Below are 55,483 nucleotides of genomic sequence, written 5' to 3'. Positions count from 1 at the left end.
CCGAGGCCGGTGAAGCCGCGGGTATTGAACGAGACGCCGCCATTGCCCGGTGCGGGGCTTGCCGTGAAGCCGGTGGCGTTTTGCGTCACCGCGTCGAGGATATTCTGCTGGCCGCGCTCGGCGATGGTTTCCGCCGAGATCACCTCCACGCTGGCCGGCGTCTGCAGCCGCGTCAGGCCGAGTCGGCTGCCGGCGGTGCTCGTGCCGGTGAGGTTGAGCGTCGGCGCGGCGAAGACAGGACCGGTCGGCGTGGCGACCGGTGCGCCGGTGTTGGCTGCTACGTTGCGCTGCTGGCGTGAACGCGCGTTGTGCGTCGCAGTGCCGCGTTTGGTGCTGCGGGCGCGCGGCGGCGTCGCCGACGGCTGCACCACCACGGGGTCGAGCGTCTGGCTCGGCTTTCCGGATTGTGCCCAGCCTTCGGCGGGCAAAAGAAGGCAGGAGAATGCAATAGAACTGAGAAACGCGCGGTGGTGCCGCGGCGGGAGGATAGTACGGGAGGTCATCAACATTACTCGCGATAACGTGGCACGTCACCGCGAACGCAGTCTGGCCGCTGCCTCAAGGAGACGACGGCTCAACACCCACCAGGACACCCCGCCCAATGTGCTCGCGTGTGACCACGACTGACGGCAGGTCTCCTGGCTCGTGGGTCGTTGCCTGTCGCCGCCTTCCCAGGCCTGTTGGCCCAGTGGCGTTTGGCGAAGGCTCACCACTTACAGTTGCGGGGACAGCCACGGCGTTGGGGAGATCCCCGCACCGTATTCCCTTTTGATCGCCCGAAGGAGAACCATCGTAGTGACCCTAAGTTTATTTGGAAAGAGCTGTCAACCACGAACGCCCAGAGGGCGGCATTCTGTCCAACGCGGGAGCGCCACCGCATTCAAGTCGTGATGCACCACGCGACCGACTCAAAACTCGGCTGGAGTTATTTGTGCTTATCGCTTGCGAGCGCACCCGAATTTTGCCTCACCACGCACGGATACCTATTCGCGCGCGAGCGCCGCGACCATGGAGAGGCGATTCAGATGTCATGATACACAAGCGCCCTTGATGGGTGAGAGACAGGTATTGCGGTCGTCCGCCCATGTTCGCTGACACGACTCTATGCAAGGCTCCTGCGACTAGCGTCGAATCGTAAATTCCTTCGGCGCCCGTCGATATTCCCAGTTAGCTCTCTCAAGTTCAGGTCGATCGAACTCTGCCTGGGGGTACCCGATGCAGAAATATCCGATGAATCGCCAGGATTCCGGCACATCGAGGATCGCGTGGATGCGAGCCGGGTTGAGAATCGACACCCAACCGAGCCCGAAGCCCTCAGCACGCGCGGCAAGCCACATCGAGCAGATCGCTGCGACGACCGAATACTCAATCGTTTCCGTCATCGTCATACGTCCAAGGCCGTGGCCGATGTCACTCGCCTTGTCCGCAAAGACAGCCAGATGTCCCGGCGCCTCCACTAGGCCAGAGAGTTTGAGCGTTGCATATTGCGTCGCGCGCTCACCTGAATACGATGCCAAGGCATCTGCGTTGCAGGCCTTGTAGTCTTCGACCACGGCGCTGCGTCTTGCCGCGTCCTGAACGATGACGAACCGCCAGGGCTGGCTCAGCCCGACCGATGGCGACAGGCAGGCGATGTCAATGAGCCGCTCAAGCGCGCCATCAGGAAGCGGATCGGTTCGGAATCGCCGCACGTCGCGCCGCCAGATGAAGAGCTCGCGCAATTGGTGACGAAATTGATCGTCGAAGGCGACCATCAGAGTTGCGGGCTGGAGTGAAGGAGGGATGCTGCCATCAGCAGGATGGCGGTCTCGGCAAGCTTTGCGCGTGTAGCCTCGCCATCGTCCAAAGCGTTGGCCGGACCGAAGGGAAGAACCGTGGCGAAAGAAATGCCGATCCTCAAATCGGCGAGAATGCTGCGGAGTTGCGCGACCTGAAACATCACTTGACCTTCATCGGCAATCCCGCCACCACGAACTCGACCTCATCGGCGACTGCGGCGACGTTCTGGTTTAGCAGACCGGCCGCATCGCGAAAGCTGCGCGCCAGCGCATTGTCGGGCACGATCCCGAGGCCGACCTCGTTGGTCACCAGAATGACAGGGCTGCGTTGTCTGCCGAGCGCGGCAGTCAACAGGGCGGCTTCCTCTGACCAATTGCGTCCGGCGTGAAGGAGGTTTGACAGCCACAGCGTCAGGCAATCGACGAGCCGGGCGCCGCCGCCGTCCGTGTCGGTCAGCGCCTGCACGAGATCGAGCGGGACCTCGCGCTCGATCCAGTCGTTTCCGCGGCGCGCGCGGTGACGGGCGATCCGCTCCTCCATCTCGGCATCGAGCGCTTCGGCGGTTGCGATGTAGACGGGCCGGCCGGGATAGGCGTGTGCGCGCGACTCGGCGCGCCGGCTTTTCCCGGAACGTGCGCCTCCCGTGATCAACACAATCGCCATCGAATTCTCCGTTCGGACCTCGCACTAACCATCAATCGCCGGCAAAGACAAAGCCGAATTCTCACCAGAGGGGCTTGCGCTTCACCGCAATTCTTGCGCATCAGGGCAGGCGTGACAGGAGAGGTGGTGTGAGTTTTGCCGGGGCAATGGCGGTGGCGATGACGGTGGACGCCTTGCTGGGGTGGCCCGGCGCGCTGTTTGCGCGCATCGGACACCCCGTGACCTGGATTGGCCGGCTGATCAGCCTCCTCGACCGCAACTGGAACCGACCCGCCGCCGCGCCGGCTATCCGCCGCATCGCAGGCGTCGCCGCCGCGCTATCGGTGATCGGGCTGTGCGTTGCATTGGGCTGGATCGTGCAGGCCGTGCTGTCTCCGGGATGGGGCAGCGCCATGATCCTCGGAATCCTGGCATGGCCTATGGTCGCGCTCCGCTCGCTTTATGATCATGTCGCTGCGGTGGCGCAGCCGCTGCAATCGGGCGATATCGATGCCGCGCGTCTCGCGGTCGCGCAGATCGTGGGGCGCGACCCCACAACGCTTGATGAAGCGGGAATCGCGCGGGCAGCCATCGAGAGTCTCGCCGAAAACGCGTCCGATGGCATCGTAGCGCCGGTGTTCTGGGGCGCGCTGTTCGGCCTGCCGGGAATTTTTGGCTACAAGGCCATCAATACGCTGGATTCCATGATTGGTCATCGTTCCGAACGTCATCTGTATTTCGGCTGGGCGGCTGCGCGCATCGATGATGTCGCCAACTTCATCCCCGCGCGTTTGACAGGCTTCCTCTTCGGGCTGGTCTCCGCGCGCTTCTCGAAGGCGCTGTCCTGCATGGTGCGGGACGCGAACCGCCACCGTTCGATCAATGCTGGCTGGCCGGAGGCCGCCATGGCCGGCGCGCTCGGCGTACGGTTGAGCGGGCCGCGCAGCTATCATGGCAGCATGACCGAAGAACCTTGGTTGAACGAGCGGGCATGCGATCCCCTTGCTGCCGATATCTCGCAGGGCCTGTGGCTCTACATCCGCGCGATGGCGCTGCTCGGTGCTTCGCTCGTGGCCTTGGCTTTGGCATGACGAGGCAAGCGATGCGCGAGCACGGTGGCAATCTTGATCAGGCGGTGCAGCGTTTCGGCGGCTGCGTGCAGGACTGGATCGATCTGTCGACGGGCATCAATCGGCAGCCCTATCCGGTCGGCGAGATTGGGCAGCGGCACTGGAGCGCGCTGCCGTCGCATTCCGATATCGAATCCCTGCACGAAGCCGCGCGGCAGGCCTATGCAACCGGTGCGCCAATTCTGGCTTTAGCCGGTGCGCAAGCGGCCATCCAGCTCTTGCCGCGGCTTGAGCCACGTGGCCGAGCCCGCGTTCTCGCGCCGACTTACAATGAATACGCTGCAGTTCTATCGGCTGCCGGTTGGGACGCTGCCGAAGTCTCCAGTCTTGGCGCCCTGGCCGGAGCCGACCTCGCCGTGGTCGTCAATCCCAACAACCCCGACGGCCGACGCCATGACAAGGCTGAGCTGCTCGCGCTGTTGCCGTGCGTCGGTCGTCTTGTCATCGACGAAAGTTTTGCCGACGCCACGCCCGAATTGTCGCTGGCAGCGGAGGCGGGACGACCAGGTCTCCTGATTCTGCGCTCGTTCGGAAAATTCTATGGTCTCGCGGGCTTGCGTCTTGGCTTCGTGCTCGGCGGGGGAAGGGGACATCGCTGCGCTATCTGTGATGGCGGGCCCATGGCCGGTTTCCGGTGCCGCGATTGCGGTCGGACGGCGCGCCTTGCTCGATCGCGATTGGGCCAAGGCGACTGCGATTCGTCTCGACGGCGATTGCCCGCGGCTCGATGCCGAAGCGAAATTGCGAGGATGGCGTCTTGTCGGCGGCACGCCGCTGTTCCGTCTCTTTGAGACGGAGAACGCCCGCGCCGCGCAGGAGCGGCTCGCCGGTGCGCGCATCTGGTCGCGCGTCTTCGAACAACAGCCGGGATGGATGCGGCTGGGCCTGCCAGGCGACGAGGCCGAATGGGCGCGCCTGGCCGGCGCTCTCTCGCGCTGATCCCTCAACGCGCGAGGCCGAGCAGCCCGTCGACATCGAGATGAGCCTCGATGTGATCAGCAAGCGCGTCGAGCGCGTTCTCCACTCTTCCACGGTATGGCTGATCCGTCACCGAAATGTCCAGCTGTCTGAGAAACGAGCCGCGGAAATCGTCGGACGCAAACAGACCGTGCAGATAGCTGCCATATACGCGTCCATCGCGTGAGACCGCGCCTTCCGGCGCTCCATCGAGCAGAGCGAACGGACGCGCGCGATCAGGCCCATCGGTTCGCCCGATATGGATCTCATAGGCATCGATCGGTTGTCTGGTCGCGACGTGCTGCGCGGTGACGCGGGTGAGCGTCTTTTCCCCGGTCATCACCGTCGTCACATCCAGAAGCCCGAGGCCTTCGGTTTCGCCCGCCGGTCCTTCGATCCCCTCGGGATCGGCGACGCTGCGCCCGAGCATCTGGTAGCCGCCGCAGACGCCGAGCACGTGGCCGCCGCGGCGGCGATGTGCGAGGAGATCGATGTCCCAGCCCTGCGCGCGCAGGAAGGCGATATCGCCGCGCGTCGATTTCGAGCCGGGAATGATCACGAGCCTGGCGTCGCCGGGAACGGCTTCTCCTGGGCGGACCATCACGAGGTCGACACCGGGCTCTAGCTTGAGTGGATCGAGATCATCGAAATTGGCGATCCGCGACAATGCAAGAAACGCAATCTTGCATTGGCCGGGCTTGCGCGCCTCGCCGAGCCCCAACGCATCCTCGGCCGGAAGCTCGGTCGCGCGCGTGAAGTAGGGCAGCACCCCAAAGCCGCGCCAGGATGTCCTGGCTTCGATCAGGCGGTAGCCGTCGTCAAACAGCGTGGGGTCGCCGCGGAACTTGTTGATGACGAACCCCTGGATCATCGCAGCATCTTCCGCGTCGATCACGGTCTTGATGCCGACGAGCTGCGCAATGACACCGCCGCGGTCGATGTCGCCGATCAGCACCACCGGGACGTCGGCTTTCCTAGCAAAGCCCATATTGGCGATGTCGGATTTGCGCAGATTGACCTCGGCCGGGCTGCCGGCGCCTTCGACGAGCACGAGATCGGCACGATCCTTCAGCCGCCCAAAACTCTCGAGCACCGCGCCCATGAGCGACGGCTTCAGGTTCGCATATTCGCGTGCCCGCGCAGTGGCGATGCGCTTGCCATGGACGATGATCTGCGCGCCGACATCAGTTTCAGGCTTCAGCAAGACGGGATTCATGTCGGTGTGCGGCTCGACGCCGGCAGCCAAGGCCTGCAAGGCCTGCGCGCGGCCGATCTCGCCACCGTCCACCGTCACCGCCGCATTGTTCGACATGTTCTGCGGCTTGAACGGGAGCACGCTCAGGCCACGGCGTCTCGCGGCGCGCGCGAGCCCTGCGACGATGAGCGATTTGCCCACGTCCGAGCCCGCTCCCTGGATCATCAACGCGCGCGCCATCGAATTGGCCTCAGAACTCGACGCCCGGCTGCGCCTTGATGCCGGATCGGAAGGGATGCTTCACCAGCGTCATCTCGGTGACGAGATCCGCGATCTCGATCAACTCGTCCTTTGCGTTGCGGCCGGTGAGAACGACATGCGTCATCGGCGGCTTCGAGGCTTTCAGAAATTCGACGACCTCGGCGATCTCTAGATAGTCGTAGCGGAGCGCGATGTTGATCTCGTCAAGCACGACCATGCGCAAGCCGGGATCCAGAATCAGTTGCTTCGCCTTCTCCCATCCCGCCTTTGCGGCGGCGACGTCGCGGGCGCGGTCCTGCGTTTCCCAGGTAAAGCCTTCGCCCATCGCATGAAACTGGCAGAGCTCGCCGAAGTGACCAGTGAGCAGGCGGCGCTCGCCGGTATCCCAGGCGCCCTTGATGAACTGCACGACCGCGCAGGGAAAGCCATGCGCAACACATCGCACGATCATTCCGAAGGCAGAGGATGATTTTCCCTTTCCCGCGCCTGTGTGGACGATGATCAGTCCCTTTTCGCCGCTCTTGGTCGCCATGATCTTGTCGCGGGCGACCTTTTTCTTCGCCATTTTCGTTGCATGGCGGGCGTCGACCGAGGCCTCGGAGGCGACGACGTCATCGTCCTCGGCTGCATCCTGTTCAGACATCATCTGCGGTGGTCCTTCGGCTTGACAAGTCGCGGGCTTAGGCAAATGGTGCGCCTGCGTTGGTTCCTGTCGTACGACAGGCGAAGAGGGAATGCGATAGGGCTCAAATCGAGAGGTTTGGGTTCGAAAAGCAGCCGCCCCCGCGACCGTGACCGGAGAGATGCCCAAAGCCACTGATCCCTGATGGGGTTGGGAAGGCGGGGATCGAAGGACAAAATCCTGCTCCGCAAGCCGGGAGACCTGCCAGCGCAACGTTAGAAACCGGCGGACGGGGTGTTCCGCGACGGGGAAGCGAGCCTTCCTTCGGATGGGTTCGCGCGCCTCATCGCCTCCCGCTGATTATCCTGGAAGGGGCGATGACTGTCATACTTCACGTCTGCATTACCTGCCGTGCCGGCCAGACGCTCAGCGAGGGCGAGACCGCGCCCGGCAAGCGCCTGCATGCCGCCATTCTCGACGCCGGCGTGCCCGAAGGTGTCAGCGTGGTTCCCGTCGAATGTCTGTCCGCGTGCAGCCAGGGCTGCTCGGTCGCGCTCAGCGCGCCGGGACGATGGTCCTATGTCTACGGCCGTCTGTCGGACGCCAATGCGCGCGATGTGATTGCCGGCGCATCTGCCTATGTGGCGGCGCCCGATGGCATCGTGCCGTGGCGCAGCCGCCCCGAAATTTTCCGCAAGCAATCGCTCGCTCGCATTCCGCCCATTGCCATCGTGCCGGAGGCCGCCGAATGAACTCCCTCACCAAGGTCCCTGTCACCGTCGTCACCGGCTTTCTCGGATCGGGCAAGACGACGCTGATCCGGCATCTGATCACCAACGCCAACGGCAAGAAGCTCGCGGTGCTCGTCAACGAGTTCGGCAGCGAAGGCGTCGATGGCGAGATCCTGAAATCCTGTGCCGATGCCAATTGTCCGGCGGAGAACATCGTTGAGCTCGCCAATGGCTGCATCTGCTGCACCGTGGCCGACGATTTCATTCCAGCCATGGAGCAATTGCTCGCGCGCAAGGTGAGGCCCGATCATATCCTGATCGAGACATCAGGGCTGGCTTTGCCAAAACCATTGCTCAAGGCGTTCGACTGGCCGGAGATCCGCTCGCGGATCACGGTTGACGGCGTAATCGCGCTGGCTGACGCGGAGGCCGTAGCTGCCGGTCGCTTCGCGCCGGATCCGGACGCCGTGGGAGCGCAGCGCGCGGCCGATGACAATCTCGATCACGAGACGCCGCTCTCGGAAGTGTTCGAGGACCAGATCGCCTGCGCCGACATCGTGCTGCTGACCAAAGCGGACCTTGCCGGCTCGGCCGGGCTCGAAGCGGCAAAGGCTGCGATCGAGGCCGAGATGCCGCGCCGTGTGCCGATGCTGCCGGTCGTCGATGGCGCCGTCGATGCGCGCGTGATCCTCGGCCTCGAAGCAGCCGCCGAGGACGATCTTGCCGCGCGTCCCTCGCATCATGACGGCGAGGACGAGCACGAGCACAATGATTTTGCCTCCGTTGTCGTCGATCTTCCGGAAGTGACGGACATCGATGCGCTGGTTGTTTCGATCCAGCGCCTGGCGCGCGAGCAGAATGTGTTGCGCGCCAAGGGCTATATCGCGATCGAAGGCAAGCCGATGCGGCTGCTGCTGCAATCGGTCGGCGAGCGCGTGCGGCATCAATTCGATCAGCCGTGGGGCACGCGAGCGAGGCAATCAAGACTGGTTGTGATCGGCGAACACGGCGACATCGATGAAGCAGCGATCAGAGCAGGACTTGGGATTGCGGGACTAGGCATCTGATGCACGTCGTTTTTCGCGAGAGCCGCGGCCTTGAGGAGACCGCGACGCCCAGAGACATCGGCCAGGACCCGGCCGATCTCGTGGTGCTCTCGTTCTCGGACAGTGATCTTGCAGCCTTCGCGTCGGGCTGGCGGCGCGGGCGCGCCAGCCTGCCGTCTCTGAGGCTCGCCAATCTTGCTGAGCTGCGTCACCCGCTATCGGTGGACACCTATGTCGAGCGAACGCTGTTGCAGGCGCGGGGCATTCTGGTCCGCCTGATCGGGGGAGAATCTTATTGGTCGTATGGGCTGGCTGCCCTGCACCAGTTGGCAAAGGATCGCAACATCGCGCTTGCCGTGCTGCCTGCCGATGGTCGCGACGATGAACGGCTGGAAGTTTTCTCCACGCTGCCGGTCTCAACGCTCAGGCGACTCAAGGTTCTCTGTGACAAGGGCGGCCCGGTTGCTGCGCAGGCGGCGATTGCGCAGCTTGCACTGGCGTCAGGCCTTTATGCGGGACCTGTCGTCGGGGAGATCGACATTCCCGAAGTCGGACTCTACGACCCCACGTGCGGTGTTGTGGCAGTACCCACATTCGAGGGGCGACCGCGTGCGCTGGTCACTTTCTACCGCTCCTATCTCACTGCGGCCGACACCGGTCCGGTCGACGCGCTGATCGCGGCGCTGCGGCAGAAGGGCTTTGAGGCGTACGGCGCATTCGTCACCTCGCTGAAAGCGGCGGGCGTCGCGGATTGGTTGCGCGCGCATTTCGCGCAGCATCCTCCGGCGGCCATCGTCAACGCGACCGCGTTTTCGGCAATCGGCGACGACGGCACGACACCATTCGATGCTGCTGCGTGTCCGGTGTTCCAGGTCGCCTTGTCCACGGCCCGGCGCGAGGATTGGGCGGAATCGCTTCGCGGCCTCGCGCCAGGTGACCTCGCGATGCATGTGGTCTTGCCGGAGGTCGATGGCCGGTTGTTCGCCGGCGTCGTGAGCTTCAAGTCACCGGGCAAGCTCGATCCCGATCTGCAATTCGCTCATCTTGCGCACAGAGCCGACGACGAGCGCGTGAGCGCCGTCGTTGCGCGGGTCGCGGCCTGGCATCGGCTTGCGATCAAGTCGGCCAGCGAGAAACGGCTGGCGATCGTGCTCTCGAACTACCCGGGCCGCCCGCACCAGATCGCCCATGCGGTCGGGCTCGACGCGCTCGCCTCGGTCGAGGCGCTGCTTTCCGATCTCGGCGAAGCCGGCTTCGATGTCGAGGCGACAGACGTGCTTGGCGACATTCTGTTGCGGAAGCAATTGACCTGGAGCGTCGCCGAGTACCGTACGGCGCTGTCAGGCCTATCACGCCAGTTGCGGGATGACCTCACCCGCGCCTGGGGCGCGCCGGAGGACGATCCGAGTTGCCATGGTGGTGCGTTTCGCTTCGCCGCGATCCGCTGCGGCAAGGCCATCATCGCGGTCCAGCCGGAGCGCGGCGAGGTCGGTCAGCGCGATGCCGACTATCACGATCTCTCGCGCACGCCGCGTCATGCCTATGTCGCCTTCTATCTCTGGCTCCAGCGCGAGGCGGTCGACGCCATCATCCACATGGGCGCGCATGGCACGCTCGAATGGCTGCCCGGCAAATCCGTCGCACTGTCGTCCGCGTGCTGGCCGGATGCGCTGATCGGCGATGTGCCGGTGATCTATCCCTTCATCGTCAACGACCCCGGCGAGGCGGCGCAGGCCAAACGGCGGATCGGCGCGGTCACGATCGGACATCTGCCGCCGCCTTTGGCGAAGGCTGCGGTGCCTGAAGGCCTGCGCCAGCTCGAGCGACTGCTCGATGAATATTCGACGGCCGACGGCCTTGATCCGGCGCGCCGCCAGCGCCTGATTGCGGCCATCCGCGATGAAGCGCGTGCCGCCGGGCTGGAAGATGATCTGGGTCTTGGTGCTTCGGCTGGACCAGCCGAAGCCATTCCTTTGATCGATCGCTTCGTCTGCGACCTCAAGGAAAGCCAGCACGGTGACGGCCTGCACGTGTTCGGCCGCGGCGCTTGCGGCGAGGGGGAGAAGGCGGCGCTGCTCGGGGCACTTGCCGGCAGGCGCGTTGCGCCGGGGCCGGCGGGCTCACCATATCGCGGGCGCGAGGACGTGTTGCCCACGGGCCGCAATCTGTTTGCCGTCGACCCCCGCGCCGTACCCACGCCGTCGGCGCATGCGCAAGGCATCAAGCTCGCCGAGGAATTGCTGCGCCGTCACTTGCAGGATCATGGCGACTGGCCGAAGGGGCTCGTCGTCGATCTCTGGGGTTCCTCGACCATGCGCACCGCGGGCGAGGATTTTGCGATGGCCCTGCATCTGGCGGGCGTCGCGCCGCGCTGGGATCACGGATCGGGCCGCGTGACGGGTTACGACATCATCGCGCCGGCCGAGCTCGGCCGTCCCCGCATCGACGTGACGCTGCGCGTATCCGGCTTGTTCCGCGACGTCTTTTCGGGTCTCGCGCAATTGTTCGAGGCGGCGGCTCAAGCGCTCTCGGAGCGCGAGGAGGAGGGCGACGAAAATCCTTATCGTCATCGCGCGTCACGCGTGTTTGCGCCGTGTCCCGGGCAGTATGGCGTCGGCTTGTCGTCGATACCTGCCGTCTTCACGCAGGAATCGCGCGATGCGGCCGGCGAGGCCTGGCTGTCGGCATCGTCCTGGGCCTTCTCGTCCGATGGCGCGATGCAGCCCGACCGCGCGGGCATCGAGGCACGGCTCTCTGCCGCCGATGCCTTTGTCCATACCCAGGATCTGCCGGAGACAGACCTGCTGCTCGCTGCTGACTATGCGGCGCATGAGGCGGGCATCGCGGCTGCCGCGGCGCGGCTCGGCAACGCGGTGGAGCTCTATCATCTCGATGCCACGCGTCCCGATCAGCCGCGTGCGCGCAGATTGACCGAGGAGATATCACGCGTGGTGCGTGCGCGCGCTGCCTATCCGGCCTGGATCGTGGGCATGATGCGCCACGGCTTTCGTGGTGCAGCCGAAATCACCGCGACGCTCGAGCACATGGCCACCTTTGCACATCTTGCTGATGCCGTGCCGCCGCATCTCTTCGATCTCTATTACGATGCGACGCTGGGCAACGACGATGTCCGCGCCTTCATGGCGTGCGAGAATCCGGCAGCGCTCGCCGCGATGGAGACCTGCTTCACCCGCTTGCATGAGGCGTCGCTCTGGAAGACGCGCCGCAATTCGATTGCGGCCGCGCTGCGGGAGGCATCATGAGCGCGGTTGCGATCAAGGGCTCGTGCCCTGGCGCCTTGCGGCCGATGCTATCAGGCGATGGGCTGGTGGTTCGCGTGCGGCCCTTTGGCGGGCGGCTCGATGCAGGGCAGGCGGCTGGCCTTGCTGATCTGGCCGAACGCTACGGCAACGGCCTGATCGACCTGACCAGCCGTGCCAATCTCCAGATCCGTGGCGTGAGCCATGACGGTCATTTGCCTCTGCTCGACGGGCTCATGCTCCTGGGGTTGCTCGATCCTGATTCAGAGACCGAATCGCGGCGCAACATTCTGGTGACGCCGTTCTGGCGCGCCGGCGATGATACATGTTCGCTTGCGATCGAACTCGAGCGGGCTCTCGCCGGCAGCTCTCTCGATCTTCCGACCAAGTTTGGCTTTGCGGTTGATGACGGGAAGGAGCGCGTGCTCACGACAGCGTCGGCTGATGTGCGCATCGAGCGCGATCCTGATGGCAAGCTCACCGTGCGCGCCGACGGTGCAGGACTTGGTCGCTCCGTCACGCGGACGGAAGTGGTCGATGTCGCACTTGCGATCGCCGAATGGTTCGTGGCGTCGGGCGGAGCCAAGGGCGGGCGAGGGCGGATGGCGGCCCATCTTCGTGCCGGCGCGCGGCTGCCCGAAGCGCTGCGCGGCCATGCCAGACCCGCAGCCGCGACGGTCGCGCCGCTGCCCGGCCTTTATCCGCAGGGTGCACTGGTCGGCGCGACGTTCGGACAACTGACCCATTCGGCGCTTCGCCATCTCGCCGGTTACGGGCAGGCGCTTCGCATGACGCCGTGTCGGATGGTGCTGGTGGAGGGTTTGCGCGAGATGCCTCGCCGCGAGGACGTCATCACACAAGCCGATGACCCGGCGCTTCGCGTGATCGCTTGCAGCGGTGCTCCGCGCTGTCGGGAGGCGCATGCCGATACGCGCGCGCTGGCGACAGCGCTCGCCCCCCGCATCGCCGCAGACGCCCGGCTTCATGTCTCCGGTTGCGCCAAGGGCTGCGCCCATTCCGGCCCGGCGTCGATCACGCTGGTTGCGACCAGCGAAGGATTTGATCTCGTCCGTGACGGCTCGACGCGCGATATGCCGATCAGGCGCGGCCTGCGCGGTGCGAGCATCGTCAAAGACCCGTCGATCGTGGCGGGAGCACACTGATGCCGCACGTCTATGAGACCGACGGCGCGGCGATCTACCGGCAATCCTTTGCCACCATCCGGGCAGAGGCAGATCTTGGCCGCTTCTCGGCCGACGAAGAGCCGGTGGCCGTGCGCATGATCCACGCTGTCGGCATGGTGGGTCTCGAAGCGCATATCCACTTCACGCCCGGCATGGCCGGGACCGCGCGCTCCGCCCTTGAGAACGGCGCGCCGATTCTCTGCGATGCACGGATGGTGTCGGAGGGAATTACGCGTGCGCGACTGCCGGCCGGCAACGCGGTCATCTGCACGCTCGGCGATGCCGCCGTTCCCGCGCTCGCGCAGTCCATGCGCAATACTCGTTCCGCCGCGGCGCTGGAGCTGTGGCGGCCGCACCTTGAGGGCGCGATCGTCGCGATCGGCAATGCGCCGACCGCGCTGTTTCATCTCCTCAACATGCTGGAGGACCGCGATTGCCCGAGGCCGGCGGCGATCATTGGTTGCCCCGTTGGTTTCGTAGGCGCGGCTGAATCAAAGGCCGCGTTGATGGCCGATCCGCCCGTGCCGGCGCTGACGGTCGAGGGTCGCCTCGGCGGCTCGGCGATCACAGTTGCCGCCGTGAATGCGCTGGCGAGCCGGAGCGAATAGCGATGGGGCGTATCATCTGCTGCGGCCTCGGGCCAGGCGATCCGGACTTGATGAGCGTGCGCGCCGACCGCGAGGTGCGCGCGGCAAAGCACGTCGCCTACTTCCGCAAGAAGGGACGGCCCGGCCAGGCGCGCCGCATCGTCGAGGGGATGCTGGCCGCGGATGTAGCGGAATATCCGATGGAATATCCGGTTACGACGGAGATCGCCTTCGACAGCCCGGACTATGTCCGTCTGCTCTCGGGCTTCTATGACGAATGGGCGGAGCGTCTGGCACGGATAGCCTGCGCCGTCGATGTCGTCGTGCTCTGCGAGGGCGATCCCCACTTCTACGGGTCCTTTATGCATCTGCACGCACGCTTGCAGGGACGAGCCGAGATCGAGGTGATCGCCGGCATTCCCGGCATGGCGGGCTGCTGGAATTCTGTCGGCCAGCCGATCGCCCTTGGCGACGACGTGACGACCGTCTTGATGGGCACGCTGGCCGAGGATGAACTGGAGCGGCGGATGCACAGTTCCGACGCGCTTATCATCATGAAAACCGGACGCAACCTGACAAAGGTGCGTCGCGCGCTTGCCTCCGCCGGCCGTCTGGCAGACGCGTGGCTGGTCGAGCGCGGGACCATGCCGGGCGAGCGCGTCGCGCGACTGATCGATGTCGACGAAGCGGACTGTCCCTACTTCGCGATCGTGCTGGTGCATGGGCATGGGCGGCGCTTGGTATCAGCCGAATGACGGGCACGCTGACCATAGCTGGACTTGGGCCGGGCGACGACGCACTGGTCACGCCGGAAGTCACATCCGCGCTTGCGGCTGCCACCGATATCGTGGGCTATGCACCCTATGTCGCGCGCGTGCGCCCGTGTGACGGGCTGACGCTGCACCCTTCCGATAACCGCGGCGAGTTGCAGCGCGCGAGCGAAGCCTTGCGGCTCGCATCCGAAGGCCATCATGTCGTTGTGGTGTCGTCCGGCGATCCCGGCGTTTTTGCCATGGCGTCGGCCGTGTTCGAGGCGCTCGAGGAGAAGCCGCAATGGCAGGGGCTTTCCATCCGCGTTCTGCCTGGCGTGACCGCAATGCTGGCCGCGGCCGCGCGCGCTGGCGCGCCGCTCGGCCATGATTTCTGCGCGATCAATCTCTCCGACAACCTCAAGCCGTGGCCGGTGATCGAGAAGCGCCTGCGGCTTGCCGCCGAAGCCGACTTTGCAATCGCGATGTATAACCCGCGCTCGGCCAGCCGTCCCGAGGGTTTTGGGCGCGCGCTGGACATCTTGAGCGAAGCGGGTTGCGGCGAACGCATCGTTGTATTCGCGCGAGCAGTCAGCGCGCCAGACGAGCGGATCGAGACGGTCAGGCTGCGTGACGCTCGGTCCGAGATGGCCGACATGCGGACGCTCGTGATTGTCGGCAATTCGGCGACACGCCGCGTCGGCCGCTGGGTCTATGCACCGAGGCAGGCACGATGACCGAGCCATTGCATGACTTCGGCGACGCTTTCTACCCGCAATCGTTTGGGCAATTGCGGGCGCGCGACCATGATGACGGGAAGACCGAGCGCGCGCGCGGCATCGATCTTGGCGTGGGCACCACTTCCCCCGGAATTGCGGGCGACGATCCATTCGATGCCGCGCACTTGCATCATCTCCAGTTCGCCGTCGAGGGTGAACGGCCCGCGCGACACGATCACGTCCGCATCGAACGGAAGCGCGCCCTCGGGCGGATCGACGAACCTCAATGTGTAGGCGTGCTGCGGCCTCGCACCGAAGGGCGCGATATGTTGCCGCCCGATTGCGAGAAACACGCGGGCGCGGTGTTCTGGCAAAGCCGCCACGGCAGAGGCAATATCGGCAACCTCGATCCAGTTGTCGTTGGACGTTCTGGCCCATGGTGCGCGTTCGAGCGCAATCAGCGGCGTTCCGGTTTCTGCGCATGCCGCAGTCGCGTTGCGGCTCATCTCGGCGGCGAACGGATGCGTTGCATCAACCACATGCGTGATACCCTCGCGACGGATGTAGTCGGCAAGGCCACTCGCGCCGCCAAAGCCGCCGATACGGGTCGGCAGCGGCTGGTTCGAGGGTGCACGGGTGCGACCGCCGTAGGAGTAGATCGCGTCAAGTCCTGCGCGCGAAACGTTGTCCGCGAGCAGATTGGCGTCGGCGGTTCCGCCCAGAATGAGGGCGCGCATCATGGCTAATCCCTGGTTGACCATCATCGGTATCGGCGAAGATGGCCTTGCTGGGCTCTCCGAGGCAAGCCGAAAGGCGCTTGCCCAGGCCGAAGTCGTCTTTGGCGGCGAACGCCATCTCGCGCTTGCGGGCGTTGGCAACCGCGGCCGTCCGTGGTCCGTGCCGTTCGATGCGGACAGCGTGCTGAGCTGTCGCGGTCGTCCGACAGCGGTGCTCGCGTCTGGCGATCCGTTCTGGCACGGCGTCGGCGGAACTCTTGCTGAGAAGCTCGAGGCAGGCGAGTGGATCGCCCATTCCGCACCTTCGACATTCTCACTCGTGGCGGCGCGGTTGGGCTGGCGCCTGGAATCCGTCGTCTGTCTCGGACTCCACGCCGCGCCTTTCGAACGGCTGGTGCCGCATCTGACGCGTGGCGCGCAGGTTATTTGCCTGGTGCGGGACGGCAAGGCGGGCGGCGAGCTCGCAACATGGCTGACGGACCACGGCTGGGGTCAGTCAACGATCTGGAGCCTCTCGGCCCTTGGCGGCCCGCGCGAACGCGTCAGGCTGCATCGCGCCGACAGTTACGCGGCCGAGCCCGGCGACGGTCTCGTAGCGGTTGCGCTGGAGGCGAGGGGATCGCAGGGGATCGCGCGCAGCCCTGGTCTCTCGGATGATCGCCTTGCGCACGACGGCCAGATCACCAAACGGCCGATGCGCGCGCTTGCGCTTTCGGTGCTTGCGCCGCGGCCTGGCGAACGATTGTGGGACATCGGCGCAGGCTCCGGTTCGATCTCGGTCGAATGGGCCTTGTGCGGGGGAACGGCGATTGCGATCGAGGCACGCGAAGATCGTGTTGCAAACATTCGGAGCAATGCAGCGGCCTTTGGCCTGACGCATCGGATCACTGTCAAGGAGGGAACGGCGCCTGACATCCTTTCGGGCTTTGATGCGCCGGACGCAGTGTTTATCGGTGGCGGCCTCAACACGGCGATGTTCGATGCCGTCTGGTCGCGCTTGGAGACAGGCACGCGATTGGTGGCGCATGCCGTGACGCTGGAGACCGAGGCGCTTCTCGCGGACCTTCATCAACGCCACGGCGGCGAGCTAATACGCGTGGAGATTGCTCATGCCGCTCCACTGGGTCGGTACCGATCCTGGGAGGCGGCGCGACCGGTCGTGCAATGGAGTGCGGTCAGATGAGGGTGGCCGGTTTGGGATTCAGGCGCGACGTTACGCTTGCCTCGCTGCGCGAGGCGCTCGTCGCCGCCGGCGGCCGCGAGGGCATCGCTGCGGTCGCGACGGTGAGCGACAAGGTGGAATCGGACGCGCTGAAACTCCTGGCGCGTGAACTCGGCGTGCCCATCAAGTCCGTTCCGGCTGAGGTACTGGCTGGTATTGCAACGCTGACCAAGTCGGAGTTCGTCAAGGCAAGATTCGGCACGGGTTCGGTCGCCGAAGCCGCCGCGCTCGCAGCGGCTGGGCGCCACGCGCGCCTGATCTCGACACGAACGGTCTCGCAGGATCGAACAGCCACCGCGGCGATTGCCGAAGGAGAGGGCGAATGACGGTGCACTTCATTGGCGCCGGCCCAGGTGCCGCCGATCTGCTCACTTTGCGCGGACGTGACCTGATCGCGGCTTGTCCGGTTTGTCTCTATGCCGGGTCGCTCGTGCCGGAAGGCGTGCTTGCGCATTGCCCGCCCGGCGCGCGGATCGTCAACACGGCGCCGCTGTCGCTCGGCGGGATCATCGCCGAGATCGCTGCCGCGCATGCGGAAGGCAAGGACGTGGCACGGCTGCATTCCGGCGATCTCTCGATCTGGTCGGCGATGGGCGAGCAGTTGCGCCGCCTGCGCGCGCTTGGCATTTCCTACACTGTCACGCCGGGCGTGCCGGCCTTCTCAGCCGCAGCCGCAGCGCTTGAGGCCGAGCTCACGCTGCCGGGCCTTGCCCAATCCGTCGTGCTGACGCGCTCACCAGGCCGGGCGAGCGCGATGCCGGAGGGCGAGCAGCTTGCTGCCTTTGCCGCGACCGGCGCCGTGCTCGCCATCCATCTGTCGATCCATCTGCTCGACAAGGTCATCGCGGAGCTTACGCCGCATTACGGCGCCAGCTGCCCGGTCGCGATCGTCTGGCGGGCGAGCTGGCCGGATCAGCGCATCGTGCGCGCCACACTTGCAACGGTCGACGCGGCCACCGGCACCGAGCTCGAGCGGACTGCACTCATTCTGGTCGGCAAAACGTTGGGCGCGGAGCAGTTTGCCGAGAGCCGCCTTTATGCTGTTGATTATGACCGCCGCTACCGGCCGGTCGGAGCGGCACCGCGCTTTCCGGAGGCATCGTGATGGCCGCAGGTCTCGTCATCTCGGCGCCCGCATCCGGGGTCGGCAAGACGACGCTGACGCTGGCGCTCGCGCGCGCCTGGTGCGACAGCGGGCTGACCGTGCAGTGCCTCAAGAGCGGCCCCGACTATATCGATCCGGCCTTTCACGCGGCAGCAACCGGGCGCACCTCCGTCAACGTCGATAGCTGGGCCATGGATCGCGAGACGATCGCGCGCCTGATCGGCCGCGGAGCGGATGCGGATATCGTGGTCGCCGAGGGCTCGATGGGTCTGTTCGATGGCGTCGCCGCGCGCGGTGTCACAGGCACCGGTGCAACAGCCGACATTGCGGAGATGATGGGTTGGCCGGTGCTGCTCGTGATCGATCCATCCGGCCAGGCGCAGACAGCCGCGGCGATCGCCGCCGGACTGCGCGATTTCCGCGCGGGCGTCCGGCTTGCCGGCGTGGTCCTCAATCGCGTCGCGAGCCCGCGACATGAGGACCTCGTGCGGCGAGCGATGATGGACGCCGGCATTGCTGTGTTCGGTGCGCTTCCCCGCCATGCCGAGATTACCTTGCCGAAGCGGCATCTTGGCCTGGTGCAGGCGGAAGAGCAGGCGGAGGTGAGCGGCTTGATCGCCGAGGCTGCGCGCTTCGTCAGCGAGCACATCGATCTCGATGCCGTGCTGCGATCGGCTGGCGCCTGGTCGTCGTCGACGCCCGCACGCGAGTTGAAGGTCTCTCCGCCTGGGCAGCGCATTGCGCTCGCGCGAGATGCGGCGTTCTCCTTCGTCTATCCGCACATGCTGGAAGCCTGGCGCGTGGCGGGCGCGGAGATCTCGCCGTTCTCGCCGCTGGCCGATGAGGGGCCCGATGCGAGCGCCGATGTGTGCTGGTTGCCCGGCGGCTATCCCGAGCTGCACGCCGGCCGAATCGCGGCTAACGCGCGGTTTCGCAGCGCATTGCGTGCCTTCGCCAGGACGCGTCCCGTGCATGGCGAGTGCGGGGGCTATATGGCGCTCGGCACCGCCCTGACCGATGCCGACGGCGCACGCCACGAGATGGTCGGCTTGCTTGGCCTTGAGACGAGCTTTGCACGGCGTCGCATGCATCTCGGCTACCGGCTTGCCGAGCTTGCTGCGCCGATACCTGGGCACAAGGCCGGCGCACGGCTGCGCGGCCATGAGTTTCACTATTCGACGATCATCGCGCAGCCCGATACGCCGCTCGCGGTGGTACGCGATGCGACAGGCGCGGTGGTCGCAGAAACGGGCTCGCGGCGCGATAACACCTCCGGTACGTTCTTTCATCTGATCGCGGAGGACCGGTGAGCGGGTTCGTGTCCTTCATTTCCGCTGGTCCCGGCGATCCCGAACTCCTGACGGTGAAAGGGGCCGCTCGGCTGCGCGAGGCCGACGTCGTGCTCTATGACGATCTGGCCTCCGGCGCGATCCTCGATCTTGCTCGCTCCGGCGCCAATCTGGTCGCTGTCGGCAAGCGCGCCGGTCGCCCCTCGACCAAGCAGCAGCATGTCAACCGGCTGCTCATCGACTATGCAGGAACCGGCGCGCGCGTGGTGCGGCTGAAATCGGGCGACGCAGGCATCTTCGGCCGTTTGGAAGAGGAGATCGACGCGCTCCGCGCGGCAGGCATCGGCTATGAGGTCATCCCGGGCGTCACCTCGGCCTGCGTCGCTGCGGCACAGGCCGGCATTCCCCTGACCCGGCGTCATACCTCGCGCCGGGTGCAGTTCGTGACCGGCGCCGATGTCACGGGCGAGCTACCCGCGAACCTGAACTGGGCGGCGCTCGCCGATCCGGACGCGACGACGGTCGTCTATATGGGACGGCGCACATTCCCGGCTTTGGCCGCCAAGCTGATCGAGCACGGGCTCGCGCCGAATACGCCGGCGCTCTTTGCAGAATCCCTGGGACGCGCCGACGAGCGACTCATTCGCACGACGATCTCAGAGCTTGCGGAGCAACTTGCCCGAGGAGGCGCCGCGACGACGGCCGCCGTCATCCTGTTCGGCGCGTTGGCGCGAAGTCCTTCGTCATGACGCCGCCGCCGAGTCTCGCTCGCCCCTTGACGCGTACTCTGCAGAAGGGGCAATTTTTGACACCAACGCCGTCGGATGTGACGGCAGGAAGGACGTAAGGCCATGCATATCGAACCGGAAATCGTGACGGGCGCAAAACTCGTGCTGAGCTATGCGACGGGAATTGCGGCGGGCGGCGTTGCGCTCAAGCTTGCGGCCGATGCCGTGCGTGAGCAGGGCGTCGCTTCATTTGTCGTGCGTACGGTTGCGACCACAGCGCTGGTGTTCTGGTTTTTCGAGATCCTGCCGCACTTCCGGGTCGGCGTCTCCGAGGTGCACTTCATCCTCGGTTCCACACTATTCCTGCTGTTCGGTGCCGCACCTGCCGCGTTGGGACTGGCGTTCGGTCTTCTGCTGCAAGGTCTGTTCTTCGTGCCGACCGACCTGCCGCAATACGGCATGAACGTGACGACGCTGCTGGTGCCGCTGTTCGCGATCCAGGCGCTGGCCCAGCGCGTCATTCCCCACAACACCGCCTATGTTGACTTGAAGTATCGCCAGGCGCTGGCGCTTTCCACCGCCTATCAGTCCGGCATCGTGGCGTGGGTTGCGTTCTGGGCGATCTATGGTGCGGGCTTCGGCGCCACCAACCTCGCCAACATTGCGACCTTTGCGGGGTCTTACGCGCTGGTCATCGTGATCGAGCCGCTGGCTGATCTCGCCGTACTCGCGCTGGCAAAGTCATTGCGCGGCGTCACGGCCGAAGGCTTGGTTACCCCGCGCCTGCACAACGCAGCATAGCGACAACATGAGGGGCGGTCGTTTGCGGCCGCCCTTCGCTGAAGACATGCTGACGCTCTCCCTGATAGGCATCGGCTGCGGCGATCCCGCGCAGCTCACGCTTGCCGCGATCCGCGCGGTCAACGGCGCCGATCTCGTCCTTATCCCGCGCAAGGGTACCGCGAAATCCGATCTCGCGGAATTGCGGCGGACGATCTGCGCCGACGTGCTCACCAACGACAAGACGCGCATCGCAGAGTTCGATCTGCCGGCCCGCGACGCCGGCGAGGCTGATTACCGCAAAGGTGTAGACGACTGGCACGATGCTGTCGCCGCGACCTGGTCGCAAGCGATCGCAGGCCATCTTGGAAGCACCGGGCGCGTTGCGCTGCTGATCTGGGGCGACCCGTCGCTCTACGATTCCAGCCTGCGGATCGCACGACGGCTTGATCCGTTGCCGGCGATCGAGGTCTTTCCGGGCATCACATCGATCCAGGCGCTGTGCGCGGCGCATGCGCTGCCGCTGAACGACATCGGCGAGCCCTTCCTGGTCACGACAGGCCGGCAGTTGCGCGAAGGTGGCTGGCCGGCCGGCACGAATACCGTGGTGGTAATGCTCGACGGCGGCGCGGCTTTCCAGTCGTTGACCCCCGAAGGACTACATATCTGGTGGGGCGCCTATCTCGGTATGCCCGATCAAATCATCATGTCCGGTGAGCTCGCCGCGGTGGGTCCTCGCATCGTCGCTGCGCGGCAGGAGGCGCGCGAACGGCATGGCTGGATCATGGACAGCTACGTCCTCAAACGCAGATCGTGACACGGCTGACGCCGAGGCGGTTTGTGCGCCGTGCCACCGCTGCTATGTTTTCTGATGGCCTGTGGCCGGAGCTTCTTGATGCATTTCCTCGCCGCTCTTCTTGTCGCGCTGCTGGCCGTTCTGCCGGCGTCGGCGCAGGTCGTCTGCAATGGACCGCGCTGATCGAATCGATCGTGCTCGGCGATGGCGGCAAGAACCACACCGAGACCTTGCGCGCTTTTGGTCGACGCTGGCGCCGACGTCAATATTCCCGATGGCAGCGGATCGACGCCGCTCAAGCTCGCGCGAAGCCGCCTCTATCGCGAGATGGTTGCGATTCTGGAGAAGGCCGGGGCGAAGTGACGCGTAGCCGCGGATTGAGAATATAGAGCTCCGCCGCTTTCATCCGGCTCGCGAAGCTGCTCCCCTGAGAGCTCCGCTTTCTTCAATTCGCACTTCGTCTTCAATCCGAACGTCGAACCAACCCAGATCAGTCAGCTCGCGTGCTTTCTTTTCGGCAGCCTCGCGACTTTCCCGCTTCAGAACGATGCGGCTCGCGCCATCGCGGGCAAAAATGGAATGGGGCATTTGAATTCCTATTCTTCCTCTGAAATCGAGGGAAAAAGGTCGCAGGCATTTTCGCACTGCGACCTTTGAGGCCCAATAAGTCGGTAATAAAAACGTTTCGATCCGCCGTGCTATGAGGGGATACTGATCTACGCAGCGTAGATACTGGAGTCATAATTGCTGTTCCGGAGCAGGAACCGTGCCGGTGTTGCGGCCATGCGACATGAAATTTGTGAACGTGACGCCCTGGAGTTGTCGGGCCTTTGTAATCCACGCGGTGGCAATCCTGCGGTGAGGAATGATCTGCGGTGGCGAAGCCGTTCCGACTATCGCGCGAGCTGCGCCAATCCCTTCCAGTCGAAGGTGATGCCATGACCGGGCCGCATTGGCGCGAGCGCCATGCCTTGCTCGAGGACGAGCGGATGCTCGATATATCGATCGAGTCCGAATCCGTGCGCCTCGAGATAGGAACGATTTGGACAGGCCGCGAGAAGGTGGACCGTGACGTCGTGTGCGCCGTGGCTGGTGACCGGCAGATTGAATGCTTCTGCGAGCCGCGCGATCTTCATGAAGGCCGTGACGCCGCCGCAATTGGTGACGTCGGGCTCGGGATAGGACACCGCGCCAGCCGCGATATAGTTCTTGAACTCCCAGAGCGAGCGCAGGTTCTCGCCGGCCGCGATCGGCACGCCGCCGGCCGCCATGATGCGGGCATGACCGGCAACGTCATCGGGAATGATCGGCTCCTCGAGCCAGGTGAGGTCGCAGGGCTGCAAGGCGCGGGCGGCGCGGATAGCTTCCTCGACCGTCCATTTCATGTTGGCATCCGCCATCAGGGGAAAGCCGCTGCCAAGATGTTTGCGCATCGCCTGCACGCGCGCGACGTCGGAGGCGAGATCCGGGCGGCCGACCTTCATCTTGATGGCGCGAAAGCCCTTGGCAAGATTATCGTCGGTTTGCTTGAGAAGCGCTTCGACGGAAAGATCGAGGTCGATGCCGCCGGCGTAACAGGGCACGCGGGCGTCGAAGCCACCGAGCAGACGGAACAGCGGCAGACCGGCGCGGCGCGCCTTCAGGTCCCACAGGGCGATATCGAGCGCCGAGAGCGCAAGCACGGGCGGTCCGCCGCGCCCGCCATAATGCAGGCCCCACCAGACGTGATGCCAGATGGCTTCGGTGTCGTCGGCTTGCCGGCCCTCAACCAGTTCGGGGATCTCCCGCCTGAGAATGTCTGCAATCGCGCCGCCATTACGGCCGACGGTGTAGGTATAGCCCGTGCCTTCAGACCCATCCGAATCGCGAACCCGGCATGTCACCAATTCGAAGGCTGCGATTTCGCCGTGTGTGCTGTCGGAGAGGGTAACCGTCAGCGGGATCCGATAGAGTCCGGTCTCGATCGATTTGATGAGTGCCATTGATTTCCACCCGAGTTTCTTCCTGCATGTTTGGTTGGGAACGCCAGTAGTTCGGCTTGGCTCCTGTCCTCTTCCGTCCACTTTACCGTCGAACGGTTGATCGGCTTCAGCGAAATACCCGCACGGCGCAAAGGGCACGTACAAATACGGTGAGCTAACCGTTCCCGTTTTCAAATCAGGAAATCAAGCGCAAGCTTCCGCTGTACGTTGTGGGCAACAACCGAAGCTTAATGATTGCGCCGCAGATTTGTCTTAGGTTGCACATGGGGACCACACACCCGGCATCAGCAGGGTGTTCATGGATGGAGGCTTGGATGCCCAGACAATTCGGCTTGAAGGTAACATCGTCGGCCGCACGGCCGGCGTCCGCAGCATCATCACGCGCCACGCCGGGCCGGAATGAATCGGCGCCGGCATTGAAGAGCCGTTCGCCGGGCAGTTCCGCGGCGTCAAATCTCGCTTCCCAATGCTCGGAGCTGCCGTTCTCGCCTGCGAGCTGGCGGGGCTGCCGTGGCCGGCGATCCATCTCGGCAGACTGAAAATCCCCGTCCCGGGTAGGGTAACGCCAAGCAGCTGCATATAATGCAGCCGGACATGCCGGCTGCGGCGAGGCGCTTGCCTTTGATTTTGGCCGCGCCGTGCCTCAACTGCCCTGCTCGGGAAGATCGCCAAGCAGATTTGACAGCTTGACCGCAAGCTTTCGCAGCCGGGCGTTCTCTTCGAGCAGCACTGAAATGTTGTCGGTTTCCTGAGGCATCTCGTCTGCCCGGAGTCCATCGACTTCGTCGAGCAGCGGCGACAGGGCGATGAGAAGTTCGTCGCTCTGATGCAGTGCATCATTTACCTGACGCACGCTATTGTCGTCGCGCAGCGGCACGACGTTGTCGGCCTGTTCGACAATTCGAAATGCATCGCGGCGGGCCTGTCCGTCGTGCGGCGGATGTTCGATACTCATGACACATTCCTGTTCACAGGGTGGCCCGATCGTCGGTTCGCCGATGAGCTTTCCATTGAGTCGAGGGCGAATTTGCGTCGGAAAGAGAACGACGATGAGGCTCGGCGAAAAGGTCACACGTCCCTAGCGTCACACGGCAGATCGGATTAGGCCAAATTTTTGACGTATCGCAGTCCTTTCTGATGTTTACGCGGCTGGGGAGCAAGCCATCTTATTTTGAGGCGTACCGATGACGGATTTCCTGACCAGTGCGGATCACTGGCGCAAGCGCGCAGAACTGACGCGGGCGTTAGCCGCGAATGCCGTTAAGGACCAAGGGCGCCTGCTCAAGGTTGCGGAGGAATACGACCGCCTGGCGGCTCACGCCGAACGGCGGCGAAGCGCACCGGTCCCGGCCGGCTCCTACGCTCCGGCAAGCCAGCCCGAGTAAATCGCCTTCCATCGAAAATCGCCGAGAGAAGCGGGCATTTCCGCTTTAGCTGGCGCTTGGCGATGCCGAAGCGGCGCAGAAAATGCGCCGCTATACCCAGATGTGTGACCTGTAAAACACAACCACGGGGTAACGTTCAAAGCATTGTGATCATGCGATTGCAGGGGAATCAACGAATCACCTAGACCGTTAGCGGGGCTGGGAAGCGGAGAGTGAGTATGAGAGTCGCTTCCTTAGAAAGTGTACTGACGGCGGCTACGCTGGTACTGGCCATCGTCATCGTGTTGTGGGGAATCAAGATTTTCCACGGTGTATGAGCAGGGCGAGCTGGCGTCGAACTAGAGACCTCCGGTCTAGAAGAGGTTCACGACAAAGGCGTCACTTCCGCGGCGGCGGAGGCCTTTTCATTTCTAGTTGCCGACGCATGGTTCGCCGGAGGCTTGTCCCTTCCGACGCGTTTCGAGTTTGGTTTACGGCCTGGCGCAAATTAGGCACAGGCCGCGAGAGGCATTGGTTTCAAGTCCGGCATGCATTTTGGTTTTTATCTGATGATCGCAGCGCTCGTTCTCATGGGGCTGGAAGTTCTTTATGCGCTTTATCAATTGGCCACGTTTCTTTGAGAGAACTTTTCGGCTCTGATTGAATCAGAACCCGTCTTAGATTGTTGTTTTAACGCGTTTTACTGACGCGAGCCGGTCCAGTCCTGAGGACATGCTCCGCTCGAAGACGCCACACTTCGCACGCGCAGGCTGCGGCGCCACGCCGCGCGCGCTGCGAAATTCGCCGCAATCACGCCGCTTTAGCGCCGGGGTCGCGTCCGCGCGCTTCCAATTTTAGTCGCAAAATTGCCTGCCGACTCACCTCATTCTCCGCGCGCGACAAAGCGACGACTGGGGGCTCGTTCCGCATTTTTAAAATTGGAGTATCATCATGCGAGTAGACCATCCGCAGCTTAATAAGCGAGACCGACGCGCAGAACCCTCATTTTGGGTTGAGGAACCGACCGACGACGCTCTTTCACTGCTTGAGAATGCCCTTCGTGGGGACGAGCCCGCCCTTCGTCGCGACGAACACGCCGACGAAGCTCATTCGCTGATCGAAGAGAATGCCCGGCTTCGGGAGCTTTTGTCCCAGCTTACTGATCTCATTCGCAAAAACGGCGTTCACCAGAGGTAACGCCCACGATCCGATCTCGGCCCCGCCCCGGCGAAAAGTGGTTGAACCGCTGCCGGGGCGGGGCCGCATTATTTTCGACGATTGAATTTTATGACGCCGCCCGCACGAGAAGTGGCGGATAGCCGGAGCGCCGCTGGCAAGCTTCGACAAAAAGCCGGCCACCTGCCGCAGCCAACAGTGACCTGTTTCAAAAAAGCGGCCGTTCAAGAAACGACCCCAGCTTCGGGGGCTGAGGTCCACTGGGGTCGTTCTATGCCGGGGCGCGCCGATCCCCATGCGACCCGGCATGCCCGTAAGTTAAAATCTGATTCCAACCACTGTCTGTAGGGAACCCGACAGTGGCTCGATTCAAAAAAGCGGCGGGCCTGTTTCAGCCAGTACCCGTCAGGCCAGGTGGCAGGCCACGAAATGCCCGTCGCTGCCTTGCTTCAGTTCGGGCGCGCTTTCCCGGCAGCGCGGCTCGGCGATCGGGCAGCGGGTGTGAAAGTGACAGCCGCGCGGCGGGTTCATCGGGCTCGGCACGTCGCCTTGCAGGCGGATCCGCTTGCGCTTCACCTTCGGGTCCGGCACCGGCACGGCGGAGAGCAGCGCCTGGGTATAGGGGTGCCGCGGATGGCGGTAGAGGTCGCTCGCGTCAGCCAGTTCGACGATGCGCCCCAGATACATCACCGCCACGCGGTCGGAAATATGCTCCACCACGGATAGATCGTGGGCGACGAACAGATAGGTCAGGTTGAGTTCGGCCTGCAGATCCTCCAGCAGGTTGATCACCTGCGCCTGAATGGACACGTCGAGCGCGGACACCGGCTCGTCGCACACGATGAACTTCGGCTCCACCGCGAGCGCGCGCGCGATCACGATGCGCTGGCGCTGGCCGCCGGAAAATTCGTGCGGGTAGCGGCGCATGTGCTCGGCCTTCAGTCCGACCTTGACGAGCAGGCTCGCCACGCGGTCGTCCCGCTCGCTTGTCGAGGAGGTGAGCTCGTGGATGGTGAAGGCTTCGCCAAGGATCGCGCCGACGGTCATGCGCGGATTGAGCGAGGCAAAGGGGTCCTGAAACACGATCTGCATGTTGCGCCGCATGGCGCGCAGGTCGCCGCCGGAAAGGCCACGCATGTCCTGTCCGTCAAAGACGATCTCGCCTTCGCTGGGTTCGACGAGGCGCAGCACGCAGCGCGCCGTGGTGGACTTGCCGCAACCGGACTCGCCGACCAGTCCGAGCGTTTCGCCGCGGTTGACCGCAAACGACACGCCGTCCACCGCATGAACGCGCCCGACCTCGCGCGACAACAAGCCGCCCTTGACGGAAAAATGCTTCTTCAGCCCGGTGACGCGGAGCAGGGGTTCGCTCATGCGCTCGCTCCCTGCGTCTCGCCGAGGTGACAGGCCATGCGGTGGCCAGGTGCGACCTCGCGCAGCACCGGTTCCTTTGCGGAGCAGGGCGCGAAGGCGAAGCGGCAGCGCGGCGCGAAGCGGCAGCCGGGCGCGGGATTGATCAGGATCGGCACCGAGCCGCCGATCGCCTCCAGCCGGGTCTTGTGCGCGCTGTCGAGATCGATGCGCGGGATCGAACGGATCAGGCCCTGCGTGTACGGATGGCGCGGGCTTGCGAACAGGCTGTCGACATCGGCCTCTTCCACCACCTTGCCGGCATACATGACGACGACGCGCTGCGCGGTTTCGGCGACCACGCCCATCGCATGGGTGATCAGCATGACCGCCATGCCGAAGCGTTCCTTCATGTCCTGCAGGAGGTCGAGGATTTGCGCCTGGATGGTGACGTCGAGCGCGGTGGTCGGCTCGTCGGCGATGACGAGTTTTGGCTTGCAGGCCAGCGCCATGGCAATCATGACGCGCTGGCGCATGCCGCCGGAGAACTGGTGCGGATAATCGTGAACACGGCCTTCCGCATTGGGGATCTGCACCAGCTTGAACATCTCCACCGTGCGGGCGAGCGCGTCCTTTCTCGAGAGACCCTCGTGGCGGCGCAGGCTTTCGGCGACCTGCTCGCCGACCGACAGCACCGGGTTGAGCGAGGTCATCGGCTCCTGGAAGATGAAGCCGATCTCCTTGGCCCTGATGTGGTCCAGCTCACTGCTTGTGAGCGGCACGAGATCGCGGCCCTCGAACAGGATCTGGCCTTCGACGATGCGGCCCGGCGGCATCGCGATCAGCTTCAGGATCGACATCGCCGTGACGGTCTTGCCGCAGCCGGATTCCCCGACCACGCAGAGCGTCTCGCCCTTGTTGAGCGCGATGTCGACGCCGTCGACCGCCTGCAGCATGCCGTCGTCGGTGGCAAAGTGAGTCTTCAGGCCCTTGATCTCGAGGAGCGGCGCCATCAGATCACCCGCCTTGCATCGAGCGCGTCGCGCATGCCGTCGCCGATGAAATTGATGGCGACGACGGCTACGAAGATCGCCCCGCCCGGAAACAGCGCCCAGTGGGCGGCGATGTCGAGAAAGTCCTTGGCGTCGAACAATAGCCGTCCCCACGTCGGCACGTCGGGCGGGAAGCCGAGGCCGAGAAAGGACAGGGTCGATTCCGCGATGATGGCGGCGGCGACGTCGATGGTGCCGGCAATGATCACCGGTCCGAGCGCGTTGGGCAGGATGTGGCGCACCACCTGCCGCAGCGGGCTGGCGCCGAGCGCGCGGGCGGCTTCGACAAAATCCTTTTCGCGCAGCGAGAGGAATTGCGCGCGCACCAGGCGGGCGACGGGCATCCAGCGCAGGCCGCCAATGACGAGCACGATGAGAATGAAGATGCCGCCCTCGGGGCCGAAGGCGGCCTTGAGCCCGTCGCGGAACAAATAGATCAGCAGCAGCAGCAGCGGCAGTTGCGGCAGCGAGAGGAAGAGGTCGGTGAGCCACATCAGCGCATGCCCGAGCGCGCCGCGCGACATGCCGGCGAGCGCGCCGATCAGCGTGCCGATGATGACGGAGACCGCCATCGCGGCCAGCCCGACCGCGAGCGAGATCCGTCCGCCGTAGATCATGCGGGCGAGGATATCCTGTCCGAGATCGTCGGTGCCGAAGGGATGGGCGAGCGAGGGGCCTTCGAGGCGCGCATTGAAATCGATGTCGTTGATGGCAACGCGCCAGATGAAGGGACCGAATACCACGGCCGCGATCAGGACGAGCAGCAGCACCGCGCTGACCACGGCGAGCTTGTGGCGGCGATAGCGCCGCCAGGTCTCGCGCCAGGGCGACCAGGCCGGCCGCCGCTCAGCGGAGGGAGATGCGAGGGTCAAGCCAGCCATAAAGCACATCCGCGATCAGGTTGAAGAGCACGACGAGACAGGCGAAGACGAAAGTCACCGCCATCACGACCGGCGTGTCGTTGGAAAGGATGGAGGAAATCAGGAGCGAGCCGATGCCCGGAATGCGAAAAATCTGCTCGGTGACGATGGCGCCGCCGAACACGGCGGGCATCTGCAGCGCGACCAGCGTGACGACCGGGATCATCGCGTTGCGCATCGCATGCTTGACGATCACCCGGGCCTGCCCGAGGCCCTTGGCGCGGGCGGTGGTGACGTAGTCGAGCCGGATCACGTCGAGCATGGCCGAGCGCACGAAGCGCGTCATCGAGGCGGCCTGAAACAGCCCGAGCACCATCACCGGCATGATGGCCTGCCGAACCTGTTCGATCACCCAGCGAAAGCCGGTCGCCTTGATGTCGGTGGTGTAGACGAAAGGCAGCCAGTCCAGCGTGATCGAAAACACCAGGATGAACAAAAGACCAGTGAAGAAGGTCGGCAGCGAAAAGCCGATAAAGGCGAGCGTGTTGGCGATCTGGTCGAAGATCGAGTAGGGCCGCGTCGCGGCATAGACCCCGACCGGTATCGCGATCGCGAGCGCCAGCAGTTGCGCCGAGCCGATCACATAGAGCGTCGTCGGCAGGCGCTGCAGGATCAGCGTGTCGACGTTCATCCGGCTGACAAAGGAAAAGCCCCAGTCGCCCCGCAGCATGGCCGTGATCCAGTGCAGGTAACGCAGATAGATCGGGTCGTCGAGGCCGAACTTGGTCCGAAGCGCGGCAGCTACTTCGGGCGGCACGTTGGGATTGGTCGCGAGTTCACTGAAGGGATCGCCGGGCGCCAGCGCCAGCACGATGAACAGCACGAGCGAGATGCCGAGCAGGCTCGGAACCGCGATCAGGAGACGACGCAGCACATACTGGCTCATGAGGGAAAAATCCCGTCGCGATTATCCCGTCGCCTCCCGGTACCAGTCGAACAGATTATCGGTCTCGTTGGCCCAGCCGCTGACCACCGGCCGCAGCGAATTGGCGGCCGCTTCCACTTTCAAGCGGTGCATCGCCGGGATGAACACCGTGTCCTGAAACATCAGGTCGTTGCACTTGATATAAAGCGCGGCGCGCTTGAGCGGGTCGGTTTCGTTCTCCGCCGCATCGATTGCCGCGTCGTAATCCTTGTTGACCCAGCGCGGGAAATTCGTGCCCTGCCACTTGTTCTCCTTGGTGGCCACGAAGCGCGAATGATAGCGGCGCATGTGCTGCGCCGGATCGGGTTGGCTCATCGGGATCTGGAACATCTCGAGGTCGGCGTAGAACTTGGCGTAGGTGTCGGGATTGGCGACGTCGGAGGAGAAGAACACCGAGGCGACCACCGATTTCAGCTCCACATCGATGCCAGCCTTCTGGCAGGCCTGCTTGACGATGGCCTGGGTCTTCTGGCGCGGCCCGTTGATCGCGGTCTGGTACAGCAGCTTCAGCTTCTTGCCGTCCTTTTCGCGGATGCCGTCCGCACCCGCTTTCCATCCGGCATCCTCCAGCAGCTTGGCCGCTTTCTCGATTGAGAATTCCCAGCTGGTGTTCTTGGAGACGAACTGCTCGGGGCCGTTGAGGAAATTGGGGGTGGTGCGTCCGGCCCGTCCGTAGATGACTTTCTTGATGGCGTCGCGATCGACCAGCAGGGAAAGCGCCTTGCGCACGGCCGGATCGGACAGCAGCGGATGCTTGGTCTTGATCGAGGAGCGCTCGCCGTCGACCTCGGTGTTGGGATCGGTGAAGTTCAGTGCGATGAATTCGGTATCGCCGCCGACCGCATAGACGGTCTTGCCCTTGCCGCCCTTTTCCAGCCGCAGCAGGACGTCGTCTTCCACCTGGATGTTCCAGCCGAAATCATATTCGCCGGTCTGGATGACGGCGCGCGCGGCCGAGACGGCATCGCCGCCGCCCTTCATTTCGATGGCGTCGAAGTGGGGGCGGTTCGGCATGTGGTAGTCGGAATAGAGCTCGCCGCGGATGACATCGCCCGGTCTGAACTCGACGAATTTGTAGGGACCGGTGCCGACGGGGATGAGGTTGTTTGGGGCCTCGCGGGACTTGGCGCCCTTATATTCCGCGAACAAATGTTTTGGGATGATGCTGCCGGGGGCGCCGACAAAGGCATCGGCCCAGAACGGCGTCGGCTTCTTGAAGACGATGCGGACCGTGAGGTCGTCGACCTTCTCGACGGTGATGTCGCGGTGAATGCCGATGGTCACGGCGGCGGTGGCGGGATCGCGGGCGTATTCCCAGTTGAACACCACGTCATCGGCGGTGAAGGGCTTGCCGTCGTGCCATTTCACGCCGGGCTTGAGCTTCCAGGTCACGGACATGCCGTCGGCGGCCAGCCCGCCATTCTGCAGCGAGGGAATTTCGGCGGCGAGAACCAGCTTCATGTTGCCGTCGGGATCCCAGCAGGCGAGCGGCTCATAGAACAGCCGCGAGCCGTCCTGGTCCTTGGTGCCGGTGGCGAAATGTGGATTGAGCAGGGTCGGTCCCTGCCACCACAGCAGCTTCAGCGCGCCGCCGCCGCCCCGCTTGGTCGGCTTGTAGACGGACGGGCCCTCGGCCATGGCGACGCCGCCGACCGCCAGAATCTGCGTGGCCATGGGTGCGGTGAGACCGAAAGCCAGCATGCGCTGAACGAAGCTGCGGCGGTCCATCCGGCCGTCCTTCACCTCGTCGATCATGGTTCGCAGTTCGTTGTCCAGCATCGTTGTCCCCGTGTCTGGTTCTGGTGTGTTGCGGCGCGCCGCCGGGCGGCAGCGTCGGGTGTCCCTTTGGTAAGATGGCACACCAAATGCCCCGGAGGTCAACGTCCCCGGATTGACAATTCGCAGGATGGCGAAGGGTCGTGATTTTTGCTTGGGCAGAATTGCGCTGCGCCGCACATCGCTTTGGCAATCCGGCGCCAAAGCGCGCTGAATCGTGCTCTGCGCTGCAAAAAATTTGTTCGCCGGACCCCGGTCGGGTCAGGCCAGCGACATGTCCAGCGGTGGCGCCACGCTGTCCGGCAGCGGACTGACATAGGGGGTGCGGGTGGTGCGCTTGTTCAGGTCGGCCTTGGCGGCGGCGATCAGGTCCGGTTCCGTCAGCGCCCTGACGCCGAGTGCCGCCATCGCCTTGGCGGCCTGCACCATGGCCTTGTGCGCGCCCGGGCTCTTGCCCTGCGCCACCACCTGCCAGGTGTGGAACGGGGTACCGATGGCAACGGTCGGGGAATGGACCTGAACAGTGGGCACGACCCAGCTGACGTCGCCGACGTCGGTCGAGCCGATTTGCGGGTTGCGCTTGGCATCCAGCGGGACGATGAAATCGGCCAGCGGCCGGTCGGTCGGCTCCATGCCGATCGAGTAATAGACGGTCTCAATGTCCTTCTCGGTCAGGGTGGAGCGGATTTTTGCGGCGAAATCCTTGTCGGTCTCGTCGAAATGCGGGGGACCGAGTTCTTCCATGATGCCATGGAGAGTCCGCTCGAGCGGCGTGTTCGGCAATATGTTGGAGACGGCGGAAATGATCTTCATCTCCACCCTGGTTTCGGTCATCAGCGCCGCGCCCTGCGCGATCTTGTGGACGCGTTCCACCAGTTCGTTCATGCCGGGCAGGTCGCGGGCGCGGATCGAATAGCGCACGCGCGCATGGGCCTGCACCACGTTGGGGGCGATGCCGCCGGTGTCGAGCAGCGCGTAATGGACGCGGGCGTCGCTCGGCATGTGCTCGCGCATGTAATTGACGCCGACATTCATCAGTTCGACCGCATCGAGCGCGCTGCGGCCGAGATGCGGCGAGGCCGCGGCATGCGAGGTGCGCCCGGTGAAGATGAAATCGGCGCGCGTGTTGGCGAGCGAAGGCGTCACCACGACTTCCCAGAAGCTCGACGGGTGCCAGGTGATTGCGATGTCGGCGCCGTCGAAGGCGCCGTCACGCACCATGAAGGCCTTCGCCGCGCCGCCTTCCTCCGCGGGGCAGCCGTAATAGCGCACGCGCCCCGGCACTTTGTGTTCGGCGAGCCAATCTTTCACGGCCGTGGCCGCAAGCAGCGCAGCCGAACCGAGCAGATTGTGGCCGCAACCATGGCCATGGCCGCCGGCCTGGAGCGGGCGAGGTACGGCCACGCCGGCTTCCTGGCTGAGACCGGGCAGGGCGTCATATTCGCCGAGGAAGGCGATCACGGGGCCGCCTTCGCCCCATTCACCCATCAGGGCGGTGGGAATGCCTGCGACCTGCTCGGTGATGCGGAAACCCTGATGGCGCAACTCGGCCAGATGTTCGGCGGACGAGCGCGCCTCGGTGTAGCAGACCTCGGGCATCGCCCAGACCCGGTCGCTCAATTCGACGAAGCGCGGCTTGATGGTGTCGACGCCACGCCAGATGTTACTGCGATTATCCATCTTCCGGTTCCCAATTCTGAAGGCGATGTGAGCCGTGAATTGTTATCAGCTTCGCCAGACGATGCCAGCGCCGGAGCACGCATCTGCCATGCCCGTCACACCTTGATGCCATGCGGCTGGAACAGCCGGCCTTTCTCCACCACCAGCACGACCGCAAGCGCGGCCAGCGTGCAGAGCAGGAAGCCGGTCGCGAACGGCACCAGCGTGCCGTCAAAACCCTGGCCGATGCTGGCGCCGACGCTGATGCCGAGCAGGGTGGTGATCGTGCCGTACAGCGACGCGGCGGTGCCGGCGATGTGGCCCTGCGGCTCCATGGCGAGCGCGGTGAAGTTCGAGATCATCAGCCCGAAGGCAAACATCATCGACACCGAGAGCAGCATGAACAGCGGCAACGGCAGCATCTGCAGCTTTGCGGTCACCAGCATGATCGTGGCGATGGCCACGAAGCCAAGCAACGCGCCATGGGACATCACGCGCATGCCGAGCCGGCCGACGAAGCGGGAATTGACGAAGCCGGCGATGGCGGTGCCGATGGCGACGCCGGAAAACGCCAGCGGAAAGTAAAGTCCGAGGCCATAGATGCCGGTGAATACCTGCTGCGAGATGAACACGAAGGCGAACAGCGAACCCAGCACGCCGCCGGCGACCACCGCATAGCCCAGCGTCTGGCGATTGGTGATGGTCTGGCGGAACGCATCGAGTATGTCGCGAACGGCGAGCGACCTCCGGTTGGCGACCGCCAGCGTCTCCGGCATGCGCATCGCGCTCCAGACCAGCGTCACCACGCCGTACAGCATCAGGACGATGAAGATGCCGCGCCACTGCGCCATCAGCAGCACGGCCTGGCCGAAGGCCGGCGAGACGACGGGCACGGCGATGAATATCATCATCGTCAGCGACATCACGCTCGCCATGCGCCGCCCGGCATAGCAATCGCGCACGATCGAGGTGGCGATCACGCGCGTCGCCGCGGTGCTGACGCCTTGCAGCGCCCGCGCCAGCAGCAGCGTCTCGAACGAGGGAGCCGCGATTGCGAGCAGGCTGGCGGCGCAATAGACAACCATGCCGCCGAGCAGAACCGGGCGTCGCCCGAACCGGTCGGACAGCGGGCCCATCACGAACTGGCCGACGCCGAAGCCGACCAGGAAGATCGACAGCACCATCTGCGGCCGGTTGACGGAGGTGATGTGGAAGGCGGACGCGATGTTCGGCAGGGCCGGCAGCATCATGTCCATCGCAAGCGGATTCAGCGCCATGATGGACGCGATCACGATCACGAATTCGGGGAAGCCCATCGGGCGGTGGCCTGAAGCGGCCAAGGCATCGGCACTGGTATCGGACAACAAAAAAATCCTTTTGAAGGCGGCACCCTATGGATTTTGATGCGCTGCACAAATAACGTTTTCGGCATGGCAGACCATCGGCCAGCGGGGCTTGAAGCATGCCACGCCGGTCAGGCCGGAAGGCTCGCTCCGGCGGCAGGCCCAAAGGCGTTGTTCTGGTGGGCGGCTTGCTCTATCCCGTAACGCACGAACCAATAGCTTGATCGCCTTCGAACGGAGACCTTGTGTCGGGACAAACCTTGAAGATCGGCACGCGCAAGAGCGCGATGGCGCTGGCGCAGACGGAAGGGATCGCGCGGCTGTTGCGCGCTGCCGATTCCGCGCTCGATGTCGAGATCGTCAAGTTCGAAACCCGCGGCGACCAGGACCAGACCAGCAAGCTGCTGCGCCACGGCGGCAAGGGCGGCGCCTTCGTCGCCGAAATTCGCGAAGCCATGCGCGGTGGCCAGTTGCAGGCGGCGATGCATTCGCTGAAGGACGTTCCCGGCAACGAGGAGACGCCGGGCCTGATCATCGCGGCGACCCTGCCGCGCGACGCCGCCAACGACGCACTGGTGCTGCGTCCCGGTCTTTCGCTCGACGCGTTTCGCGCGTCGAAAGGCAACGGTTTCAAGATCGGCACCAATGCGGTGCGGCGCGCGGCCTATCTGCGCCGGCTGTTTCCGGAAGTGACGGTGATCCATTATCGCGGCGCGGCTGACACGCGCGTGGCAAAACTCGATCGCGACGACAAGCAGCGGCTTCCCGATGGTGGCGAGGTGGGTCCGGCGGACGCGCTTGTGATGGCGCGGTCGGGGCTCGAGCGGATCGGAATGACGTCGCGCATCGTCCATGATTTTTCCGTGCGCGAAATGCTGCCGGCGGTGGGGCAGGGCATCGTCGCGGTCGAATGCGTCGAGTACGACTGGCTCACGCGGGCGCGATTGGCGAAGATCGAGGACGCGGCGTCGCGGCGCTGCGCCGAAGCCGAGCGCGAGGTGCTGTGGGTGCTGAACGGCCATTGCAACTCGCCGATCGCCGGCCACGCCACGCTGGCGGGGGGCGAGATGACGCTGACGGCGGCCGTGCTCGACGAAACCGGCGACCGCTTCATCGAGGTGTCGCGGCAGGGTGCTTCGGACCGGCCGCGCGAGCTTGGCCGCGCCGTCGGGCTGGAATTGTTGGACAAGGGCGCCGCCGAGATTATCGCGCGCACACGGCCGGACGAACATTAAGGCACGTACCCATGGCGAGGTGATCTGCCGGGCGTACGGGCGTCGGCACCCGCACGCTATTCAGGCGCGAGTCCTAATGTCCTCACGGCATTCACCCAAATCGGCGTTTCGTCGTCGTACATCTGCTTGAACGCGATGTGTCCTTGAGCGGATTCGTCGATGCCATACGAGTCGAGCCACTTCTGTATCCTGTCAGTCTTACCAGCTTCCACCATCAGGCCGGAAAGGCGCTCGACTATTTCCTGCGGCATGCCGATGGGCCCAGCCAGAAAAGCGTAACCGGCGAGAGCAAAGATTTTGGAGTCGAGCCCCTGCTCGATAAACGTGGGAACGTCGGGAAGCTTCCTGCTCCGCTTCGTCGTCTGCACGGCGATTGCTTTCCCGGCTCCGGATTCCAACACGTTGACGGCATTGGCGTAGGTCCCCATCGCCGCCTGGAGTACGCCCGCGGCGAAATCCTGCCACATCGCCGCTTCACCGCGGTAGTGCACGGCTTTTATCTGAAGCCCGTACCGTTTGTTGAGTTCTGTAACGACGATATGCGGATAGGTGCCTGGGCCAAAGGTCCCCACATTCGTGCCGTTCTTGCGAGCGTATTCGACAAACTCCTTCAAGTTAGTGGCGTTCGTCGCCTTATAGGCGACTAATGGCAGAGGTCCTGCCGGTATGCTGGAAATGAGCGCGAAATCCTTATCTGCGTCGTACGGCAAATTCTTAATGATCACGCGGCTTTGCGCCAGAGTCGCCGTGATGGCGACGAGTAGCGTGTAGCCATCCGGCGGCGACTGCTTCACGGCTGCTGCACCGATCGAACCGCTGGCACCCGCCTTATTCTCAACGATAACCGGCTGGCCGAGTTTCTGGGACAGGTATTCGCCGTAGATGCGCGCAAGCGAGTCCGTAAGACCACCGGCAGGATAGGCGCAAACGATTTTGATCGGCCGGGATGGCCAGGTCTGCGTCCACCCCCGATCGTGATACGATAAAGCGATAGTGGCTGCGCCGGTCGCGATAAAGGCGCGGCGCGTGGTTTTCAATGCCATGACGACCTCCATCGTATTTGCGTTCCAAGGACGCGCGTCGTGGGCGCGTTGCTGCCGGTCCTTCAAGCGGACGGCCCTACGTTAATTCTTGAGTCGCTGCTCGGGGCACAGCTGCGCAGTGAGGCAAGCCGTTGGCTGCACTCATGGATTGCCTCCTGAGCAAATTGCTGCCACCCCGAGGACGGTATCAGGCCATGGGTGGGCGCTCTTGACATTCTGCTTACATTCTTCTCACCAGCGGCTTATTCTTGCGTTGCAACCGGCGCGAGAGACTGACGGGGGAAAGTCACCCAAGGAATTGCCAGCTTGCGGTATCTCTTCGAGGAGTACGCTTTCGACACCGACCTACGCGAGCTTTACCGCGGGGGGCACGTGGTCTCGGTTGCGCCGCAGGTATTCGACCTGCTCGATTATCTGATCCGCAACAGGGGACGGGTCGTGAGCAAGGACGACCTCATCAATACCGTTTGGAACGGCCGTATCGTGTCCGATGCAGCACTGACGACGCGCCTGAATGTCGCTCGGAGTGTGATTGGCGATTCCGGTGAAAAACAGCGTCTAATCAAAACTCTGCAACGCAAAGGCTTCCGTTTTGTTGGAACGGTGCAGGAAGTGCAGAGGCCCGCAGACGCGCCGCTCACAGCCGATTCTGGTGAACAGAGCTTTCAAAATGTCGCCCATCCAGACCCGTCCAATGCCGAGGCGCAGGATGGACTTGCCTCTGGAGCTCACAACGGCAGCACGATCTCAATTTCGCCTGCAACGCCGCGTCTTTCTATCGTCGTGTTGCCGTTCGCGAACTTCGGAGGTGATCCCGAGCAGGACTATTTCGTCGACGGCGTGACCGAGAGCCTGACCACCGACCTTTCGCGCATCAGCGGCTCATTCGTGATCGCGCGTAACACCGCTTTCACCTTCAAGGGCAAAGCCGTCGATGTAAAGCAAGTCGGGCGCGAGTTGAACGTCCGCTATGTGCTCGAAGGCTCAGTGCAGCGAGGCGGCAACCGGCTTCGGGTGAATGTTCAGTTGATCGATGCCGGAACGGGTAATCATCTTTGGGCCGAACGGTTTGAGAAACCCGTCGCCGACCTGTTCGACATGCAGGACGAAATCGTATCGCGGCTGGCAAACACGCTAAATGCCCAGCTCATTCAGGTTGAGGCGCGGCGAGCGGAACGTTCGACCCATCCCGATGCAATGGACCTGTATTTCCAAGGCTGGGCTTACGAGAACAATGGGACGACCGCGGAATACATGACGCAAGCGCAGGCGCTTTTCGATCGTGCCTTGGCACTTGATGCCGGGAATATTGAGGCGCTGGTCGGTTCGGCGCGGGTTAAAGCGGCGCTTGGCGCCAACCTTATGAGCGACGACTGGGCCGCGCATTTCGTGGCGGCCGAGGCAGTCTTAATCCGGGTTCTGTCCCTTGCGCCAAACCATGCTCGGGCTCATAGCATCTTGGGCCTCGTCCAATCATGTACCAACCGCGCCGTCCAAGGCATAGCTGAATGCGAGCGGGCGTTAGCACTGGATCACAATTTGGCCGACGCTCATGCCTTCATCGGTCTCGCCAAGTTCTTTCTCGGTCGAAGCGAGGAGACCGAGGCCCACATCCACGACGCGCTTCGCCTCTCTCCACGCGATAACAACGCCTATCGGTGGTTCATGTTTGCCGGTCTCGCCAAGTTGTTTCTCGGCGCGGACCTGCAAGCAGTTGCCTGGCTGCGCCGGAGTATCGAGGCCAACCGAAATCATCCCGTCCCGCATTGCCATCTCGCCGCCGCCCTGGCGCTGCTCGGCTCACCGGACGAGGCGCGGGCCGCCGCGCAGGCGGGTCTTGTGCTCAATCCGACCTTCACCCTCCGCCGCTACCGCGGCAGCGCAAAGAGCAACAATCCGGCTTACCTCGCCGGACGCGAGCGTGTGTATGAGGGCATGCGCATGGCCGGGGTGCCGGAGGGATGAACGGCAGGAGGTTGCCGGTGCGACCCAACGTCCTCCAAGGGGCACCCGCTACCGGGGCGATCCAGTGGCAAGTCCAGCCATGTCCGCTGTGACGCCGCAAGCGGAAGTCAACTCAGAACGTTGGCGGCCACGCTACGGGTCGTATCTGCATCATTCACTCGCGTGAAAGCTCAGCTCGGCAATGCGACGGTCGGCGCGCCGGAGACGCCGGCAAAGTTCGCGGTTGATATTCTGCATCACGATCACGTAGGCGTGGACGTCGGCCTTGTAGTATGCGTAGAGGTTTCGGGCCGTGAGCTCGTACAGTACGGTTTCGGTCTCCGCCACGACGGTGGCTGACCGGTTCTGCATTTCGATCAGCGTCATTTCGCCGAAGAAATCGCCAGGGCCGAGATCCGTCATCCGAATCGAGCGCCCGGAATCACCGAGCTTGCTCACCACGAGATCGCCCGCGTGAACGACGAACATCGAGCGCCCCGGTTCGCCTTCGGCAAAGATCGTGGCGCCGGCGTCGAAGCTGCGCTCGGCCAGCATTGAGATCAGGAGATCGAGGCTTGCGTCCGCGAGGCCACCGAAGAAAGGCGTGGCGAGCAAAAATGCTTTCAGATCGGGCGAGCTGACGGGCATCTATCCAATATACCCGCGCTCTCGGCAGCGGCAAGATTGGAACTATCTTTCCTGGCCGCGTCTGCCGGCATCCTGCAATGGATCGATTCAGCGCGCGACTTCGCTCCACTCCGGGCAAGTGCGCTGATCGACCGGCACAAGCCATGACTTGTAGTTGGTCTTGTCGATCACTTCCGCAGGCAGCATTACCTTTTCCGGCAGCGGCTCCCTCCTGAGGTGACGCACCGCGGCCCTGGTTGCGGTGCAGCCGATCTTGAACATGTTGAAATCGACGGAAGCCAGCATCCCGCCGGTTTCGATCTGCTTTACGGCCGGAAGGATTCCGTTGATGCCGATCACGATCGCCGTCCGGTTCGTGGCCTTCAGCGCCTCCAGCGCGCCGAGCGCCATGCTGTCATTGGCCGACAGCACCGCGTCGATCTCCTTGTGCTCGGTCAGGAATTTCTCCATCACGCGCCTGGCATCGGGTTGCTGGTAATTGCCGATGCCCGATCCCAAAACCTGGATGCCGGGAAATTCAGCGAATGCGCGCTGGTATCCGCGCACGCGCTCGCGATTGGTAGGCGCGGCCGGCGTTCCCTCGATGACGACGATCTTTCCCTTGGCCCCGAGTTTTTCGAAGAGATAGCGCGCCTCGCGGTAGCCGATCTCGAAATCATCGGCGCCGACATAGGTGACGAAGCTGCCCGGCAGCGGATTGGAAACCAGCACGATGGGGATTTTGGCATCGTTGAGCTTCTTCACGGAATCGATCATGGCGACGTCATCGACGGGGATGAAGATGACGGCATCGGGGTTTGTCTTTCAGCACCTGATCGACCATCGCTTTCTGTTCGTCGACGTTGTCGGGCTGGTTCGGGACCAGGTGGATCAGCTTCACACCCGTGGTGCGCGCGATCTGGTCGGAGGCGATGCGGAAGGCCTCATAGGCGGGGTTGGTGCGGTTCTTGGTGAATACGGCGATGGTCATGGGGTTGTCCGCGGCCATGATATGGCTTGCGAACAAGAGCATAGATCCTGCAAGCATTGTCGTTATCAGATTTCGCATCGCAGCCTCCCGGGGAGAGCCGTCATTGCGAGCGAAGCAAGCAATCCATAGTGCGGCATGTGGAGAGGTGGATTGCTTCGCTGCGCTCGCAATGACGGCGGTGAGTGTCATTGCCGTCACAACCAAAGAATCTTCTTCCGGTATTCGAGATCGGTCAGCAGCGGTTGCGCCGGGCCCTCATGGAACACTGCGCCGCGCTCCAGCGCGAATACGCGGTCGGCGAGCGCCAGAACGAGATCGAGATTGTGTTCGACGATCACGATGGAGATGTGCTGCCGCAGCCGGTCGAACATCTTGAACAGGTCGAGAATCACCGCGGGCGCCAGCCCCTCGAAGGGTTCGTCGAGCAGCAGCAGCTTGACGTTGCCCGACATCGCGCGCGCCACCGCCACCATCTGCTGCTCGCCGCCGGAGAGATAATCCGCCGCGACATCCATGCGCTCGCGCAGGCGGGGAAAGTATTCGAGGATCTGCGCTTCGTCCCAGACTACGCCGTTGCTGCCGTCGGTCTTGCGGGCGAGACGCCCGAGCGAGAGGTTTTCCCGCACCGTCATGCCGGCGAACAGGCCGCGGCCCTGCGGCACATAGCCGATGCCGGCGCGCGCAATGTCCGGTGCGGGCAGGCGGGAGATATCGAGGCCGACATATTCTACCGTGCCCGACGACAACGGCACAAGGCCGGCGAGCGTCTTCAACAGCGTCGACTTGCCGGCGCCGTTGCGGCCAAGGAGAGCGACGATCTCGCCCTCGCGCACGTCGAGGGTGGCATCGTGCAGGATGTGGCTCTTGCCGTAAAAAGTGTTGACGCGTTCGAAGCGCAGGACCGGCGCTGTGCTCGCGCCGATGCGCTGACTGCTGGCGTGCTCGACCTCGGGAACGCCAGTGCCGGTATAGACCTCCTGCACGCGGCAGTCGGCGCGCACGGCCTCGGGCGTGCCGGTCATCAGCACTTCGCCCTGGTTCATCACGGTGACGGTGCGGGAGAAGCCGAGCACGCGGTCGATGTCGTGCTCGACGATTAGGACCGGAATATTGGCGGCGATGTTTTTGACGAGGTTCGAGACGCGCTCGCGCTCGGCGGCGGCTAGTCCCGCCAGCGGCTCGTCCAGCAGCAGCACTTGCGGCTTGGAGCCGAGCGCGATGCCGAGATCGACCAGCCGCTGCCCGCCATAGGACAGTTCGCCGCCCTCGATGGTCTCGATCCCTTCGAGGCCGAGGAATTTTATCAGCTCCGCGGTCTCGGCGTGGATTTCCTCGTAGTGATCGATATCGCGCCAGAGGTCGAAGCGCCCGGCGTTCTGCGCCTGCAGCGACAGCCGCAGGTTTTCGTAGATCGACAGCCCCTTGAACAGATTGGTGATCTGGAACGAACGCGTCAGGCCCTGGTGGCAGATCGCCTCCGAAGGCACGCCCTGGATCTCGCGGCCGTTCAGCTTGATGGTGCCGGTGTCGGTCGGATAGAGGCCGGAGACCAGATTGAACAGCGTGGTCTTTCCCGCGCCGTTCGGCCCGATCAAGGCATGGATTTCGCCGGCGCCGACCTGCAGGCTCGCATCGGTCACCGCGCGAATGCCGCCAAAACTCTTCGAGACGCCGCGCACGTCGAGCACGATGCCGTCGAGCCCTTTCGGCAGCAGGAAGGCCGGCAGCGGCAGGCCTTCGTAGATTTTCCGCCGGCTCATCGCGGCGGATTCTTCCGGCGGCGGCCACCAGCGTTTTGCCAGCGTCGCCCAGATGCCGACGAGGCCGCCCGGCGAATACAGCACGAAGGCGACGAAGACGAGGCCAAACCACAATAGCCAATTCGAGGTCCAGATCGAAAACAACTCGCGGAACAGGATGAAGAACAGCGCGCCGATCGCTGGCCCCAGCATGCTGCGCATGCCGCCGATCACGACGACCGCCAACAACTCGCCGGAGAACGGCACTGACACCGCTTCGGCGGATACGAGATAATTCTGGAAGCCGATCAGCCCGCCGGCAAAACCGGTGACCACCGCCGAGATCACGAAGACGCCGAGCTTGTAGCGTTCGACCGGATAGCCCTGGAAGGTGGCGCGCAACTGGTTCTCGCGGATCGCCATCAGCACATGGCCGAACGGCGAGCGCACCAGCCGCAGCAGCAGATAGAGCACGCCGAGGCAGAGTATGGCGACGACGATATAATAGTTCAGCGCGTTGTCGAGGCTGAACGGCCCGATGCTGCCGCGCTTCAAGCCGCCGAGGCCGTCCTCGCCGCCGGTCACCGCGGTCCAGCGGAAGGCGATGGTGTAGGCCAGGGCCGACAGCGCCAGCGTCAACAGCGAGAAATAGACGCCGCGCCGGCGCAGGATGACGAACCCGACGAAGGTCGCGATGACGGCGACGACCACCGCCGCCAGCAGCAGCGGCAGTAAGATGTCGTTGTTGAACCAGTTGCGCTGGATCAGCCCCGCCGCGTAAGCGCCGATGCCGAACCAGGCGCCGTGGCCGAACGAGACGAGGCCAGTATAGCCGATGCAGAGATTGAGCGCCATCGCGGCAATGGCGAGCGCCACCACCATGGTGCCGGTATTGAGCGACAGCCCGAGCAGATAGAGGCCGAACGGCAACGCGATGACGGCAAGCGTAGCCAGCAGCAGCGGGCGATATTTTTCGGCGGTGCTCGTCATTCGAACTTCTCGATACGTTCGCCAAGCAGCCCGCGTGGCCGCACCAGCAGTACCAAAAACATCAGCACGTAGATCGAGGCTTCACCGGCGGCCGGCGCGAAATGGATGGTGATGCCGCGGACGACCCCGACCAGGAATGCTGCGATCACCACGCCCCAGAAACTGCCGAGGCCGCCGATCACGACCACGACAAAGGCCACCGTGATGATCTCGGCGCCCATCGCCGGGTGCACGATGGTGATCGGCGCAAAGAACGCACCGCCGAGGGCGGCCATGCCGACGCCGAGCATGACGATCACGGTCATGTAGGGCTGTAGCCGGATGCCGAGTGCTGCGACCATGTCCGGCCGCTGGATGCCGGCGCGCACCACGCGGCCGAACGAAGTTTTGTGCAGCAGCAGCCAGACGCCGAGCAGGACTGCGGCGACGACGGCGAGGATCAGCAGGCGATAGCGCGAAAACAGGAAGTCGCCGAGGAAGACCGAGCCGCGAAAGCTTTGCGGGATCGCGGCCGATATTGGCGGAGCGCCCCAGATGATCCGGATCGCTTGTTCGGTGACCATGGCGAGCCCGAACGTCACCAGCAAGCTGAGGATCGGATCGGCGTCGTAGAATCTACGCAGGATGAAGCGCTCGAACAGAATGCCGAGGAGCGCGACCGCAACCGGCGACAGCACCACCGCCGAACCGAAGCCGAGATATTTCGTGATCTCAACCGATATGTAGGCGCCGAGGGCATAGAACGCGCCATGGGCGAGATTGACGATGCCGCCGACGCTGAAGATCAGTGACAGGCCGAGCGCAATCAGGAGGTAATAGCCTCCGAGCACCAGGCCATTCACCACCTGCTCCAGCAGAAATCCGAACTGCATGTGCGATCCGCGAGATTAAAAGAAGACGGCGCCGGCTTGTTAGTGCCGGCGCCGCAACGCCAGTGTGCCCGACGCCCGTTTTCGGGCTTCTATGCCTTCATGTTGCAGGGATTTTGCGTCTTCGTCGGGTAGATCGATTCAAGCTCAGTGCCCGCGGCCGGCACGGCGTCGCCGAGCACGAGCATGTCCCACTTGTCCTTCATCTCGTTCTTCGGTTTTACGGTGAACGGATAGGCCTCCTGTACCAACTGATGGTCCCAGGAGCGGAAATAGGCCTTGCGGCCCTTCATGATGTCGAACTGCGTCTGCTTCTCGAAATAGCCGATCAGCGCGTCGCTCTCGGTCGACTTCGTTTCGGTGATCGCCTGCGCGATCATTTTCAGCGTGATGTATTCGATCCAGGCATGGTTCTCCGGCGGTTTGCCGTGCTTCTTGGTGAAGGTCTCGACGAACGCCTTCGATGCCGGATTGTCCAGCGTGTGATACCAGACCGTCGGCCAGGTGCCGCTGAGATTGCCTTCGCCCATCGCCCAGGCGTCGCCGGTATTGAGGTTGAAGCCGACCAGCGGGTAGGGGAGGCCGAACTCGGCATATTGCTTGACGAGATTGGTGACCTGGTTGCCGGCGAGGTTGCAGCACACGACGTCGGGCTTGGCCTGCCGCACCTTCAGCAGATATGGGCTGAAGTCGGTGACATCGGTCGCAATCAATTCGTCGCCGATCAGGGTAGCGTCGTTGGCGCTGAAGAAGGCCTTTGCGGCTTTCAGGAGGTCGTGGCCGAAAATGTAGTCCGCCGTCAGCGTGACGAACTTCTTGCCCTTCACCATGCCCTTCTGATTGAGGGCGGTGCCAACGGCGTTGACCATCACGGTATTGGGAATGTCGCAGTGGAAGGAGTAGCGGTTGCAATCCTTGCCGCGCAGCGCGTCCGAGCGCGCGCCGGTCGAGAAAAACACCTTCTTGTTGCGCTCGGCGACCTGCATGATGGTCAGCGACGAGGCGGAAGAGATTTCGCCGAACAAGAGTACCGCGCCGTCCTGCTCGATCATGCGCTGCGCCTTGGTGGACGCAGTTGCGGGATTGACCGAGTCTTCCGACATCAGGTCGATCTGCTTGCCCATGATGCCGCCGGACGCGTTGATCTCCTCGGCCGCCATCTTCACCCCGAGTTGGGCATAGCTGCCGATCGCGCCGAGGAAGCCGGTCAGCGGCACCAGATGGCCGATCTTTATGCGCGCGGCCTGGGCACTGAGGATGGCCGGAGATCCGATCGCGGAGGCGCCGGCAAAGGCGGCGCCGGCTTTCAACAGGGTACGTCGGCTGTAGCGGGTCATCACTGGTCTCCTCCCGGGATACGTCGCGACGTTCTCTCGTCCGTTTCCGCGTATGCGACAATGTGAGAGACGTTCTTCTATTGTTGTAAGATATTTCCGGACGCGATGGCTCCTGTCAACGCCAAATGCGTCGCAGCCGCGTTCAGCCGGTTTGGGATGCGGATTTCAGCCGGATTGGATCAGGAGGATTTCGCCAGATCCCGCGCGCCGAATTCGGCCGACAGCCGGCTGGCCGCCGATTGCACCAGCTTGGCGCGGCTCTGCAGCACCTGGTCGGTCATGCGCCAGATCGGGCCGGAAATGCCGAGCGCGCCGATCACTTCGCCGGTGAAATTGTAGACCGGCACCGCGACGCAGCGGACTTCGGCGTTGAATTCGCCGTCGTCAAAGGCGATCGCGCTGCGGCGAATTTCAGCGATATCGCGCAGCAGCACGGTGGGGTCCGTGATCGATTTTTTCGTCGATGGTTTCAGTTCCACACGTTCGAGAAAGCGCTTCAACTGATCGGGGCGCAGCGAGGCGAGCATGATCTTGCCGAGCGCCGTGCAGTGCGCCGGGCGCACCACGCCGACGCGGTCGGTCAACTGGAATGCGCCGGGCCCGCTGGTGCGGGCAATCACGACGACGGCGTCGCCCATGCGCACGGCAAAATGGCCGCTTTCGCCGGACTCCCGCGACAGGTCTTCCAGCACCGGCGTCGCCAGATTGACCATCTCGATTTCATCGAGCGCGCTGGCCGCGAGCGCAAACAGCGGGCGGCCAACACGATAACGTTTTGAATCGCGCTCCTGCCGGAGATAGCCGAGCGAGACCAGCGTCTTGGCGAGGTGGAAGGTGGTCGAATTATGCAAGCCCACCAGCTTGCTGAGATCCGCCAAGCCGATGCCTTCGCGGTGACGCGCGACTTCCTCCAGGATCGAAAACGCCCGGCCCAGCGACTGCACGCCGCCCCGCGCGCGTTCCTCGGCCTCGTCGTCGATGTTGGGCTCGCTCGATGGCACCAGCCTTGCGATCGAGACTTTGCCGTTCGAAACCTTGCTCGATGTAGTCTGCTTGTCGCTCGTCTTCGGCTTGGTGCGCGGTTTCACGGGAATCAGATCTCCAGAGTGGGCAAGGCGAACTCTATCAGGCCGTCCTCGCCCATTAACAGCGCCAGGCGCGTTTCCGCACCATACCACAATAGCAATTGACGTACAGTATTATGAGAAATAGGTTCGGGCCCGTCGCCGGCCGCGCAAGCAAGACGCGGAGGCGAATTCGTTGAGCTGCAGGGAGATGGTGGTCGATGTCGCGTAACATGCTCAACGGCGCTCAGGTCATCGTCGACTACCTGATCCAGGAGAAGGTGCCGCAGGTGTTCGGCCTGTGCGGCCACGGCAACATCCAGTTCATCGATGCGCTCTACGAGCGCTCATCCGACATCAAGACCATCTCGGTGCACCATGAGAGCGTCGCCGGCTTCATGGCCGACGTTTATTACCGCGTGTCGGGACGGCCGACGGCGACGTTCACCTCCTGCGGGCCCGGCTCGGCCAACCTGCCGATCTCGCTCGCCAACGCCTTCCTCGACTCCGTGCCGTTCATGGCGGTGACCGGCAACGTGCCGACCAGCCAGTTCAACCGCGGCGCCTTCCAGGAAATGTACCGGCATTACCAGGCCGATTTTCCCTCCACCGTGCGCACGATGTGCAAGAAGGTGTTTCAGCCGACGCGCGGCGAGATGGTGCCGCTGGCGGTGCGGCAGGCCTGGAAGACCATGACGACCGGCCGGCCCGGTCCCGTGGTGCTCGACGTGCCCTTCGACGTGTTCATGGAGTCGGCGGCCGAAGAGGCGCCGAACGCGATCGCATGGAACGCCAACATCTCAAGCCGCTGCGGCGCCGATCCGGATGGCGTGGTGAAAGCCGTCGACATGCTGCTGTCAGCCGAGCGGCCGGCGATCATCGTAGGCCAGGGCGTGCGTTATGGCGGCGCGGCGGAAGAATTGCTGAAGCTCGCCGAGCGGCTGCAGATTCCGGTCGCGGCCTCCGCGAGTGGCCTTGGCGCGATCGATTGCAACCATCCGCTGGCGCTGGGCCTCGTCGCGCGCGCCGGGCATTACCAGGCCAACCACGCGACGCGACAGGCGGACGTGCTGCTGGCGATGGGGATGCGGTTCGACGATCGCACCTCGAGCTCGTGGATCCCGGGCTACTCCTTCACCATTCCGCCGACGCGGCTGATCCATGTCGACATCGATCCCGAAGAGATCGGCCGGAATTATCCGGTCGCGCTTGGCCTGATGGCCGACGTCCGCACGTTCCTGCGACAGGTCCATGCCGAACTCGATCGTCGCGCCGATCTCACCAAAAAGGCCGATGCGCGCAAAAAGTGGCTTTCGCAGATCGACGGCTACCGGAAAGAGTGGGACAAGTTTGTCGCCCCCGGATTTTCCGACGACACCACGCCGATCAATCCGCAGCGCGCCGCGCTCGAAATCGACAAGGCGCTGCCTGACGATGCGATCCTTGTCAGCGATATCGGCGTGCACCACAACTGGCTGCTCGGCTTCTGCAAGCCGAAGCGGCCGGATTCGCTGATCGGCTCGATGGGATTCGGCCCGATGGGTTTTGGGGTTGCCGGCGTGATGGGCGCAAAATTCGCCGCGCCCGACCGGCCCTGTGTCTCCGTGTGCGGCGACGGTGCCTTCTTCATGCACGCCAACGTGCTGGGAACGGCGGTCGAATATAATCTGCCTGTCGTCTGGGTGGTCTGGAACAATTACGCTTATGCCTCGATCCGGGGATTGCAGCGCGGTTATCTCGGCGGACGGGAACTGGCGACCGACTTCCACGATCCCAACACCGGCGAGCGCTACAATCCGGATTTCGCGGCGATGGCGCGCTCCTGCGGCGTCGAAGGCGTGCGCGTCGATCGTGCCGGCGATCTCGGCGAAGCCATCCGCAAGGGCATCGCGGCGAACAAGCCCTATCTGATCGATGTCGATATCGCCGCCGATATCAATCCGGCCGGCGCCGGCGTCTGGGAATTGCCCGGGCTCGGCCAGAGCAAGGCCGGCATCGGCACGCGCTTTCAGCCCGCCTGATCTCGTCGGAGGAAATCTTAATGTTGCTTGCAGGCAAGAAAGTCGTCGTCGTCGGTGGTTCCTCCGGCATCGGTCTTGCGACCGCAGAGATGGCGAAGCGCGAGGGCGCCGATGTCATCATCGCGTCGCGCAACGTCGAGCGGCTCGACAAGGCTGCCGAAAAGCTGAATGCGATCGCGATTCCAACCGACGTCACCAGCGATGACAGCGTGGCGGAATTATTCCGCCGTTGCGGTCCCGTCGATCATGTCGTGGTCACGGCGGCGCAGCTTCGCACCGGTCCGTTCAAGACGGTGGCGATGGCAGATGTCCGCGCCACCATGGAAGGCAAGTTCTGGGGCGCCTGGCGGGTCGCGCAGCAGGCGCAAATCCGCGCCGGCGGATCGTTGACGCTGGTCTCGGGATTCCTCAGCGTTCGTCCGCGTCCGAATTCGGCGATCGTCAGCGCCGCCAATGGTGCCCTGGAATCGCTTTCGCGAGCGCTGGCGCTCGAACTCGCGCCGGTGCGCGTCAACGCGGTCTCGCCCGGAATCATCGACACCCCGATCCGCGCCGCGATGCCGGAAGAGGCGCGGCGCGATATGCTGGCGAAAGCTGCGGCGTCGCTGCCGGTCGGCCGCGTCGGCGCGGCTGAGGATATCGCGCGGCAGATCCTCGGTTTCATGGCGAACGGCTTTGCGACCGGATCGATCGTCTATATCGACGGCGGGGCGCTGGTGATCTGACGGCAGAGGAGGCCATCATGGCTTCGGAAAACAACGGCGCCTTCATCCGCAACATCGCCGAAGTGCCGTGGCGGGAATTCCCCAACCATTTCGGCGGCGCGCTGTCAAAACCGCTGGTCATGCCGGAGACCGCGGGCTCCCGCCACATCGACTATCGGATTTCGATGTACCAGCCGATGGCGCATGTCGCGCGCCACAAGCATCTCGTGCAGGAGCAGATCTATCACGTGCTCGAAGGCGAGGGGCTGATAGAAATCGCCGGCAAGAACCATGTGGTGCGCAAGCACGACTTCATCTTCCTGCCGCCCGGCGTCGAACACGCGATTTCGAATTCCGGGCTGGTCGATCTGGTGTTCCTGGTGATCACCTCGCCGGTGACGGATGATGAGAAACGGTGTGAATTTGGCTAAGCCTTCGCCGATCCGAGCAGGATGACGCCCCCGATCAAGATTGCGCACCCCGCCACACGCCAGGCCGTGACCCGTTCGCCAAGGATCAGCATGCCGAACAGCGCGCCCACCATCATCGACATTTCACGCGCGGGTGCGACCAGGCTGAGTGGGGCGCCCATCTCGATGGCTGTGAGCACGAGGATGTAGGACAGCGGCGACAGCGCGCCGACCCCGAATGCCAGCAGCCAATAGCCTTTCATCTTCTCCTTCGCGCGAGGCAGGTTCGAAAGCACGATCGGCAGCATGATGAAGAAGCGCAGCAGGTTGGTGATCCAGTCGAGCACGACTGGGTGAATGCCGAGCAGCTTGACGCCGTATCCGTCGACGACGGTGTAGCCCGCGATCAGCGATCCCGTCGCGGTGCCCCAGCGCACGCCGTCGAGGCCGCGCGGGCGGCGAAACGCCGAGAGATCGCCCTGCGTGGTGATCAAGCCGATCCCGGCGACGACGGCGAGCAGCCCAAAGATGCCCTGCGCGGTCGGCGTCTCGCGCAGCAGGATGAACGCGCCGATCGAGGACAGCAGCGGTCCGGTGCCGCGCGCGATCGGATAGACCACGGAGAGGTCGGCGACCTGATAGCCGCGCTGCAGGCAAAGGCTGTAGGCCAGATGAATGGCCGCGCTGAGCACGAGGCAGCCGGCCACCGGAAGGTTCCAGTGCAGGTCACCGTAAATCAGTAGCCAGATCATCCACGGCAGATAGACGAGGCAGGCGAACAAATTGTAGGCGAAGACGAAGGTCGGGCCGGCATCGGCGGCGCGCTTGGACAGCAGATTCCATGTGGCGTGAATAAAGGCGGCGAGGACGACGAGGGTTAGCGAGAGCAGCGACATGAGACCTCCGTGCCATCTGGCGCGAACAAAGATCTCGACATCTCCTCCTCTGGGCTTTTGTCCCTCGGGTGCAGCCGCGGGCTGGCGCGGTTTCCGCAACGCTCGGACCGGCGATGGCGGTCTCGCCATCCGGAACCCTAGTTGCCACTCAGTCGATGTAACTGCGATATGTCAGGGAATCAGGTGCGGTCAATCCTGAATTTATGCTGCAGGTGCGCAATGCCGCGAATCAGGCCGCCAGATCCTGCAACAGCAGCGACGAGCCGCGAATCAGCACCTTGCGTCCCTTCGCGGTGATGGCGGGCGTGTCACCGTTCATGGCGGCGAGTTCGAGCGCGATCAGGCCGTCGATCGTGTGGCGGCTCATGCGCGGCAGCTTTGATGCCGGCGTCCGCAACGCTTTCAAGGTTTCCCACTGGGACGGCGTCAGGTCGTAGTCGAATTCTTCGTTCATGGTGCCTCGGCATTCTTGCAGCGCGTGCCACAATTCTTGTGGTGCCTCATAGCGACCGCACGTGAAATTGGTGCGACTGCAACGAGTCGGTATTTCGACAAGCGACGATGCGGCTTGTCACATCATCGTGTCACTGGAATCGATTGAATGTGTCGAATCACACAGATGGCCGAATAAAAAACGCCGGCGCAAAATTGCGTGAACAGGGGCGGGTCAAAAAGACCGCCCAATCGCCGCAACCCTTAAGAGAAAGTTACTAATCAAAGGTAAACGGCGGGCATCAGGAACACGCCTTCCTCGCGCCGGCGGAGCGCGTGACCATATTGGCCGCTAAAGCTGGGCTTCGATGGCCGCCTTGTCTATCACCGACCAAACTTCGCGAATCTTGTCGTTCCGAAACTCGTAGAAAACATTCTCGGTGAATGAAACTCTCTTCCCGCCGACCTGGAGGCCAAGAAAGCTTCCCTTCGGCGTGCAGTCGAAGCTTAGCCGGCTGGCAATATAGGGTGGATCGGCAATCAGCATCTGGATGTTGAAATGAAGGTCGGGAATTTCATCAAAGTCTCGCTCCAGCATTTCGAGATAGCCTGACAAGCCGATCCGCCGGCCGTTGTGGACCACGTCGTGATGAACGAACTCGCCCAGCATCGGCCAGTCCTGCTTGTTCAGGCAGGCAATGTAGTTTCGATAGAGGTCGGAAAGGTCGGCTTTGGTCACGGAAATGCGCTGCCTTTCTTGCGCGGGTGTAGCCGCCGTAGATTCCATGGGGCGGTGAGCGTGCCCTTTCCGGTAGGTTTGGGTTTCCACACTCGAACCATCGGAGAGCCAGATGCAAGCATCGACCGTAGACACGCCCACCGCCGGGCATTGTGGCACGATTTTCGTTGCGATTGAACTGAGCCAGAAGAGCTGGCTGGTAACGCTGCACAGTCCGGACAAAGGCAAGATGTCGCGTCACAAGCTGGAGGGCGGCGATCATGCTGCGCTGCTGGCGCTGATCGGTCAGGTTCGGGAGCGGGCGGCCCGGGCGCTGGGAGCCGTTCCGGCGGTGGTGAGCTGCTACGAAGCGGGCTACGACGGGTTCTGGCTGCATCGGCTTCTGCTGGCTGCCGGGATCACGAACTACGTGTTTGACCCTGCGAGCATAGCGGTGGATCAGCGGGCACGGCGGGTGAAGACCGACCGGATCGATGGCGAGAAGATGCTACGGACGCTGATGGCGTATCTGCGCGGTGAGCCGCAGGTGGTGCGGATCGTGCGGGCACCTGCGCCGGAGCAAGAGGACGCCCGCCGCACCAGCCGTGAACGCGGCCGGCTGATCAAGGAGCAAACCGCGCACACCACCCGGATCAAGGCGCTGCTGCGATTGTTGGGCATGGCGGTGGGGAACCCGCGCCGGCGTGACTGGCTGAGCTGGCTTTCGGCGCAGCGGGATTGGCAGGGCCAGGCGGTGCCGCCACGGATGCTGGCGGAGATCAGGCACGAGCACGCACGGCTGATGCTGGTGCGCGAACGGCTCGAGGAACTCGCACAGGCGTCGGCTCAAGCGGATCCGGCACCTGCGGCGGCGCAGATGACCGAGCGCAGCGAACTGTTGCTCCGGCTCAAATGCCTCGGTCCGGCGTTCGCGACGACGCTGACCAGCGAGGTGTTCTACAAGGACTTTCGTAATCGGCGTGAGGTCGCGAGCTATTTCGGGCTGACGCCCAGTCCATGGCAGAGCGGCGGGACCGACCGCGACCAGGGCATCAGCAAGGCGGGCAATCCACGCGCCCGCTGCGCCGCGATCGAACTGGCCTGGCTGTGGCTGCGGCATCAGCCGGAGAGTGCGCTCACCCGATGGTTCCGCAGCCGCACCCACAACAATGCCAGCAAGCGCAACAAGCGCATCGCCATCGTGGCCTTGGCGCGCAAGCTGATGGTGGCGCTCTGGCGCTACCTCACAACCGGCATGGTTCCCGAAGGAGCCGTGCTCAAGGCCGCGAAGGCGTAAACGTTTCAAGCAACGCGTCAGCGTCGCGGCGTCGGCCGCGGTCAGCGCGGAATGGATGATGACCGTGCCACCCTTGGGCCAAATCAACAGGCCGCTTCGTAGATGGGTCTCATCCTCATGGCTTCCTCGCCGCATGCATGCGGAATGTGGGTACCGGGCTGCAAAACGCCCGACCGGATATGAGGTGATGCAGTGAGATGCTGCATAAATCGCCGGAAGCCAGTTCCTGAGCGCACCGACCGCGGCGGCACGCTGCGCTACGCATGGCTCCGCGCGCCGCCGCTCCACCGAATGCAAAAAATCACATCCAAGCCCCGGTCGGGATGCTTGACTCAAAAGCCCTCATATGAGGGTGGGCAAAGCGACGCGTCCCACCATTTTGACCGGAATGCGCGATGGTGGGCACGGCGCGAAGTGCGCCTTTGCCCACCCTGCGATCTATCCCCGCCGCACGCTCGATCCGCCATCGACCGGCAACGTCACGCCGGTAATGAAACTCGCTTCGTCGGACGCGAGAAACAGCGCGGCGTTGGCGACGTCCCAGCCGGTGCCCATCTTGTGGCGCAGCGGAACTTTGGCGTCGCGCTCGGCCTCGACTTCGGCGCGGCTCTTCCCCCATTCGCGCGCGCGGGTGTCGACCGCCATCGGCGTGTTCATCAGCCCGGGCAGGATGACGTTGGCGCGGATGCCGTATTGCGCGTTCTGATAGGCGAGCTGTTCGGTGAAGGCGATCATCGCCGACTTGGTCGCCTTGTAGGCCACATAGGGGTAGGTGGTGATCGCGGCCATCGACGAGATGTTGATGATCGCGCCACTTTTCTGCGCCCGCATGATCGGGATCACGTGCTTGGCGGCCAGCACGCAGCTCTTCAGGTTGATCGCCACGCAGCGGTCGAACGCTTCCTCCGATATGTCGAGCAGCTCGGCGTCGCCGCCGGACAGGCTGACGCCGACATTGTTGTGCAGGATGTCGACGCGGCCCCAGCGGGCATGCGCATCCTCTACCATCGCCTTGAGGTCGGTATTTTTGGTGACGTCGGCCTTGAATGCCGCCGCGGTGCCTTCCTTGGCGGCGATCATGTCGACGGTCTCCTGGGCAGAGGCCAGATTGTGGTCGACACACAACACCTTGGCGCCTTCGCGCGCAAAGGTCAGGGCGGTGGCGCGGCCGTTGCCGATGCCTTCCCCGGGGCTCTGTCCGGCGCCGACGACGATGGCGACACGATCTTTCAGGCGCATCTCATTCCACTCCCGGGATCGGGTACTGTTGCAGTACCTCTTTGTAATGGGGTTCGTTGTCGATCTTCATCGTCGCCAGCACGCGGACCACGGCGCAGTAGAAGGCGATGGTGAGCACGAGGTCGACCATGTGCTCGTCGGAGAGTTTTTGCTTGATCTCAGAGAACGTTGCCTCCGACATCGCAAGCTCCCGCACCATCTCGCGGGCGCCACGGAGGATTGCCTTCGCCAGCGGCTCGAGCATTGAGGGCTTGCCCTCGGTCTCGGCCATCAGGGCGGCGATATCGTCGTCGGTGACCCCGAACTCCTTGCCGATCCTCACGTGGTGAGTGAACTCGTACTCTGACTTTTCCATCCAGCCGACCTGGAGGATCGCGAGTTCGCGCAGGCGCGGATCGAGCTTGCTCTTGAAGCGGATGAAGCCGCCGACGCCGTTGAAGGCGCGCGCCATGTCGGGCGAGTTCACCAGCAGCTTGTGCAGGTTCGTGTTGCGCTTGAGCATGTCGCGGTATTCGGGGGCGACCTGGTCGGCTTCGAGATAGGGCAGGCGGGCCATTTTATTGTTGTCCTTGTTGGCGATAGCGGATCGGGCTCACACTTTTAATTTGACGCGTTTTGCTGACGCGAACCGGTCTCCACTTCGCTGGAAAACGCTTTAGCCGTAGAGCGCTTTGTGCTCCCGCTCGTAGTTGGCGTAGGAATCCTTGATGCTCGCAAGGTTCAGCAGCATGGTCGCGACCGGCGTGTTGTCGGCCCCGAATACCGTCGTGCGCATCCACACGCTTTCGGTGCGGCGGCTGCCGCTCAGCGCAACGACTTCGCGTTCGGTGACGTAGCTTTCGCCTGCGAATAGCGGCCCGC

56 protein-coding genes, 1 pseudogene and 2 riboswitches (2 of these 59 only partly in view) are annotated in these 55,483 nt (G+C 63.8%); of the genes and pseudogenes, 24 read left to right on the top strand and 33 right to left on the bottom strand.

Features of this window, described 5'->3' with window-relative positions; genetic code table 11:
• The 4 genes from V1283_RS25545 to cobU all read right to left on the bottom strand — a co-directional run.
• Positions 1–503, bottom strand: the 5' portion of a protein-coding gene (locus tag V1283_RS25545) for a TonB-dependent receptor (RefSeq protein WP_334389284.1). Its footprint begins 1,771 nt before the window's first position; the window shows 503 of its 2,274 coding nt (coding positions 1–503); the start codon lies at positions 501–503; its stop codon lies off the left edge, out of view.
• A 108-nt stretch (positions 504–611) separates the two neighbouring features.
• Positions 612–807: riboswitch (cobalamin riboswitch) on the bottom strand.
• A 314-nt stretch (positions 808–1,121) separates the two neighbouring features.
• Positions 1,122–1,754: a 5,6-dimethylbenzimidazole synthase gene (gene bluB / locus V1283_RS25540; RefSeq protein WP_334389283.1), complete on the bottom strand. Its 633-nt coding sequence runs from the start codon at positions 1,752–1,754 to the stop codon at positions 1,122–1,124.
• Entirely contained in the window at positions 1,754–1,939 is a 186-nt protein-coding gene (locus V1283_RS25535; protein WP_334389282.1) for a hypothetical protein, read from the bottom strand. The genes bluB and V1283_RS25535 overlap by 1 nt, the downstream gene beginning before the upstream one ends.
• Entirely contained in the window at positions 1,939–2,442 is a 504-nt protein-coding gene (gene cobU, locus V1283_RS25530) for a bifunctional adenosylcobinamide kinase/adenosylcobinamide-phosphate guanylyltransferase (protein WP_334389281.1), read from the bottom strand. Before cobU ends, V1283_RS25535 begins: the two co-directional genes overlap by 1 nt.
• 128 nt (positions 2,443–2,570) lie before the next feature.
• Here cobU and cbiB point away from each other — a divergent pair, with 128 nt between their 5' ends.
• On the top strand, positions 2,571–3,512 hold the full coding sequence (cbiB, locus tag V1283_RS25525; protein WP_334389280.1) for an adenosylcobinamide-phosphate synthase CbiB: 942 nt from the start codon (positions 2,571–2,573) through the stop codon (positions 3,510–3,512).
• On the opposite strand, the gene V1283_RS25520 is transcribed toward cbiB, so the two are convergent.
• Positions 3,455–3,673 (bottom strand): hypothetical protein, encoded by a 219-nt coding sequence (locus V1283_RS25520; protein ID WP_334393414.1) that lies wholly within the window; start codon positions 3,671–3,673, stop codon positions 3,455–3,457. The genes cbiB and V1283_RS25520 overlap by 58 nt on opposite strands.
• On the opposite strand from V1283_RS25520, the pseudogene cobD reads away from it, so the two are divergent.
• Positions 3,578–4,490: pseudogene (gene cobD / locus V1283_RS25515) on the top strand (threonine-phosphate decarboxylase CobD). The gene V1283_RS25520 and the pseudogene cobD sit on opposite strands and share 96 nt — an antisense overlap.
• Before the next feature lie 4 nt (positions 4,491–4,494).
• On the opposite strand, the gene V1283_RS25510 reads toward cobD, so the two are convergent.
• On the bottom strand, positions 4,495–5,943 hold the full coding sequence (locus tag V1283_RS25510) for a cobyric acid synthase (protein WP_334389279.1): 1,449 nt from the start codon (positions 5,941–5,943) through the stop codon (positions 4,495–4,497).
• Positions 5,944–5,953: 10 nt separating this feature from the next.
• A complete protein-coding gene (gene cobO, locus V1283_RS25505) occupies positions 5,954–6,607 on the bottom strand; it encodes a cob(I)yrinic acid a,c-diamide adenosyltransferase (protein WP_334393170.1) in 654 nt (217 codons plus the stop codon).
• A gap of 43 nt (positions 6,608–6,650) precedes the next feature.
• Positions 6,651–6,869, top strand: a riboswitch (cobalamin riboswitch).
• Positions 6,870–6,963: 94 nt separating this feature from the next.
• Between cobO and V1283_RS25500 the strand changes: the two genes are divergently transcribed.
• Genes V1283_RS25500 through cobJ form a run of 7 tightly spaced genes read left to right on the top strand, consistent with a single transcriptional unit; the run spans position 6,964 to position 14,880 of the window.
• Positions 6,964–7,338, top strand: coding sequence for a DUF1636 domain-containing protein (locus V1283_RS25500; RefSeq protein ID WP_334389277.1), 375 nt, complete (start codon positions 6,964–6,966; stop codon positions 7,336–7,338).
• Complete coding sequence (cobW, locus tag V1283_RS25495) at positions 7,335–8,384, top strand: cobalamin biosynthesis protein CobW (RefSeq protein WP_334389275.1); 1,050 nt, start codon at positions 7,335–7,337, stop codon at positions 8,382–8,384. The genes V1283_RS25500 and cobW overlap by 4 nt, the downstream gene beginning before the upstream one ends.
• On the top strand, positions 8,384–11,626 hold the full coding sequence (cobN, locus tag V1283_RS25490; RefSeq protein ID WP_334389274.1) for a cobaltochelatase subunit CobN: 3,243 nt from the start codon (positions 8,384–8,386) through the stop codon (positions 11,624–11,626). The genes cobW and cobN overlap by 1 nt, the downstream gene beginning before the upstream one ends.
• Positions 11,623–12,786 carry a precorrin-3B synthase gene (gene cobG, locus V1283_RS25485; RefSeq protein ID WP_334389273.1) on the top strand — a complete coding sequence of 388 codons (1,164 nt, stop codon included), beginning with the start codon at positions 11,623–11,625 and terminating at the stop codon, positions 12,784–12,786. The genes cobN and cobG overlap by 4 nt, the downstream gene beginning before the upstream one ends.
• Positions 12,786–13,415 carry a precorrin-8X methylmutase gene (locus V1283_RS25480; RefSeq protein ID WP_334389272.1) on the top strand — a complete coding sequence of 210 codons (630 nt, stop codon included), beginning with the start codon at positions 12,786–12,788 and terminating at the stop codon, positions 13,413–13,415. Before cobG ends, V1283_RS25480 begins: the two co-directional genes overlap by 1 nt.
• 2 nt (positions 13,416–13,417) lie before the next feature.
• Positions 13,418–14,149, top strand: a complete 732-nt coding sequence (locus V1283_RS25475) for a precorrin-2 C(20)-methyltransferase (protein WP_334389271.1) — start codon at positions 13,418–13,420, stop codon at positions 14,147–14,149.
• A complete protein-coding gene (cobJ, locus tag V1283_RS25470; protein WP_334389270.1) occupies positions 14,146–14,880 on the top strand; it encodes a precorrin-3B C(17)-methyltransferase in 735 nt (244 codons plus the stop codon). The genes V1283_RS25475 and cobJ overlap by 4 nt, the downstream gene beginning before the upstream one ends.
• Here the strand turns inward: cobJ and V1283_RS25465 are convergent.
• A complete protein-coding gene (locus V1283_RS25465) occupies positions 14,856–15,602 on the bottom strand; it encodes a cobalt-precorrin-6A reductase (protein ID WP_334389268.1) in 747 nt (248 codons plus the stop codon). The two genes, cobJ and V1283_RS25465, sit on opposite strands and share 25 nt — an antisense overlap.
• On the opposite strand from V1283_RS25465, the gene cbiE reads away from it, so the two are divergent.
• The 8 genes from cbiE (at position 15,601) to V1283_RS25425 (ending at position 21,882) form a co-directional block, all read left to right on the top strand.
• Positions 15,601–16,782: a precorrin-6y C5,15-methyltransferase (decarboxylating) subunit CbiE gene (gene cbiE / locus V1283_RS25460; RefSeq protein ID WP_334389266.1), complete on the top strand. Its 1,182-nt coding sequence runs from the start codon at positions 15,601–15,603 to the stop codon at positions 16,780–16,782. The two genes, V1283_RS25465 and cbiE, sit on opposite strands and share 2 nt — an antisense overlap.
• Positions 16,779–17,147: a cobalamin biosynthesis protein gene (locus V1283_RS25455; protein WP_334389265.1), complete on the top strand. Its 369-nt coding sequence runs from the start codon at positions 16,779–16,781 to the stop codon at positions 17,145–17,147. Before cbiE ends, V1283_RS25455 begins: the two co-directional genes overlap by 4 nt.
• Complete coding sequence (gene cobM, locus V1283_RS25450; RefSeq protein WP_334389264.1) at positions 17,144–17,926, top strand: precorrin-4 C(11)-methyltransferase; 783 nt, start codon at positions 17,144–17,146, stop codon at positions 17,924–17,926. The genes V1283_RS25455 and cobM overlap by 4 nt, the downstream gene beginning before the upstream one ends.
• Positions 17,926–19,236 (top strand): cobyrinate a,c-diamide synthase, encoded by a 1,311-nt coding sequence (locus tag V1283_RS25445; RefSeq protein WP_334389263.1) that lies wholly within the window; start codon positions 17,926–17,928, stop codon positions 19,234–19,236. The genes cobM and V1283_RS25445 overlap by 1 nt, the downstream gene beginning before the upstream one ends.
• On the top strand, positions 19,233–19,964 hold the full coding sequence (cobA, locus tag V1283_RS25440; protein WP_334389262.1) for a uroporphyrinogen-III C-methyltransferase: 732 nt from the start codon (positions 19,233–19,235) through the stop codon (positions 19,962–19,964). Before V1283_RS25445 ends, cobA begins: the two co-directional genes overlap by 4 nt.
• Positions 19,965–20,066: 102 nt before the next feature.
• Complete coding sequence (locus tag V1283_RS25435; protein WP_334389261.1) at positions 20,067–20,744, top strand: energy-coupling factor ABC transporter permease; 678 nt, start codon at positions 20,067–20,069, stop codon at positions 20,742–20,744.
• 46 nt (positions 20,745–20,790) lie between these two features.
• Positions 20,791–21,540: a precorrin-6A synthase (deacetylating) gene (gene cobF / locus V1283_RS25430; protein WP_334389260.1), complete on the top strand. Its 750-nt coding sequence runs from the start codon at positions 20,791–20,793 to the stop codon at positions 21,538–21,540.
• 183 nt (positions 21,541–21,723) lie between these two features.
• Complete coding sequence (locus V1283_RS25425; protein WP_334389258.1) at positions 21,724–21,882, top strand: ankryin; 159 nt, start codon at positions 21,724–21,726, stop codon at positions 21,880–21,882.
• A 39-nt stretch (positions 21,883–21,921) separates the two neighbouring features.
• On the opposite strand, the gene V1283_RS25420 is transcribed toward V1283_RS25425, so the two are convergent.
• The 3 genes from V1283_RS25420 to V1283_RS25410 all read right to left on the bottom strand — a co-directional run bounded on the left by V1283_RS25420 (position 21,922) and on the right by V1283_RS25410 (position 24,573).
• Positions 21,922–22,107 carry a hypothetical protein gene (locus tag V1283_RS25420; protein ID WP_334389257.1) on the bottom strand — a complete coding sequence of 62 codons (186 nt, stop codon included), beginning with the start codon at positions 22,105–22,107 and terminating at the stop codon, positions 21,922–21,924.
• A 305-nt stretch (positions 22,108–22,412) separates the two neighbouring features.
• Positions 22,413–23,501 (bottom strand): mandelate racemase/muconate lactonizing enzyme family protein, encoded by a 1,089-nt coding sequence (locus V1283_RS25415; protein ID WP_334389256.1) that lies wholly within the window; start codon positions 23,499–23,501, stop codon positions 22,413–22,415.
• A gap of 643 nt (positions 23,502–24,144) precedes the next feature.
• Entirely contained in the window at positions 24,145–24,573 is a 429-nt protein-coding gene (locus tag V1283_RS25410; protein WP_334389255.1) for a hypothetical protein, read from the bottom strand.
• 112 nt (positions 24,574–24,685) lie between these two features.
• Here V1283_RS25410 and V1283_RS25405 point away from each other — a divergent pair, with 112 nt between their 5' ends.
• Positions 24,686–24,886: a hypothetical protein gene (locus V1283_RS25405; protein WP_334389254.1), complete on the top strand. Its 201-nt coding sequence runs from the start codon at positions 24,686–24,688 to the stop codon at positions 24,884–24,886.
• Positions 24,887–25,903: 1,017 nt separating this feature from the next.
• Here V1283_RS25405 and V1283_RS25400 read toward each other — a convergent pair.
• The 8 genes from V1283_RS25400 to V1283_RS25365 all read right to left on the bottom strand — a co-directional run bounded on the left by V1283_RS25400 (position 25,904) and on the right by V1283_RS25365 (position 35,087).
• Complete coding sequence (locus tag V1283_RS25400; protein WP_334389253.1) at positions 25,904–26,269, bottom strand: hypothetical protein; 366 nt, start codon at positions 26,267–26,269, stop codon at positions 25,904–25,906.
• Positions 26,270–26,446: 177 nt separating this feature from the next.
• Positions 26,447–27,415, bottom strand: a complete 969-nt coding sequence (locus V1283_RS25395) for an ABC transporter ATP-binding protein (RefSeq protein WP_334389252.1) — start codon at positions 27,413–27,415, stop codon at positions 26,447–26,449.
• Entirely contained in the window at positions 27,412–28,404 is a 993-nt protein-coding gene (locus V1283_RS25390) for an ABC transporter ATP-binding protein (protein WP_334389251.1), read from the bottom strand. Before V1283_RS25390 ends, V1283_RS25395 begins: the two co-directional genes overlap by 4 nt.
• The gene (locus V1283_RS25385) at positions 28,404–29,324 is read right to left on the bottom strand and encodes an ABC transporter permease (RefSeq protein WP_334389250.1); all 921 of its coding nucleotides are present in this window, start codon (positions 29,322–29,324) and stop codon (positions 28,404–28,406) included. The genes V1283_RS25390 and V1283_RS25385 overlap by 1 nt, the downstream gene beginning before the upstream one ends.
• Complete coding sequence (locus V1283_RS25380) at positions 29,290–30,249, bottom strand: ABC transporter permease (RefSeq protein ID WP_334389249.1); 960 nt, start codon at positions 30,247–30,249, stop codon at positions 29,290–29,292. Before V1283_RS25380 ends, V1283_RS25385 begins: the two co-directional genes overlap by 35 nt.
• Before the next feature lie 21 nt (positions 30,250–30,270).
• Positions 30,271–32,067, bottom strand: coding sequence for a peptide ABC transporter substrate-binding protein (locus V1283_RS25375; RefSeq protein WP_334389248.1), 1,797 nt, complete (start codon positions 32,065–32,067; stop codon positions 30,271–30,273).
• Positions 32,068–32,325: 258 nt separating this feature from the next.
• Entirely contained in the window at positions 32,326–33,744 is a 1,419-nt protein-coding gene (locus V1283_RS25370; protein WP_334389246.1) for a M20 family metallopeptidase, read from the bottom strand.
• Between the two features lie 95 nt (positions 33,745–33,839).
• Positions 33,840–35,087 (bottom strand): multidrug effflux MFS transporter, encoded by a 1,248-nt coding sequence (locus V1283_RS25365; protein WP_334389245.1) that lies wholly within the window; start codon positions 35,085–35,087, stop codon positions 33,840–33,842.
• Positions 35,088–35,326: 239 nt separating this feature from the next.
• Here V1283_RS25365 and hemC point away from each other — a divergent pair, with 239 nt between their 5' ends.
• Positions 35,327–36,301 carry a hydroxymethylbilane synthase gene (gene hemC, locus V1283_RS25360; RefSeq protein ID WP_334393168.1) on the top strand — a complete coding sequence of 325 codons (975 nt, stop codon included), beginning with the start codon at positions 35,327–35,329 and terminating at the stop codon, positions 36,299–36,301.
• A 56-nt stretch (positions 36,302–36,357) separates the two neighbouring features.
• On the opposite strand, the gene V1283_RS25355 is transcribed toward hemC, so the two are convergent.
• Positions 36,358–37,344, bottom strand: a complete 987-nt coding sequence (locus V1283_RS25355; RefSeq protein WP_334389244.1) for a Bug family tripartite tricarboxylate transporter substrate binding protein — start codon at positions 37,342–37,344, stop codon at positions 36,358–36,360.
• A 306-nt stretch (positions 37,345–37,650) separates the two neighbouring features.
• Between V1283_RS25355 and V1283_RS25350 the strand changes: the two genes are divergently transcribed.
• Positions 37,651–39,309 carry a winged helix-turn-helix domain-containing tetratricopeptide repeat protein gene (locus V1283_RS25350; RefSeq protein WP_334389243.1) on the top strand — a complete coding sequence of 553 codons (1,659 nt, stop codon included), beginning with the start codon at positions 37,651–37,653 and terminating at the stop codon, positions 39,307–39,309.
• Positions 39,310–39,459: 150 nt separating this feature from the next.
• Here the strand turns inward: V1283_RS25350 and V1283_RS25345 are convergent, their stop codons facing one another.
• The 7 genes from V1283_RS25345 to V1283_RS25315 form a co-directional block, all read right to left on the bottom strand.
• Positions 39,460–39,936, bottom strand: coding sequence for a cyclic nucleotide-binding domain-containing protein (locus V1283_RS25345; RefSeq protein WP_334389242.1), 477 nt, complete (start codon positions 39,934–39,936; stop codon positions 39,460–39,462).
• An 87-nt stretch (positions 39,937–40,023) separates the two neighbouring features.
• Complete coding sequence (locus V1283_RS25340) at positions 40,024–40,692, bottom strand: sugar ABC transporter substrate-binding protein (RefSeq protein ID WP_334389241.1); 669 nt, start codon at positions 40,690–40,692, stop codon at positions 40,024–40,026.
• 7 nt (positions 40,693–40,699) lie between these two features.
• A complete protein-coding gene (locus V1283_RS25335) occupies positions 40,700–40,924 on the bottom strand; it encodes a hypothetical protein (RefSeq protein ID WP_334389240.1) in 225 nt (74 codons plus the stop codon).
• Positions 40,925–41,100: 176 nt separating this feature from the next.
• Positions 41,101–43,635: a branched-chain amino acid ABC transporter ATP-binding protein/permease gene (locus V1283_RS25330; protein WP_334389239.1), complete on the bottom strand. Its 2,535-nt coding sequence runs from the start codon at positions 43,633–43,635 to the stop codon at positions 41,101–41,103.
• Positions 43,632–44,507: a branched-chain amino acid ABC transporter permease gene (locus V1283_RS25325; protein ID WP_334389238.1), complete on the bottom strand. Its 876-nt coding sequence runs from the start codon at positions 44,505–44,507 to the stop codon at positions 43,632–43,634. The genes V1283_RS25330 and V1283_RS25325 overlap by 4 nt, the downstream gene beginning before the upstream one ends.
• A gap of 89 nt (positions 44,508–44,596) precedes the next feature.
• Positions 44,597–45,841 (bottom strand): ABC transporter substrate-binding protein, encoded by a 1,245-nt coding sequence (locus V1283_RS25320; RefSeq protein ID WP_334389237.1) that lies wholly within the window; start codon positions 45,839–45,841, stop codon positions 44,597–44,599.
• 179 nt (positions 45,842–46,020) lie between these two features.
• Entirely contained in the window at positions 46,021–46,929 is a 909-nt protein-coding gene (locus V1283_RS25315) for an IclR family transcriptional regulator (RefSeq protein ID WP_334389236.1), read from the bottom strand.
• Positions 46,930–47,126: 197 nt separating this feature from the next.
• Here V1283_RS25315 and V1283_RS25310 point away from each other — a divergent pair, with 197 nt between their 5' ends.
• The 3 genes from V1283_RS25310 to V1283_RS25300 are packed head-to-tail and all read left to right on the top strand — an operon-like array spanning position 47,127 to position 50,061.
• Positions 47,127–48,926 (top strand): thiamine pyrophosphate-binding protein, encoded by a 1,800-nt coding sequence (locus tag V1283_RS25310; RefSeq protein WP_334389235.1) that lies wholly within the window; start codon positions 47,127–47,129, stop codon positions 48,924–48,926.
• A gap of 20 nt (positions 48,927–48,946) precedes the next feature.
• Entirely contained in the window at positions 48,947–49,651 is a 705-nt protein-coding gene (locus V1283_RS25305) for an SDR family oxidoreductase (RefSeq protein ID WP_334389233.1), read from the top strand.
• A gap of 17 nt (positions 49,652–49,668) precedes the next feature.
• Entirely contained in the window at positions 49,669–50,061 is a 393-nt protein-coding gene (locus tag V1283_RS25300) for a cupin domain-containing protein (protein WP_334389232.1), read from the top strand.
• Here V1283_RS25300 and V1283_RS25295 read toward each other — a convergent pair.
• The 3 genes from V1283_RS25295 to V1283_RS25285 all read right to left on the bottom strand — a co-directional run bounded on the left by V1283_RS25295 (position 50,058) and on the right by V1283_RS25285 (position 52,107).
• Positions 50,058–50,936, bottom strand: a complete 879-nt coding sequence (locus V1283_RS25295; protein WP_334389230.1) for a DMT family transporter — start codon at positions 50,934–50,936, stop codon at positions 50,058–50,060. The genes V1283_RS25300 and V1283_RS25295 overlap by 4 nt on opposite strands.
• Positions 50,937–51,165: 229 nt before the next feature.
• The gene (locus V1283_RS25290) at positions 51,166–51,390 is read right to left on the bottom strand and encodes a hypothetical protein (protein ID WP_334389229.1); all 225 of its coding nucleotides are present in this window, start codon (positions 51,388–51,390) and stop codon (positions 51,166–51,168) included.
• 330 nt (positions 51,391–51,720) lie between these two features.
• Positions 51,721–52,107 (bottom strand): ester cyclase, encoded by a 387-nt coding sequence (locus V1283_RS25285; RefSeq protein ID WP_334393167.1) that lies wholly within the window; start codon positions 52,105–52,107, stop codon positions 51,721–51,723.
• A gap of 112 nt (positions 52,108–52,219) precedes the next feature.
• Here V1283_RS25285 and V1283_RS25280 point away from each other — a divergent pair, with 112 nt between their 5' ends.
• The gene (locus tag V1283_RS25280; protein WP_334385105.1) at positions 52,220–53,383 is read left to right on the top strand and encodes an IS110 family transposase; all 1,164 of its coding nucleotides are present in this window, start codon (positions 52,220–52,222) and stop codon (positions 53,381–53,383) included.
• Positions 53,384–53,821: 438 nt separating this feature from the next.
• Here V1283_RS25280 and V1283_RS25275 read toward each other — a convergent pair whose 3' ends face one another.
• The 3 genes from V1283_RS25275 to V1283_RS25265 all read right to left on the bottom strand — a co-directional run.
• A complete protein-coding gene (locus V1283_RS25275; RefSeq protein ID WP_334389228.1) occupies positions 53,822–54,622 on the bottom strand; it encodes an SDR family NAD(P)-dependent oxidoreductase in 801 nt (266 codons plus the stop codon).
• Between the two features lies 1 nt (position 54,623).
• Positions 54,624–55,178: a carboxymuconolactone decarboxylase family protein gene (locus V1283_RS25270; RefSeq protein WP_334389227.1), complete on the bottom strand. Its 555-nt coding sequence runs from the start codon at positions 55,176–55,178 to the stop codon at positions 54,624–54,626.
• 99 nt (positions 55,179–55,277) lie between these two features.
• Positions 55,278–55,483, bottom strand: the final stretch of a protein-coding gene (locus tag V1283_RS25265; RefSeq protein WP_334389226.1) for a hypothetical protein. 736 nt of this gene lie beyond the right edge of the window; the window shows 206 of its 942 coding nt (coding positions 737–942); its start codon lies beyond the right edge, outside the window; it ends in the stop codon at positions 55,278–55,280.

The sequence above is a fragment of the Bradyrhizobium sp. AZCC 2262 genome (genome assembly GCF_036924535.1).
Classification (GTDB): domain Bacteria; phylum Pseudomonadota; class Alphaproteobacteria; order Rhizobiales; family Xanthobacteraceae; genus Bradyrhizobium.
The sequence above is the reverse complement of the archived record's forward strand: the minus strand, read 5'-3'. Positions and strand labels throughout refer to the sequence as shown.

What these genes read in the sequence shown, in the direction of transcription:
- bluB (WP_334389283.1), bottom strand. Translation starts at nt 1,754, where the DNA reads ATGGTCGCCTTCGACGATCAATTTCGTCACCAATTGCGCGAGCTCTTC.
- V1283_RS25535 (WP_334389282.1), bottom strand. Translation starts at nt 1,939, where the DNA reads ATGTTTCAGGTCGCGCAACTCCGCAGCATTCTCGCCGATTTGAGGATC.
- cobU (WP_334389281.1), bottom strand. Translation starts at nt 2,442, where the DNA reads ATGGCGATTGTGTTGATCACGGGAGGCGCACGTTCCGGGAAAAGCCGG.
- V1283_RS25520 (WP_334393414.1), bottom strand. Translation starts at nt 3,673, where the DNA reads ATGCGACGGCAGCGCGCTCCAGTGCCGCTGCCCAATCTCGCCGACCGG.
- V1283_RS25510 (WP_334389279.1), bottom strand. Translation starts at nt 5,943, where the DNA reads ATGGCGCGCGCGTTGATGATCCAGGGAGCGGGCTCGGACGTGGGCAAA.
- cobO (WP_334393170.1), bottom strand. Translation starts at nt 6,607, where the DNA reads ATGTCTGAACAGGATGCAGCCGAGGACGATGACGTCGTCGCCTCCGAG.
- V1283_RS25500 (WP_334389277.1), top strand. Translation starts at nt 6,964, where the DNA reads ATGACTGTCATACTTCACGTCTGCATTACCTGCCGTGCCGGCCAGACG.
- cobW (WP_334389275.1), top strand. Translation starts at nt 7,335, where the DNA reads ATGAACTCCCTCACCAAGGTCCCTGTCACCGTCGTCACCGGCTTTCTC.
- cobN (WP_334389274.1), top strand. Translation starts at nt 8,384, where the DNA reads ATGCACGTCGTTTTTCGCGAGAGCCGCGGCCTTGAGGAGACCGCGACG.
- cobG (WP_334389273.1), top strand. Translation starts at nt 11,623, where the DNA reads ATGAGCGCGGTTGCGATCAAGGGCTCGTGCCCTGGCGCCTTGCGGCCG.
- V1283_RS25480 (WP_334389272.1), top strand. Translation starts at nt 12,786, where the DNA reads ATGCCGCACGTCTATGAGACCGACGGCGCGGCGATCTACCGGCAATCC.
- V1283_RS25475 (WP_334389271.1), top strand. Translation starts at nt 13,418, where the DNA reads ATGGGGCGTATCATCTGCTGCGGCCTCGGGCCAGGCGATCCGGACTTG.
- cobJ (WP_334389270.1), top strand. Translation starts at nt 14,146, where the DNA reads ATGACGGGCACGCTGACCATAGCTGGACTTGGGCCGGGCGACGACGCA.
- cbiE (WP_334389266.1), top strand. Translation starts at nt 15,601, where the DNA reads ATGGCTAATCCCTGGTTGACCATCATCGGTATCGGCGAAGATGGCCTT.
- V1283_RS25465 (WP_334389268.1), bottom strand. Translation starts at nt 15,602, where the DNA reads ATGATGCGCGCCCTCATTCTGGGCGGAACCGCCGACGCCAATCTGCTC.
- V1283_RS25455 (WP_334389265.1), top strand. Translation starts at nt 16,779, where the DNA reads ATGAGGGTGGCCGGTTTGGGATTCAGGCGCGACGTTACGCTTGCCTCG.
- cobM (WP_334389264.1), top strand. Translation starts at nt 17,144, where the DNA reads ATGACGGTGCACTTCATTGGCGCCGGCCCAGGTGCCGCCGATCTGCTC.
- V1283_RS25445 (WP_334389263.1), top strand. Translation starts at nt 17,926, where the DNA reads ATGGCCGCAGGTCTCGTCATCTCGGCGCCCGCATCCGGGGTCGGCAAG.
- V1283_RS25435 (WP_334389261.1), top strand. Translation starts at nt 20,067, where the DNA reads ATGCATATCGAACCGGAAATCGTGACGGGCGCAAAACTCGTGCTGAGC.
- cobF (WP_334389260.1), top strand. Translation starts at nt 20,791, where the DNA reads ATGCTGACGCTCTCCCTGATAGGCATCGGCTGCGGCGATCCCGCGCAG.
- V1283_RS25425 (WP_334389258.1), top strand. Translation starts at nt 21,724, where the DNA reads ATGGCGGCAAGAACCACACCGAGACCTTGCGCGCTTTTGGTCGACGCT.
- V1283_RS25420 (WP_334389257.1), bottom strand. Translation starts at nt 22,107, where the DNA reads ATGCCCCATTCCATTTTTGCCCGCGATGGCGCGAGCCGCATCGTTCTG.
- V1283_RS25415 (WP_334389256.1), bottom strand. Translation starts at nt 23,501, where the DNA reads ATGGCACTCATCAAATCGATCGAGACCGGACTCTATCGGATCCCGCTG.
- V1283_RS25405 (WP_334389254.1), top strand. Translation starts at nt 24,686, where the DNA reads ATGACGGATTTCCTGACCAGTGCGGATCACTGGCGCAAGCGCGCAGAA.
- V1283_RS25395 (WP_334389252.1), bottom strand. Translation starts at nt 27,415, where the DNA reads ATGAGCGAACCCCTGCTCCGCGTCACCGGGCTGAAGAAGCATTTTTCC.
- V1283_RS25390 (WP_334389251.1), bottom strand. Translation starts at nt 28,404, where the DNA reads ATGGCGCCGCTCCTCGAGATCAAGGGCCTGAAGACTCACTTTGCCACC.
- V1283_RS25385 (WP_334389250.1), bottom strand. Translation starts at nt 29,324, where the DNA reads ATGGCTGGCTTGACCCTCGCATCTCCCTCCGCTGAGCGGCGGCCGGCC.
- V1283_RS25380 (WP_334389249.1), bottom strand. Translation starts at nt 30,249, where the DNA reads ATGAGCCAGTATGTGCTGCGTCGTCTCCTGATCGCGGTTCCGAGCCTG.
- V1283_RS25375 (WP_334389248.1), bottom strand. Translation starts at nt 32,067, where the DNA reads ATGCTGGACAACGAACTGCGAACCATGATCGACGAGGTGAAGGACGGC.
- V1283_RS25370 (WP_334389246.1), bottom strand. Translation starts at nt 33,744, where the DNA reads ATGGATAATCGCAGTAACATCTGGCGTGGCGTCGACACCATCAAGCCG.
- V1283_RS25355 (WP_334389244.1), bottom strand. Translation starts at nt 37,344, where the DNA reads ATGGCATTGAAAACCACGCGCCGCGCCTTTATCGCGACCGGCGCAGCC.
- V1283_RS25345 (WP_334389242.1), bottom strand. Translation starts at nt 39,936, where the DNA reads ATGCCCGTCAGCTCGCCCGATCTGAAAGCATTTTTGCTCGCCACGCCT.
- V1283_RS25340 (WP_334389241.1), bottom strand. Translation starts at nt 40,692, where the DNA reads ATGATCGATTCCGTGAAGAAGCTCAACGATGCCAAAATCCCCATCGTG.
- V1283_RS25335 (WP_334389240.1), bottom strand. Translation starts at nt 40,924, where the DNA reads ATGGCCGCGGACAACCCCATGACCATCGCCGTATTCACCAAGAACCGC.
- V1283_RS25330 (WP_334389239.1), bottom strand. Translation starts at nt 43,635, where the DNA reads ATGACGAGCACCGCCGAAAAATATCGCCCGCTGCTGCTGGCTACGCTT.
- V1283_RS25325 (WP_334389238.1), bottom strand. Translation starts at nt 44,507, where the DNA reads ATGCAGTTCGGATTTCTGCTGGAGCAGGTGGTGAATGGCCTGGTGCTC.
- V1283_RS25320 (WP_334389237.1), bottom strand. Translation starts at nt 45,841, where the DNA reads ATGACCCGCTACAGCCGACGTACCCTGTTGAAAGCCGGCGCCGCCTTT.
- V1283_RS25310 (WP_334389235.1), top strand. Translation starts at nt 47,127, where the DNA reads ATGTCGCGTAACATGCTCAACGGCGCTCAGGTCATCGTCGACTACCTG.
- V1283_RS25305 (WP_334389233.1), top strand. Translation starts at nt 48,947, where the DNA reads ATGTTGCTTGCAGGCAAGAAAGTCGTCGTCGTCGGTGGTTCCTCCGGC.
- V1283_RS25300 (WP_334389232.1), top strand. Translation starts at nt 49,669, where the DNA reads ATGGCTTCGGAAAACAACGGCGCCTTCATCCGCAACATCGCCGAAGTG.
- V1283_RS25295 (WP_334389230.1), bottom strand. Translation starts at nt 50,936, where the DNA reads ATGTCGCTGCTCTCGCTAACCCTCGTCGTCCTCGCCGCCTTTATTCAC.
- V1283_RS25290 (WP_334389229.1), bottom strand. Translation starts at nt 51,390, where the DNA reads ATGAACGAAGAATTCGACTACGACCTGACGCCGTCCCAGTGGGAAACC.
- V1283_RS25280 (WP_334385105.1), top strand. Translation starts at nt 52,220, where the DNA reads ATGCAAGCATCGACCGTAGACACGCCCACCGCCGGGCATTGTGGCACG.
- V1283_RS25275 (WP_334389228.1), bottom strand. Translation starts at nt 54,622, where the DNA reads ATGCGCCTGAAAGATCGTGTCGCCATCGTCGTCGGCGCCGGACAGAGC.
- V1283_RS25270 (WP_334389227.1), bottom strand. Translation starts at nt 55,178, where the DNA reads ATGGCCCGCCTGCCCTATCTCGAAGCCGACCAGGTCGCCCCCGAATAC.